The 57,671-nt window shown below is 39.4% G+C and carries 49 protein-coding genes, 2 pseudogenes, 2 CRISPR repeat arrays and 1 riboswitch (2 of these 54 only partly in view); of the genes and pseudogenes, 16 read left to right on the top strand and 35 right to left on the bottom strand.

Annotated features, from left to right (window positions below; translation table 11 throughout):
- Positions 1–1,189, top strand: the 3' portion of a protein-coding gene (locus RI196_RS07790; protein ID WP_311067207.1) for an ABC transporter permease. 38 nt of this gene lie to the left of the window's left edge; 1,189 of the gene's 1,227 nt are visible here — the last part of the coding sequence; the start codon falls outside the window, past its left edge; the stop codon is at positions 1,187–1,189.
- Positions 1,190–1,278: 89 nt separating this feature from the next.
- Here the strand turns inward: RI196_RS07790 and RI196_RS07785 are convergent, their stop codons facing one another.
- The 3 genes and pseudogenes from RI196_RS07785 to RI196_RS07775 all read right to left on the bottom strand — a co-directional run bounded on the left by RI196_RS07785 (position 1,279) and on the right by RI196_RS07775 (position 6,203).
- Positions 1,279–2,082, bottom strand: coding sequence for a DNA-methyltransferase (locus RI196_RS07785; protein WP_311067206.1), 804 nt, complete (start codon positions 2,080–2,082; stop codon positions 1,279–1,281).
- A gap of 1,309 nt (positions 2,083–3,391) precedes the next feature.
- Positions 3,392–4,972, bottom strand: a complete 1,581-nt coding sequence (gene ggt, locus RI196_RS07780) for a gamma-glutamyltransferase (RefSeq protein WP_144598368.1) — start codon at positions 4,970–4,972, stop codon at positions 3,392–3,394.
- A pseudogene (locus tag RI196_RS07775) lies at positions 4,969–6,203 on the bottom strand (MFS transporter). The gene ggt and the pseudogene RI196_RS07775 overlap by 4 nt, the downstream one beginning before the upstream one ends.
- Positions 6,204–6,422: 219 nt before the next feature.
- On the opposite strand from RI196_RS07775, the gene chrS reads away from it, so the two are divergent.
- From chrS to ade, 4 genes are all read left to right on the top strand, one after another.
- Positions 6,423–6,899 carry a chromate efflux transcriptional regulator ChrS gene (chrS, locus tag RI196_RS07770; protein WP_311067205.1) on the top strand — a complete coding sequence of 159 codons (477 nt, stop codon included), beginning with the start codon at positions 6,423–6,425 and terminating at the stop codon, positions 6,897–6,899.
- 18 nt (positions 6,900–6,917) lie between these two features.
- A complete protein-coding gene (chrB, locus tag RI196_RS07765) occupies positions 6,918–7,484 on the top strand; it encodes a chromate efflux transporter ChrB (protein ID WP_063388248.1) in 567 nt (188 codons plus the stop codon).
- On the top strand, positions 7,481–8,020 hold the full coding sequence (gene chrA, locus RI196_RS07760) for a chromate efflux transporter ChrA (RefSeq protein WP_063388249.1): 540 nt from the start codon (positions 7,481–7,483) through the stop codon (positions 8,018–8,020). The genes chrB and chrA overlap by 4 nt, the downstream gene beginning before the upstream one ends.
- A 128-nt stretch (positions 8,021–8,148) precedes the next feature.
- A riboswitch (purine riboswitch) is annotated at positions 8,149–8,250 on the top strand.
- A gap of 49 nt (positions 8,251–8,299) precedes the next feature.
- On the top strand, positions 8,300–10,042 hold the full coding sequence (gene ade, locus RI196_RS07755; protein ID WP_311067204.1) for an adenine deaminase: 1,743 nt from the start codon (positions 8,300–8,302) through the stop codon (positions 10,040–10,042).
- 270 nt (positions 10,043–10,312) lie between these two features.
- On the opposite strand, the gene RI196_RS18565 is transcribed toward ade, so the two are convergent.
- From RI196_RS18565 to RI196_RS07670, 18 genes are all read right to left on the bottom strand, one after another.
- Positions 10,313–10,498, bottom strand: coding sequence for a helix-turn-helix domain-containing protein (locus tag RI196_RS18565; protein ID WP_063388251.1), 186 nt, complete (start codon positions 10,496–10,498; stop codon positions 10,313–10,315).
- Positions 10,499–10,925: 427 nt separating this feature from the next.
- Positions 10,926–11,222 (bottom strand): 4a-hydroxytetrahydrobiopterin dehydratase, encoded by a 297-nt coding sequence (locus RI196_RS07750; RefSeq protein WP_311067203.1) that lies wholly within the window; start codon positions 11,220–11,222, stop codon positions 10,926–10,928.
- A gap of 114 nt (positions 11,223–11,336) precedes the next feature.
- Entirely contained in the window at positions 11,337–12,851 is a 1,515-nt protein-coding gene (locus RI196_RS07745) for a cobyric acid synthase (RefSeq protein WP_311067202.1), read from the bottom strand.
- A 607-nt stretch (positions 12,852–13,458) separates the two neighbouring features.
- The gene (locus RI196_RS07740; protein ID WP_311067201.1) at positions 13,459–14,763 is read right to left on the bottom strand and encodes an MATE family efflux transporter; all 1,305 of its coding nucleotides are present in this window, start codon (positions 14,761–14,763) and stop codon (positions 13,459–13,461) included.
- A gap of 11 nt (positions 14,764–14,774) precedes the next feature.
- Positions 14,775–15,548 (bottom strand): ABC transporter ATP-binding protein, encoded by a 774-nt coding sequence (locus RI196_RS07735; RefSeq protein ID WP_063388255.1) that lies wholly within the window; start codon positions 15,546–15,548, stop codon positions 14,775–14,777.
- 91 nt (positions 15,549–15,639) lie between these two features.
- Positions 15,640–16,434 carry an ABC transporter ATP-binding protein gene (locus RI196_RS07730; protein ID WP_311067200.1) on the bottom strand — a complete coding sequence of 265 codons (795 nt, stop codon included), beginning with the start codon at positions 16,432–16,434 and terminating at the stop codon, positions 15,640–15,642.
- 12 nt (positions 16,435–16,446) lie between these two features.
- Positions 16,447–17,259: a nickel transporter permease gene (gene nikC / locus RI196_RS07725; protein WP_133309130.1), complete on the bottom strand. Its 813-nt coding sequence runs from the start codon at positions 17,257–17,259 to the stop codon at positions 16,447–16,449.
- A 2-nt stretch (positions 17,260–17,261) separates the two neighbouring features.
- The gene (nikB, locus tag RI196_RS07720) at positions 17,262–18,203 is read right to left on the bottom strand and encodes a nickel ABC transporter permease (RefSeq protein WP_066248451.1); all 942 of its coding nucleotides are present in this window, start codon (positions 18,201–18,203) and stop codon (positions 17,262–17,264) included.
- Positions 18,204–19,727 carry a nickel ABC transporter substrate-binding protein gene (gene nikA, locus RI196_RS07715; protein WP_311067199.1) on the bottom strand — a complete coding sequence of 508 codons (1,524 nt, stop codon included), beginning with the start codon at positions 19,725–19,727 and terminating at the stop codon, positions 18,204–18,206.
- 344 nt (positions 19,728–20,071) lie between these two features.
- The gene (locus RI196_RS07710; protein WP_066248444.1) at positions 20,072–20,938 is read right to left on the bottom strand and encodes an alpha/beta hydrolase; all 867 of its coding nucleotides are present in this window, start codon (positions 20,936–20,938) and stop codon (positions 20,072–20,074) included.
- A 349-nt stretch (positions 20,939–21,287) separates the two neighbouring features.
- Positions 21,288–22,313, bottom strand: a complete 1,026-nt coding sequence (locus RI196_RS07705) for a FecCD family ABC transporter permease (RefSeq protein ID WP_311067198.1) — start codon at positions 22,311–22,313, stop codon at positions 21,288–21,290.
- Positions 22,306–23,313, bottom strand: a complete 1,008-nt coding sequence (locus tag RI196_RS07700) for a FecCD family ABC transporter permease (protein ID WP_311067197.1) — start codon at positions 23,311–23,313, stop codon at positions 22,306–22,308. The genes RI196_RS07705 and RI196_RS07700 overlap by 8 nt, the downstream gene beginning before the upstream one ends.
- A 20-nt stretch (positions 23,314–23,333) precedes the next feature.
- Entirely contained in the window at positions 23,334–24,326 is a 993-nt protein-coding gene (locus RI196_RS07695; protein WP_082829472.1) for an ABC transporter substrate-binding protein, read from the bottom strand.
- 63 nt (positions 24,327–24,389) lie between these two features.
- On the bottom strand, positions 24,390–26,072 hold the full coding sequence (locus RI196_RS07690; RefSeq protein ID WP_311067196.1) for an ABC transporter substrate-binding protein: 1,683 nt from the start codon (positions 26,070–26,072) through the stop codon (positions 24,390–24,392).
- A 608-nt stretch (positions 26,073–26,680) separates the two neighbouring features.
- Positions 26,681–26,881 carry a hypothetical protein gene (locus RI196_RS07685; protein WP_130157852.1) on the bottom strand — a complete coding sequence of 67 codons (201 nt, stop codon included), beginning with the start codon at positions 26,879–26,881 and terminating at the stop codon, positions 26,681–26,683.
- Positions 26,882–26,963: 82 nt separating this feature from the next.
- A CRISPR array of direct repeats spans positions 26,964–27,253; the repeat unit is 30 nt; unit sequence GTTTCAATTCCTCATAGTTAAGATAAAAAC.
- Positions 27,254–27,661: 408 nt separating this feature from the next.
- Complete coding sequence (locus RI196_RS07680) at positions 27,662–29,527, bottom strand: PTS fructose transporter subunit IIABC (protein ID WP_311067195.1); 1,866 nt, start codon at positions 29,525–29,527, stop codon at positions 27,662–27,664.
- A gap of 13 nt (positions 29,528–29,540) precedes the next feature.
- Positions 29,541–30,455 (bottom strand): 1-phosphofructokinase, encoded by a 915-nt coding sequence (gene pfkB, locus RI196_RS07675; RefSeq protein ID WP_066248995.1) that lies wholly within the window; start codon positions 30,453–30,455, stop codon positions 29,541–29,543.
- Positions 30,456–30,457: 2 nt separating this feature from the next.
- Complete coding sequence (locus RI196_RS07670) at positions 30,458–31,207, bottom strand: DeoR/GlpR family DNA-binding transcription regulator (protein ID WP_311067336.1); 750 nt, start codon at positions 31,205–31,207, stop codon at positions 30,458–30,460.
- 302 nt (positions 31,208–31,509) lie between these two features.
- Positions 31,510–31,940: a CRISPR direct-repeat array (repeat unit 30 nt; unit sequence GTTTCAATTCCTCATAGTTAAGATAAAAAC).
- 455 nt (positions 31,941–32,395) lie between these two features.
- Here RI196_RS07670 and RI196_RS07665 point away from each other — a divergent pair.
- From RI196_RS07665 to RI196_RS07660, 3 genes are read left to right on the top strand one after another with little or no spacing between them, the layout of a single operon-like run.
- Complete coding sequence (locus RI196_RS07665) at positions 32,396–32,719, top strand: hypothetical protein (protein WP_311067194.1); 324 nt, start codon at positions 32,396–32,398, stop codon at positions 32,717–32,719.
- Entirely contained in the window at positions 32,646–32,975 is a 330-nt protein-coding gene (locus RI196_RS18560; RefSeq protein ID WP_375338793.1) for an AHH domain-containing protein, read from the top strand. The genes RI196_RS07665 and RI196_RS18560 overlap by 74 nt, the downstream gene beginning before the upstream one ends.
- On the top strand, positions 32,975–33,535 hold the full coding sequence (locus RI196_RS07660) for an imm11 family protein (RefSeq protein WP_130158177.1): 561 nt from the start codon (positions 32,975–32,977) through the stop codon (positions 33,533–33,535). The genes RI196_RS18560 and RI196_RS07660 overlap by 1 nt, the downstream gene beginning before the upstream one ends.
- Positions 33,536–33,730: 195 nt before the next feature.
- Here the strand turns inward: RI196_RS07660 and RI196_RS18730 are convergent.
- Positions 33,731–34,742 (bottom strand): annotated as a pseudogene (locus RI196_RS18730) (IS3 family transposase); the annotation flags it as partial.
- Positions 34,743–35,462: 720 nt separating this feature from the next.
- Here RI196_RS18730 and RI196_RS07650 point away from each other — a divergent pair.
- The 3 genes from RI196_RS07650 to RI196_RS07640 all read left to right on the top strand — a co-directional run bounded on the left by RI196_RS07650 (position 35,463) and on the right by RI196_RS07640 (position 38,510).
- Positions 35,463–36,644: an IS701 family transposase gene (locus RI196_RS07650; RefSeq protein ID WP_063388773.1), complete on the top strand. Its 1,182-nt coding sequence runs from the start codon at positions 35,463–35,465 to the stop codon at positions 36,642–36,644.
- Positions 36,645–37,435: 791 nt separating this feature from the next.
- Entirely contained in the window at positions 37,436–38,035 is a 600-nt protein-coding gene (locus tag RI196_RS07645; RefSeq protein WP_311067191.1) for a TetR/AcrR family transcriptional regulator, read from the top strand.
- A gap of 10 nt (positions 38,036–38,045) precedes the next feature.
- A complete protein-coding gene (locus RI196_RS07640) occupies positions 38,046–38,510 on the top strand; it encodes a DUF2269 family protein (RefSeq protein WP_130158193.1) in 465 nt (154 codons plus the stop codon).
- Positions 38,511–38,988: 478 nt separating this feature from the next.
- On the opposite strand, the gene RI196_RS07635 is transcribed toward RI196_RS07640, so the two are convergent.
- The 7 genes from RI196_RS07635 to RI196_RS07605 all read right to left on the bottom strand — a co-directional run bounded on the left by RI196_RS07635 (position 38,989) and on the right by RI196_RS07605 (position 44,645).
- Positions 38,989–39,330 carry a hypothetical protein gene (locus tag RI196_RS07635; RefSeq protein WP_066249009.1) on the bottom strand — a complete coding sequence of 114 codons (342 nt, stop codon included), beginning with the start codon at positions 39,328–39,330 and terminating at the stop codon, positions 38,989–38,991.
- A 6-nt stretch (positions 39,331–39,336) separates the two neighbouring features.
- Entirely contained in the window at positions 39,337–39,546 is a 210-nt protein-coding gene (locus tag RI196_RS07630; protein ID WP_130158197.1) for a hypothetical protein, read from the bottom strand.
- The gene (locus tag RI196_RS07625) at positions 39,533–39,829 is read right to left on the bottom strand and encodes a hypothetical protein (protein ID WP_130158199.1); all 297 of its coding nucleotides are present in this window, start codon (positions 39,827–39,829) and stop codon (positions 39,533–39,535) included. Before RI196_RS07625 ends, RI196_RS07630 begins: the two co-directional genes overlap by 14 nt.
- Before the next feature lie 54 nt (positions 39,830–39,883).
- On the bottom strand, positions 39,884–40,387 hold the full coding sequence (locus RI196_RS07620) for a PadR family transcriptional regulator (RefSeq protein WP_063386906.1): 504 nt from the start codon (positions 40,385–40,387) through the stop codon (positions 39,884–39,886).
- Between the two features lie 4 nt (positions 40,388–40,391).
- Entirely contained in the window at positions 40,392–42,854 is a 2,463-nt protein-coding gene (locus RI196_RS07615) for an FtsX-like permease family protein (RefSeq protein ID WP_311067190.1), read from the bottom strand.
- Complete coding sequence (locus RI196_RS07610; RefSeq protein ID WP_130158203.1) at positions 42,823–43,542, bottom strand: ABC transporter ATP-binding protein; 720 nt, start codon at positions 43,540–43,542, stop codon at positions 42,823–42,825. The genes RI196_RS07615 and RI196_RS07610 overlap by 32 nt, the downstream gene beginning before the upstream one ends.
- A gap of 923 nt (positions 43,543–44,465) precedes the next feature.
- Positions 44,466–44,645, bottom strand: a complete 180-nt coding sequence (locus tag RI196_RS07605) for a hypothetical protein (RefSeq protein ID WP_144597881.1) — start codon at positions 44,643–44,645, stop codon at positions 44,466–44,468.
- 248 nt (positions 44,646–44,893) lie between these two features.
- Here RI196_RS07605 and RI196_RS07600 point away from each other — a divergent pair, with 248 nt between their 5' ends.
- The 3 genes from RI196_RS07600 to RI196_RS07595 all read left to right on the top strand — a co-directional run bounded on the left by RI196_RS07600 (position 44,894) and on the right by RI196_RS07595 (position 47,795).
- On the top strand, positions 44,894–45,835 hold the full coding sequence (locus RI196_RS07600; RefSeq protein ID WP_063386903.1) for a Gfo/Idh/MocA family protein: 942 nt from the start codon (positions 44,894–44,896) through the stop codon (positions 45,833–45,835).
- A gap of 82 nt (positions 45,836–45,917) precedes the next feature.
- Positions 45,918–45,989, top strand: a complete 72-nt coding sequence (locus RI196_RS18550; RefSeq protein WP_375338807.1) for a hypothetical protein — start codon at positions 45,918–45,920, stop codon at positions 45,987–45,989.
- 564 nt (positions 45,990–46,553) lie between these two features.
- A complete protein-coding gene (locus RI196_RS07595) occupies positions 46,554–47,795 on the top strand; it encodes an MFS transporter (protein ID WP_066249019.1) in 1,242 nt (413 codons plus the stop codon).
- A 383-nt stretch (positions 47,796–48,178) separates the two neighbouring features.
- On the opposite strand, the gene RI196_RS07590 is transcribed toward RI196_RS07595, so the two are convergent.
- The 6 genes from RI196_RS07590 to allC all read right to left on the bottom strand — a co-directional run bounded on the left by RI196_RS07590 (position 48,179) and on the right by allC (position 54,971).
- A complete protein-coding gene (locus RI196_RS07590; protein ID WP_311067189.1) occupies positions 48,179–49,552 on the bottom strand; it encodes an allantoinase in 1,374 nt (457 codons plus the stop codon).
- Between the two features lie 52 nt (positions 49,553–49,604).
- Positions 49,605–50,657 (bottom strand): ABC transporter substrate-binding protein, encoded by a 1,053-nt coding sequence (locus tag RI196_RS07585; protein WP_066249026.1) that lies wholly within the window; start codon positions 50,655–50,657, stop codon positions 49,605–49,607.
- 17 nt (positions 50,658–50,674) lie between these two features.
- On the bottom strand, positions 50,675–51,520 hold the full coding sequence (locus tag RI196_RS07580) for an ABC transporter permease (protein ID WP_066249029.1): 846 nt from the start codon (positions 51,518–51,520) through the stop codon (positions 50,675–50,677).
- Between the two features lie 14 nt (positions 51,521–51,534).
- Positions 51,535–52,257 (bottom strand): ABC transporter ATP-binding protein, encoded by a 723-nt coding sequence (locus RI196_RS07575; protein WP_311067188.1) that lies wholly within the window; start codon positions 52,255–52,257, stop codon positions 51,535–51,537.
- Positions 52,258–52,458: 201 nt separating this feature from the next.
- A complete protein-coding gene (pucG, locus tag RI196_RS07570; RefSeq protein WP_311067187.1) occupies positions 52,459–53,703 on the bottom strand; it encodes a (S)-ureidoglycine--glyoxylate transaminase in 1,245 nt (414 codons plus the stop codon).
- Positions 53,704–53,723: 20 nt separating this feature from the next.
- Positions 53,724–54,971 carry an allantoate deiminase gene (gene allC / locus RI196_RS07565; RefSeq protein WP_311067186.1) on the bottom strand — a complete coding sequence of 416 codons (1,248 nt, stop codon included), beginning with the start codon at positions 54,969–54,971 and terminating at the stop codon, positions 53,724–53,726.
- Between the two features lie 178 nt (positions 54,972–55,149).
- On the opposite strand from allC, the gene RI196_RS07560 reads away from it, so the two are divergent.
- Together RI196_RS07560 and RI196_RS07555 are read left to right on the top strand one after the other, a co-directional pair.
- The gene (locus RI196_RS07560) at positions 55,150–56,766 is read left to right on the top strand and encodes a PucR family transcriptional regulator (protein ID WP_311067185.1); all 1,617 of its coding nucleotides are present in this window, start codon (positions 55,150–55,152) and stop codon (positions 56,764–56,766) included.
- A 186-nt stretch (positions 56,767–56,952) separates the two neighbouring features.
- Positions 56,953–57,671, top strand: partial view of a nucleobase:cation symporter-2 family protein gene (locus RI196_RS07555; RefSeq protein WP_375338791.1) — the 5' portion only. The gene runs 604 nt beyond the window's last position; 719 of the gene's 1,323 nt are visible here — the first part of the coding sequence; it begins with the start codon at positions 56,953–56,955; the stop codon falls past the right edge of the window.

Raw genomic sequence — 57,671 nt, 5'->3', positions numbered from 1 at the left:
GCGGAATTTAAAAAACAAATCATTTATCATCAGCTTGTTTATAACGCCTATTCTCTTTTTAGCTTTTTTCCTGCTCGGAAATCTTGCCAATTCAGATGAGGATCAAAGTGTAACAACTGTTTATGTCAATGATAAGCTGAATATTTTGCCAGCCTTGCAGGAAGCAGTACAGCTTCACACCCTTCCATTCAAGCTTCAGAAAACTGGCATCGCGGAAGATAAGATAGAAGATTTGCTAAAAAATAGAGAGAATACAGCCTATTTGTTTATCGGTGAACAGTCATTAACGGATGGCGTTGTCCCTGTTTACACAAGCGATGTGATTAGCCCGATGTTTGCCAATCAAATTCAGCTGCTGGCAGAGCCGTTAAAAGCTTTGCAGCTGGAGCAGCTTGGTTTATCGAAAAATCAATTAGCAGCCATTTCGAAAGGAATCGTCTTTGAACAATCGACCGTTAGTGAAATCTCAAAAACTGAAGGCGGAGGAGGAGAAACGGAAAAAATTTTAGAACGCATTGTACCAGGGGCCTTTGCCAGCATCATTTTACTATCCATTGTTTTTAGCGGCATGATGATTTTTCAAAGCGCCTCGCAGGAAAAGAAAGATAAAATTGCGGAAATCATTCTTTCATCGGTCACACCAAAAGACCTCATGCAAGGTAAAATTATTGGTTATTTCCTATTAGGAATGTTACAAGTTGTTGTATTTTTCATTTTTATCATTCCAATCGTTTTATGGAAAATTGATGTTCCGATATTTCACTATTTGTTCGTTCCTCATCTTTTTCTTTTCATCGGGATTGCCCTTTTAGGCTACTTGCTGTTTTCGTCAATTTTTGTCGGCATCGGCGCCACAATGGCAGATATATATACCGCCGGCAACTTTCAAGGATTGGTTATCCTGCTGCCATTTTTGTCATTTGTTTTTGTCGGACCTGTGCTGACAGATCCAAGCGGGCTATGGGCGCAAATCGGCACCTATCTTCCATTCACATCACCCGCTGTTTTGATTCTTCGTTTGTCGATATTAGAGGAATGGCCATGGGCGGAAATTGTCATATCACTTGCAATCTTAATAATAAGTGTTTGGATCTTTATGAAACTAGCTGGAAAAATATTCAAAGTCGGCATCTTAATGTACGGAAAAAATGCCACGCCAAAAGAAATATGGTCTTGGATCAGACAATGATCAAAATAAAAAAATCGGCTAAACGCCGATTTTTTTATGGTTTGGTGAAGATGAATAACATTTGCAAGCTGCGTAGTTATGATCGGTCTTTATTCCCAAAATACCGGTTCGCCTTCGATATGGCAAGGCTTGGGCTGATAGATGTCTTCTTTTGTTTTAAGATAGTGATGAATTCTTTCTTCATTGGCTGTAAAAGCATTGCTTGCGATATCGCATCCTAAAAAGCGGCATTTGTTTTTTATGGCTGCAATAGCTGACGATCCGCTCCCTAAAAACGGGTCGCAAACCGTAAATCCCTCTTCGGCACTTGCATAAATCATCGCTTGGAACAGCTCAACCGGTTTTTGCGTCGGATATTTCGAATGGTGAATTCGTTTAAACCGCCATACATCCGGAAAAGACCGGTTTCTAATTTTGCGGTTGTTTCCGTTCGTAGCAAAAATAATATATTCGTGCCTTCTTCTAAAATAATGCCCCATTCCCATATTGATTTTATCCCAAGTGATGATGTTTTTTACGTCAAAGTACTCTCTCATTAAATGCCCTAAGCTTAATAAAGAAAAAGAATCAAACATGATGTAAATGTGCCCTGTATCTTTTTTCAGCACCCTCTTGCACTCTTGTAAAAAGAGATGATAGTTTTCTTCACTGTCTTCAAATTCCGCAAACCATTTCCCATTTTCCGTTCCCTTTTGCTTATATTCACCGACGATTCTGCCCTTCCCGAGCTTCAGCTTGTTATTCATTCCAGAATAAGCAGGGTCTGTTACAATCAAGTCGATGCTTTCATCTTTTAAAGAATTTAAAAAGGATATGCAATCATTTAGTTCAATTTTTACTTCGAGATTGTTTCCATATTTAAACGTTCTCACAGATGCAGTTTCTGTGTCCATATCCAAACACCCTTTTAAAAATAAACGAGATAACTATTTTATCATACTATAGAAGAACGTACATTCTCAACCGATTTAGCTCGTATCTAGCATTTGGCGCAGCGACTTTCAGTGGATTGTTGTCTTGCCTATTTATTTTAATTTTCGTATTTGGGCGTTATCGCGTGCAGATTATCTGATTATGCTTATGACCTTCTCCGCATAATCCTCTGGGGACGTTATTTCCTTCTTGATCTCTGTCCAGTTTGCTCGTCCAATCAAAGTTTTCCATACTACAGCCAAGGTATTTATCATGCACTCCAAAGCTCTCCGGTTTTTTTGTTATTTTGAAACATTTTCAGCACTCACTTTCAGATGTATGTTGCTCAATTGGCTACAGTCCTAAACTGAAGAATAACTTTCCCGGTGTTTCATTCTGTTTCATGAGGATTCAACCATTAAGCCCCTATTTATTCCATATTTAATGACTTCGTCAACGAAGAAAAAAATAACGGAAATAGCTAAAGAAAAAACTGCAAAAATCCATAATATGATAGCAGGCAATATTCCGAAGATTATATGTAAAGCAAATGCGAAAAACCTTTTGGTAATGAAATCAATTGCTATCGATATGGGTATCCATAAAAGAACAGCCCAACGCTTACGTATAAAGATATCATGAGAAGATCGTGAAAAGAAGATCCTGTTTGTTGGTCAGAAAGACATGCTACTGGCGAAATAAAATCGCTATGATAAAAGTAGAAATAACAAACGTAATGAGCGCTGTTAAAAATTTTCTTTTTATATATTAGTTATACCCCTTATTATTACTTGTAAATAATCAAATACAAATTTGATAAGTAAAAATACATAAAAAATGTTCTAATATGATTGCCTGTGTAGATGGTGAAGGAGATTAAAATGGTCATCATGGCATTTTTGGCTATTTGGTAGCAATTATATGGACCAGTATTGCGGAATATAAAATTTCATTTTGCTGTTTGTTTTTGACGAAAAGCAGCTGGAAATCAACGTAAGTTTTGTTAAGGAGGTTTGATGAAAGATTTAGTCCACGAAACAGCTTGTTGCAATCGTTGGTGTTTTAGCTTCCCTATATATTTCTACTAAAACCTTTCTTTTGGCTGTAACTTCTCCTAATTTATTTCCAGGGTTGGATAAACCGATGTGAGAACCTCTTCAAATGATAAAAGCCTGTAGAATTCCAATAATGAATTCTGCAGGCTTTGCCCTAGCTGGATACTTTCCGTAAACCCTTCTCCAATATATGAAACAACGGATAGCATAATCCCCGCTTTTTATGAATTCGCCGTTACCAACCGATTGCCGCACCGTCTCCTCTTGGATCAACCCCGCCATGTAAAAAGCTTTGTTCATCAATTAATATGGCGTTGGCATGCCCCATTATTTTATCAATAGGTTCAACAACTTTCACAAGATGGCCAGCTTTGATCATCGATTCGATCACTTCTTTTGAGATGCGGCCTTCCATCTTCAATTCTTCCGTCTCTTCTCCCCACGTTCTTCCCCACACAAACCTTGGCTCATATATTGCTTCTGCAGGGCTCATTCGATAATCAATCATTCTTGTAATGATAGCTGTTTGTGTTTGCGGCTGCCCTTCTCCTCCTTGTGTTCCGTATAAAATATGCGGCTTTCCATCTTTAAAAGCCATTGCAGGCATCAGCGTGTGGAACGTTCTTTTTCTCGGCGCCAAGCAATTGACATGCGACCGATCAAGAGAAAAGAACGATCCTCTGTTTTGCATTAAAATCCCTGTGTCACCAGCAACAACACATGAACCGAATTCAAAATAAAGACTTTGTATAAAGGAAACCGCATTCCCCTCTTCATCCACGACAGCCGCATGGGCAGTGTCGTTTCCGACAGGTTGAGTCTTCACTTCGCTTGCATTTGTCAGACTGATCGATTCGGCCAGCTTTTTCGCATATGTTTTGCTTAACAATTTATCAAGCGGAATCTGGTAGAATTCGGGATCTGTCAATACTTTGTTTCGGTCTTGAAAGCTTTTTTTCAATGATTCTGTCAAAAGGTGATAATACTGAAAAGAACCGTGCGGAATCGTTTTAAAATCAAAGTTTTCTAAAATATTTAGCGCCATTAGCCCGGCAAAGCCTTGTGAATTGGGCGGAACCTGATACATGGTATAACCGCGGTAAGTTCCGCTCAGCGGTTCGACCCAATCTCCGTGATGATCCGCAAAATCATCCTCTATTAAAATCCCGCCTTTTTCTCGAAGGCTTGATACAATGCGTTTTGTTAAACTGCCTTTGTAAAAATGATCTCTTCCTTTGTTCGCTAACTCTTTCAATGTATCCGCCAATTGCTTCTGAATAAATTTTTCATTTATGCTCGGAATTCGATGATGAGGCAGGAAAATCGATGATGTTTCCGGAAATTCTCGCAGAATTTGAACATTTTTTTGCGTGTTGACATATTGATCCTTTGAAAAAGGGAATCCATTTTCCGCATATTCGATAGCAGGCTCTAAAACCTCCGCCAATGAAAGTCTTCCGTATTCTTTTATGATGGCATCCCAACTGTCAACCATTCCCGGCACGGTGATAACACTTTGAATGCCTCGATACGGAATGGCGGGTAAACCTTCGTATTTTTCAGGCGTGGCGTTATAGCCTGACCGGCCGCTGCCGTTATACGCACGAACTGCTTGATCCTTTCTGCTGTAAAACAGCCAAAAAGAGTCTCCTCCGATCCCTGTCATGTGCGGATAAACAACCGCTAAGCAGGCGCTGACCGCTACCGCTGCATCGAAGGCGTTGCCCCCTTTTTGCAGTATGCGGCAACCGGCTGCCGATGCTAAATAATGCGGACTGACAACCATACTTTTCGTTCCGATCATTGATTGGCTCATTTTACTTGTTCCTCCCCCGGTTTGTAGTATTGAACGAAATGGGTCATGCGATTTGAACCTTCCGTAAATAGAAATAAAACAGCACCGATGATTAGCAAAACACCTGACAAATAAAAGCCGATTTCAAGCTTGCCGGTGATATCGGCAAAATAGCCCGTAATATAAGGTGCAAAAATTGAAGAAAGCATTCCGCTGAAATTGAAAAAACCATACACTTTGGAGTACATGGATGACGGCGTAATTTCAGCCATATAAGATATTAATACGGGATCGAGCGCCAATTTTCCTAGCAGTCCGTAAAAAACTAATCCTGCTAGCAGCAAAGAATAATTTTCCGCATAAGGGATGACAAATTGGCAAACAGCTCCAGCAAAAGCTAAAAAGATGATCAGCGGCTTTTTATTTTTTACTTTATCTGAAACATATCCAAAGAAAATAGCCCCCGGAATCGAAGCCCAAGGCACTAAAGAAGATATGATCCCTGTTTGCGAGCCTTCTACCCCTTTTACCGTCTGCAAATAATAAGGCAACCAAGTAAGCATTCCGAAGAATCCATATAAAGAGCAGAAGATGAGAATGTAAACGAAAAGATGATTTTTTGTAAACAACCGTTTTAAGTTTTGGCTATTTTTCATATGAGGAACTTCTTGTTTTTTTTCATGGCTGGATTGATCTCGTACACATATTCCTATCAAAATGGCAACAATAATAGTTGGAATGGCAAATAGATAAAATGAAAATTGCCATCCTTTGTTTAAGGTATATGTGAAATAGCTAGCAGCAATAAAACCAAGAGAAATGCCGAAAGCCATTCCGCTATTGATCACTGCAGAAACGATCCCTCTGTATTTTTTAGGGGTAATGTTGGAAGAAATTCCGTATTGCGAACCGTAATAAGTGCCTTCTCCAATACCTGTTAAAGCGCGCATCAGCAAAAACAATGCAAATGAAATACCAATCCGCTCAAAAAAGTGGTAATGCCAAATAATATATAACCAATTACTAAAACTTTCACTCTTCCAAACCGATCAGCCAAAAATCCTGTTGGAATTTGCATGATCGAATAGGCAATAAAAAATACAGTGGACATCAAACCTAATTGACTATTGTTTAAATTCCACTGCTCTCCTATTTCTCCCATCACTGGCGACAAAATATTTCGATCCGCATACATAAATACCCATCCTAGAAAAAACAAGAAAATAACGATGGCTGGATATGTGCGTTTCATTTTCTTCACCCCTCTCAACTTTTTTTAAAAATTTGATTTCATTATAGAAAGCTGCTGAGGAAAGTTCCTTGAATTTGTAAATTTTTTTAACAAAGTTTTTTCGTTCCGTAAACAAATAAATATTTTCATTTTTTTATAGAAATCATAAAACATATTTTGTATACTAAAGGAAATTATAATTAGAACATTAACTACATAACGAAATAAAGGGTGGTATGAATGACATTCGAATACAACATTCCGAATTTAGACATCGACCATATTGATAAACAAATTTTAGAGAAGCTGCATGAAAACAGCCGGATATCGTATACCGATCTCGGAAAAGAAATCGGTTTGTCTCGAGTTGCCGTTCAGGCGAGAATAAACAACTTAATTGAAAAAGGAATTATCGAGAAATTTACGACGGTTATCAATCCGACGAAAATCGGCATTCATGTTTCCGCCTTTTTCAACGTTGAAGTGGAACCGCAATATTTAGAGGAAGTGGCAGAACAATTGGCGGAGGAGCATGCCGTTACAAGCTTGTACCATATGACTGGACCAAGCAAGCTCCATATGCATGGAATCTTCAAAAATAATCAAGAAATGGAAAATTTTTTAACAAAAAAATTGTATCCGATGCGCGGTGTCGTCAGCGTTGACTGTCAAATTCTCATTAAACGATACAAGAGCCGCATGGGAATGAAATTATAAAGGATGAGGGGGAGAAATATGCAAACTTCTTATAAAAGTCTTATCATGGCTATGCTGAGAACCGGAATTTTTGGATTCGGAGGCGGTCCTTCCGTCATACCGCTGTTCCGTTATGAAGCAGTTTCCAGATACCGTTGGGTAAAAGATGAAGAATTTGCAGAAATATTGGCGATTGCCAATACCCTGCCCGGTCCGATCGCGACAAAAATGGCCGCTTACTTAGGATATAAACAAAAAGGGGCATTAGGCGCTTTTATTTGCGTAGCAGCTCATATTTTGCCTACATGTTTGGCCATGATTCTATTATTCAAAATGGTCACAGCTTTAAGCGATTCACCTGTTATCCACGGTATGATTTCTGCTGTTATGCCGGTGATCGCCGCCATGCTTGGGCAGTTGGCTTACGAATTTTCCGCAAAGGCCGTGAAAGGATTGGGAAAATGGCTTGGCGTCCTGCTGATGATTGTTTCGTTTTGCCTGCTGCAAGTGATTTCGATTCATCCAGCTATTGTAATTCTAATGTTTTTAACATATGGAGCTTTCCATTTAAAACGGAAGAGCAGAAGTAAGGAGATGTCTGCATGAAAATCTGGATCAGCTTATTCATCGGTTTCTTTTTGGCCAACATACTCGGTTATGGAGGAGGACCCGCTTCCATTCCGCTTATGTATGAGGAGATTGTCAATCATTACAAATGGCTGACAAATGCAGAATTTTCCAATATGCTCGCACTGGGAAATTCTTTGCCGGGCCCTATTGCGACAAAGATCGCCGCCTATGTCGGTTATGATGTGTACGGATGGTGGGGGGCTTTCATCGCCTTGTTTGCGACTGTATTTCCGTCAGCTTTCGCTTTGATTCTGTTGTTAAAACTGATTCAACGCCACCGGGAATCTTTAGTTGTGAAAGGAATGACCTTGCTTGTACAGCCTGTTATTGCTGTCATGATGCTGCTTTTAACTTGGGAAATGATAGAAGACTCTGTCCATTCGCTCGGAATTATCCAATCGCTCATCATTGCTGCTGTATCGTACTTTGCCTTAGAAAAATGGAAGGTTCACCCTGCCATTCTCATTATGATTTCCTTTGTTTATGGAGGAGTTGTTCTGCCCAATTTTTAAAACCGGTCTGTTTGGAGCACCAGAGAAACTGTGATTCTCAGCTTTTCGCAATACCTGAGAAAATTTTTCTGTCAAGAAATGCGCCAACTATCTTGCTTTGTTTCAATTAGAGTCGTATAATCTCTTTTTAAAAATACGAATGATTTTCTCGTATAAGTTTGGAAATACGGTCCAAACGTTTCTACCAAACTACCGTAAATAGTTTGACTACGAGAGACGATACACAACTCTCCCTGTCAAACTCAACGCGCGAGTTTACTACAGAAGGGAAAAGTGAGAATGGACAAAAACATTTTAAAGAAAAGAATCCAAGTGGCTAGCAAACAAATTCCGGCAGACATTGTGATTAAAAACGGAAAAATTGCCGATGTTTTCAATTTAGAAATTTTGCATGGAGACATCGCCATTGCGGACGGAGTGATTGCTGGAATCGGAGAATATGATGGGGTAAACATCATTGATGCCGAGAATAAATTCATCGTTCCAGGTTTCATCGACTCTCATGTCCATATTGAATCTTCGATGGTGACACCGAAGGAGTTCTCCAAAGCAGTTCTGCCCCACGGTGTGACAACCGTTATTATAGATCCGCATGAAATTGCGAATGTCGCCGGGACGAAAGGTATATCTTTTATGCTGGAGGATTCAGAAGGCTTAGATTTAGATGTGTATTGCATGCTGCCTTCCTGCGTTCCGGCGACTTCGTTTGAAAATGCCGGCGCTGTGTTAAATGATGATGAACTTGCACCTTTTTACAAGCATCCTCGGGTGCTCGGGCTTGCGGAAGTGATGGATTTCCCAGGTGTTCAAAATTTAGATGACCGCATCATTGACAAGCTTTTAACGGCATCAGCATATAAGATCGACGGACACGGCGCAGGTCTTGGCATTGAAGGAGTCAATGTTTACAGAGCGGCCGGCATTCAAACAGATCATGAATGTGTGACAAAAGAGCAAGCAAAAGACCGCCTTGCTCGCGGAATGTACGTCATGATCCGTCAAGGATCTGCTGCAAAAAATTTGCCAGAACTAATCGGCGTGGTCAATGAAAAAAATAGCCACCGCTGTCTATTTTGTACGGATGACAAGCATTTAGACGACTTAATTGCCGAGGGAAGCATTGACTACAATATTCGTCTTGCCATCGAGCATGGACTTGATCCTCTCATAGCGATTCAAATGGCGACGATTAATGCCGCCCAATGTTTCGGACTAACGCAAAAAGGAGCGATCGCACCTGGATATAGAGCAGATCTAGTCATAGTAGATAATTTCAAAGCTTTTACGATTGAAAAAGTTTTGAAAGCCGGAAAAGTGATTGCTGAAAACGGTCAATATATCGGATCTATAGACCAACCAAAACCTTCCGTTTTATCAAGAAATTCTGTCAATCTAAACATAAACGAGGTTACAAAAGAACGGTTGGCCATACACGTGAAAAATAACCAAAAAGCGCATGTAATAGAAATTATTCCGAATCAAATTGAAACGGTTAAAAGAATGATGGAAGTACCGAGCGACGGTGTTTGCTTCATCCCTTCCATTGAAAAAGATTTGGCAAAACTGGCTGTACTCGAACGCCATAAAAATACTGGAAACATTGGCCTTGCCATTGTAAAAGGATTAGGCTTAATCGGCGGTGCAGTCGCCACAACCGTCGCCCACGATTCCCATAATGTGATCGTTGCCGGCACAAACGATGAGGATATGATCTGCTCCATTCAAGAGATAAAGAGAATCGGCGGTGGGCTAGTAGTTGTGAATGATGGAAAAACGCTCGCCTCTTTGCCGCTTGTGATCGGCGGATTGATGTCAGATCAAGCATATCCAATCGTCGCCCATCAACTCGATGAATTGAACAGCAGCTTGCACAAAGTGAGCAAACATCGGCATTTCAATCTCTTCCTCACGCTCTCTTTTTTAAGTTTGCCTGTCATTCCAGAGCTCAAAATTACAGATTTAGGATTATTTGACGTCACAACGTTTCAGCACATAGAAGTTGCAGCCGAGCACGGCGTTTAAATATCGTGTAAAAAATGATTGTATGGGCTGCAAAACACATAAAAAAAGAAAACTCCGGCAAGGGAGATTGGCTCATCTGCCGGAGTTTCATTTGCCTTTTTTCGCTTAGAGTTTAAATTCTTTAAGCCTGCTAAAGCTTTCCAATACGTGTCAGAAATGATTCATTCATAAATTCGCAGGAGATGTTTTTTACACGCTTGCCCGATAGCTTAACCGTTTTTTCCGCCGGACTTTATCCCGTTCCAAAATCCTTTGCTCGATCAATAGAATTCACCTTTTTGCCAGCTCGCTTCGGTCAAAATCAAACAAATTATACAGCTTGTATGCCATCATGAGCTCAAAGCGCATATCTGCATGATTTAAATCAACATTGAGTATTTCTTCAACACGTTCAATGCGATATTCAAGTGTGCTGCGGTGTATAAATAATTCTTTCGAAGCTTCGCGGTAAATCAAAAGGATTTTTGCAGCGCTTCGGTCATGCTCATACGATTAAATTCGGCAGGTTGTTTTCCTTCAACATAGTCAATTGATATTTTGAATGGTGCTATGACATGATCCGATCACTTAAAAGTTTTCCTTCACCAACATCAACTAGCATCCTTGTTGCCTGCTTTGTGTGTGCAAAATTTCGTCATGTTTTTTTATCCATAAATGCAGATTTTCCCCAAAAAGACCATATACACGCTTCTTGCAGCTCCGCATCATTTCAGCTGCCCATCTATTCGAGAAAAACAGGATGCCTTTTAAATCGCATCATTTTTTTGAAAACCGCTCTCCTTCTCAAGAGGAAAGAAGTCCCTTATATCATAACTTATGGTGCGGCGGAAAATGCGGCTTTCTTCACGTCATCTGCTTCACATATAATCCACTTTTTTCGTTCTTACCCTGCTTTTATTTTTTCATAAGCTTCATCATATTTTTTCGCCAGTTCGAAATCAAGCTTTGTGAGTCCTTTCGCTCTCTGAGACGAAATTTTTACCGTGATGAACTTATAGTCAATAGAAATGAAGGGATGATGGTTTACTTCTTCAGAAATGTCCGAAATTTTCCGCACGAATTCGATTTCTTGCAAATCATCTTGAAAGAGGTACTTTCTTGCAATCCATCGCTCTTCAAGAAGCTTCCAATCTTCCATCTCTTGTAAAAGAGATTGCACTTCTTCATCTGTTAACCGCATGACCGTTTCCTCCCGGATTTTTATAAAAAAACAGACAGCTAAAATCACAGTGCAAAAAAGATTTCCATATAAATGTAAAGAGGCGAACAAACATATCAGATTTCCGTTTATTTCTTAGAAAAAAGATTTGCTTTGAAACCGTTCCATTTCCCGATAAATAAACTCGATGTCTACATGCTTCCGGAGACAATCGGCAAGCCGGTCAAAGGCTTCTTCACGAATGTTTTTCATTGATGGCCGCTCATAAATCGCCGGAAGACCTTTTCTTTTCCTTATCAAATTCAAAAATGCCGTTCGAAACTCATCGTTATGAAATATGCCATGAAAATACGTTCCAATTAGGAGGCTGTCTTGGCTTATGCAGCCGTCAACTCCTTCTTCGGTCGTAATAAATGGCGATACGTCCCCTTCATAAGAAGTTGTTCCCATATGAATTTCATAGCCTTCCACCGGCACATTACAATCAGCCAAGTGGGCCATCCCTGTTGTAAGAGTCGTCCTTTTCTCTTTCATCATAGCGGTGCGAATCGGGAAAAATCCGAATCCGTTTGCGCTCCCTATCGTTGTTTCTACGTGATGCGGGTCTGAAATCTCCCTTCCGAGCATTTGATAACCGCCGCATATGCCGACAATGACTGATTTTTTCGCACGATAAAGCTTTTCTATCGCATCCGCAAAGCCGGATTTTCGCAAAAGCAATAAGTCCTCAATTGTATTTTTCGTTCCCGGCAAAATGACAACATCCGGTTCTCTGAGTTCATTTGCCTCCTTTACATAGCGAACATGACAATCCTTTTCATATAGAAACGGGTCAACATCGGTAAAGTTCGAAATGTGAGGAACATGAATAACAGCAATATCAATCTCGCTAGTTTTCTCATTTGTACGTGGAAACGTATCTAATATGACGGCGTCTTCCGCCTCAATGTTTAAATTAGAAATATATGGTATGACCCCTAAAATCGGTTTTCCTGTATACTCTTCAAACCAGCGAAGTCCCGGCTCCAGCAAGGAAATATCCCCGCGAAACTTGTTAATCACTACCCCAATTACGCGATCGCGATCTTCAGGCTCAAGCAGCTGCAATGTTCCTACTAAACTCGCAAATACACCGCCTCTGTCAATGTCGCCGACAAGAATGACAGGAGCGTTTGTTAACCGGGCAATGCGCATATTGACAAGCTCGCGATCATTTAAGTTAATTTCCGCAGGGCTCCCCGCTCCTTCTATAACGATTCGCTCATATGCACTTGCCAAATGATGATACGCTTCTTTAATCACCTGCAAACCAAGTTCAAAAAATTCCTGCCGATACGCTGCTGCCTTATAATTTTGATACGGCTTACCGTTCACAACAATTTGTGAAGTGTGATCGCTCACAGGCTTGATCAAAATCGGGTTCATATCCGCCGTTGCGACCGTTCTTGCCGCCTCCGCCTGCACTCCTTGGGCGCGGCCGATTTCCTTGCCGTCAACGGTAATATACGAATTGAGTGACATATTTTGTGATTTAAACGGTGCCGTCCGATACCCGTCCTGCGCAAAAATTCGGCAAAAACCTGTCGCAATCACGCTTTTTCCCGCATCGGAATGCGTACCTTGAATCATGATGGGCAATGCTTTATTCATCTGTTTTTCTCCTCTCACAATCATTCACAAATGTTTCGCAAATTCCGAGTATGAAGCACCGCGTATGAAAAGGCGGGCCAATAAATCAGGACTGCATGTAAATCCTTTATCCTCAAAAAATAAAAACACAGTGGCTATTTTTTTCATTGATCACGCCGATCAATTCAGGCAAATTTTTGGCAGCAGATCTTTGACGAATCATCACGTACATTCCACGGGAAAGTCGGTCTCTTGCTTGCTTTTTTGTCGCACATTTTTAACTCGCCCACATGATGCCAATTTCCCGACATTGCTTGCCGTTCCAACAATGATGATTCTTTTCCAACATTTTTACACGGTAACTTTTTGGTTGGATTCTACTGTTTCAACACGATGATTTATTTCCAACTCATTCATGCTCCCTTTTCAAAAATTGATGATGACTGAAGTATTATAACATCCTTTATTTTCCGCTAGTATCATGATGCACGAGATGATCAAAAATAATTGCTATGTTTCTTTGCTAAATGAAAAATTCCGCATATACAGTGATCGTGATCTGTAAATTAAGGCATATCTTTATGTGTCCAATCGTTTGATAGACTCAGCACTTAGCATCACCGGCACCTCATTTTTTGAATAAAGTTTTGTTTAAAGCTGGAACATACATAGCTAAAAACACGGACCGACCGAGGCTGAAAACAATAAAAGCAAGCCACAAACCGTGGTTATAATACATCGGAATCAAAATGAAAAGACAAACAATATATACTGCAAGAGAAATCAGCATGGAATTGCGAATCGGATTGGTCATGGTCGCTCCTGTAAAAACACCGTAGAGAATTAAACCGAAGCTTGCCGCAAGTGGAAATATCGTGACCCAAATACTGTAGGAGCTGGCCAGTTCGATCACGTTCTGATTTTTCGTAAAAACAGGAATGATCGAATCTTTAAACAGTATATAAATAAGCATCATAAACAAGGGGGAAATTATCGCCCATTGCCCTGTCAACGATAAAGTGCGTTTATACAAAGCTTCATCCTTTGCACCAACAGCTTTTCCGACGAGAATACTGCTGGCATTGGCAAATCCGTCTAAAAAGTACGCCATGATATAATGAATTTGAATGAGAACGGCATTAGCTGCCAGTATTTCGGTACCAAAAGAGGCACCTCTCGCTGTAAAAAGATTAAACACGGTTAACAAACAAATCGTGCGAATAAGCAAATCCCGATTGACCGCCATCATCTTCTTAAATTCTCCTGCATTCCACAGCTCGCTGCTAGGAATGGAGAAAAGGCGAAGATCGGAAGACTTTAACACGATATACATTCCAATGAGAAATGCAGCCACTTCTGAAATCAATGTAGCGGCGGCTACACCATTCACATCTTGATGAAAAACGTTCACAAACAACAAATCAAGTACAACATTTAATAGATTCATAAATACTTGTAAAAATAGCGAAATTTTAACACGAGACATTCCCATGAGCCATCCTAGAATGACGTAATTCGCCAGCGTAAACGGGGCTCCCCAAATGCGGATCGAAAAATATTCGTCCGTGAAAGTCATGACTTTCTCATCCGGATGAATAAGCGTTAATGCGATATGCTTCATCGGCCATTGAACGAGGATAAATAGAATGCCGACGGCTAACGCAATGAGGAACGGTCTTACGAAAGATAAAAAACATTGCTTGGCATCTTGCGCACCATAAGCTTGTGCGGCAAAGCCAGACGTACTGACCCGCAAAAAGCCAAACAACCAATACATCGTATTAAAAATCATCGTCCCTACAGCTACGCCGCCAATATACGCTGGATCAGGAAGCTGTCCCACTACTGCCGTATCGACAGCTCCTAATAACGGGGTGGTGATCGTTGAAATGATAAGCGGAATCGCCAAAGATAGATAAGTTCGGTGAGTCATTATTATCCCCCTTAACCTTCAAACAAGTGAATGAGCATTTTTGTATATGGGTGGCGGGCTTGAGAGAATATATCATTCTTTTGAAAGCAGTCAATAAAAGCCCCATCTTTCATTACCAAAATGCGCTCGCTTAAAAAATGAACCGACGGGAGATCATGGGAAATAAATAGATAGGATAATTCCAATTGTTTTTGCAGCTCCTTTAAAAGAGTTAATATTTGCCCTTGTGTATAGACATCTAAGCTTGCTGTCGGTTCATCTAAAATGATCAAAGACGGCTGGATGCTAATCGCACGAGCAATGGCAACACGTTGTTTTTGCCCTCCGCTTAACTCGTGGGGATAGCGATAAAGATAGCGGTCCGCCATCCCAACCATCTCTAGCAGCCGCTTTGCGCATAATTCACGGTGCTCTCTTACATCTTGCAAATAAATGGGGCAGATATTACGATGTGTATCTAATGCCTCCATGACAGAATCGATGATCTTTCGCTTTGGATTTAAAGCCGCTGCCGGATTTTGAAACACCGCTTGCATACAATGGCGAATTTTTCGAATTTCTCTTTTAGTCATTTTATGCAATGGTTGGTCATGTAAAAAAATTTCGCCTTCGCTTATTTTTTCTAACATAAGCAAGCAGCGCGCCAATGTACTTTTCCCGCTGCCGCTTTCACCGACAAGCCCGACGCATTCGCCTTTTTGTATCGATATCGACACCCCGTTGACTGCTTGATGACCTGAAGCATAAATTTTTTTGATATTTTTGGCCAATAATAGATCTGCCATTATGACATATTCCTTTCCATTGCAAAATCCAGTTTAACAGGCGAGGCAATACGCCTAATCGCTGGTACAACGCTGAATGACCGCTCGGCCTTCACGTGATCACTTCATGCATTTTATTCGGCAAGGTTGGAGCGGCACTCAATAATTGCTTGGTATAAGGATGACGAGGATGGTGAATAACATTTGTTTTCGTCCCTGTTTCGACAATCTCCCCTTTCTTCATTACTGCAACAGTATCGGAATATTTCCTAGCAAGCCTCAAATCATGTGTAATAAATAATATTGCACAATTGATTTTCTCTTTGATATTCGCGATGACCTCTAACACATGTGCTGCTGTCATACTGTCAAGCGCAGTGGTAGGCTCATCAGCAATAAGCAATTTCGGATTCAGCATAATGGCCATAGCAATGGATGCACGCTGCAGCTGTCCACCACTTAATTGAAAAGGGTAACTATTGTAGACGCGTTTTGCAGGGAGTTGTACGTCTTCCAATGCTTGAAAAGCGATTTCTTTTCTTTCGTTTTTAGTTAAAGAACAATGAGCTTGGATCATTTCATCCATTTGCTTACCGATTTTTATAAAAGGAGTAAACGAGCTTTGATAGTCTTGGAAAACATAAGATATTTCTTTTCCCCGTAAATTCTGAAATTCTTTTTTCGATAAATGAGTCATATCCTTGTTGTCAAACTGAATATGCCCGGCGGCTATCCACATTTCTTTCGGCAGAAGCCCTCCAATCGCAGAAGCTGTGATGCTTTTGCCGCTGCCGCTTTCGCCAATTAATGTAAACCATTCTCCTTTTCTGGCAGTTATATTCACATTTTCAACAATCGGCTTATTTCGAAAATTAATTTGCATTTGATCAATAGTTAATAATGACATACCATCTCCCCTTTATCCTTTTACATCAAAACGGTCTCGCAATACATCACCAGCTAAATTAGAAACTAGAACAGTAAACATAATGGCAATTCCAGGAATAAACATTAAATATGGCGAGGTGTGAAAATATGGTGTACTTTCGTTCAACATCGCCCCCCATTCAGGAGTTGGCGGCTGCGCTCCTAAGCCGATGTAAGATAAGGAAGCGATCAACAAAATAATTTTTCCAAGATCCAACGTCGCTAAAACGAACACATTTCCCACGACATGGGGCAGCAAATGCTTACGAATAATTTGAAATGTGCTTAAACCATTGACAACCGCCATTAAAATGTAATCTTTTTCTTTCTCAGATAACACCGTGCTGCGGACAAGCCGCACATAGCTTCCCCATTTCGCTACAACGATTGCAAAAATTAAATTTAACATACCGGGGCCTAAAATACCGCTCAGTACAATTGCGACAATAAAATCAGGGAAAGCTAGAAAAGCGTCTATGATTCTCATCAAATAACGATCGAAACGGCCTCCGACAAATCCTGAAAACATGCCTAACGGAACGCCGATCAACAAAACAATGCCCAATACGAGAATACTCGTTCCGACCGTTACTTGCCCTCCCGCTAGTATGCGAGAAAATAAGTCTCGCCCCAAATAATCCGTTCCGAAAAAATGCTCCGCACTTGGTTTCAGCAGACGTTCATTCATATTGATTTGCAACGGATCATATGGAGCAAGCAGCGGAGCTGTCAAGATGACAAGAAAAAAGGCAAATAGTATAAAAAGAAGCGTTCGTGAGTGCGTCCAATACATTTGTCTAAACATTTTCAACGTCTCTCTACTCCTTTTAAACGTATCTCAGGGTTTAAATAACGGCAGCAAATATCAACGAAGATATTAATCAAGACAATCAAAATCGTAATAAACAATACATACCCTTGAATGACCGGGTAATCCCGGCGAATAATCGCATCTACCACCATTTTTCCAATTCCCGGGTATGCAAACAGTACTTCAATGACAACTGTGCCGCTTATTAAACTCCCAAGACTCATACCAAAAATCGTTATGACAGGAATTAAAGAACGGCGGAAAACGTGGAATAAAAATATCCGTTTTTCACTAATCCCTCTTGCCCTTGCCGCTTTCACATAGTCCTCATTCAAGCTTTCTAGTAAACTGGAACGCAGCAATCTGACATAAACAGCTGACATCGCGATTCCTAACGTAAGGGATGGCAGGATGACGTGTTGAATCGTTCCCTTTCCCATGCTTGGCAATATCCCTAATTGAACGGCAAATAATTCAATGAAAAGGAGCCCCAGCCAAAAGCTGGGGATGGATGAACCGACTAGTGCAAACAAACGGCATATATGGTCCACCCATTTATTTTTATAGAGTGCAGATAGAGTGCCTAAAGGAATAGAAATCAGAATCATTACGATTAAAGAAGTGCATGTGAGCGTAATGGTCGCAGGAAACCTTGATAACAACTCAGAAACTACCGGCTGCTTTGTTATATAGGAATGGCCTAAATCAAACTCGAAAAATCGTTTCAACCAATACCAATATTGAACGTATATAGGTTCATGTAACTTCAGTTCTTCTCTTAGCGCTTCAATTTGTTCTTTCGTAACGGACACTTCATCTACTTGAAGCATCTGTTTGACAGGATCGCCAGGTGCTAGTTTTATAAATATAAAACTAATGAAAGACAGCAGAAGTAAAAATATGATGAACTCTATGAATCGTTTCGCTACTTGAATCATTTACCCTTCCACATCCAAATCTTTTGTTAACATATAATACTCGCTTTTACTAGTTACCCAATTTTTTACTCCGTCACGATAGGCAACAATAATATTTGGATGTACGATAAAGGAATGGAGAGTCTTCTGATCAATGATTTTTAATGCTTTCTTCGCCAAATTGTTCCGTTCGTTCACGTCTACCGTTTGGTTCAATTGTTGAATGCTAGCTGTTAATTCTGGATGGTTAATACTCGCGTAGTTCAGCGCTCCGTTCGGCATGTATGTCGCATTCAAAAAGTATGCCGCATCTCCGCGCGGAGCCGTCACACTGCTGTATGTAGCAAAATCCCAATCATCATTGGCCGCTAAATACTCATCAATATTTTCCACTTGCTGAATCGACATCTCTATGCCAAGTTCCTTCGCCTTTGATTGGAGAATTTGTACAATTAAAGGAAGTTCAGGACGCGATGCGTATGTTAGCACTTTAAGCCGAACGGCCTTTCCGTCTTTCGTAACTTTTCCGTCTTCTACTTGAAAGCCTGCGTTACTAAAATACTGTTTCGCCGCCTCTATTCCGCTTTCCTTTTCTTCATAGGATGGCGCAAACGGAGAACCAGCCAAAAAAGGACCTTTCGCTTCAACGGCATGTCCATTTAAAATATGTTCAACAATTTCCTTCCGATCTATTAAAGCATCCATCGCCTTGCGCACATTTTCATCTTTCATATAGGAGCTCTTCATATTATAAAACAGCTGATGTGTACGCAAACTTGGAACTGATTCTATTTTTACATTTTCTTCTTTTAATTTTTCAAGATTTTCTACCGGCGGTCTAAAAATAATGTCCGCATCTCCTGATTGAAGCGCCATTTTCCGTGCATTGGCATCCTCGTTGAAAGCAAATGTTGCTTTTTCAAGCTTTGCTTTGCCATCCCAATACTTTTCAAATCGTTCGACCTTCAGCTCTACCCCAGGCTCAAAAGAAGAAATTTTAAATGGCCCCGTACCGATTGGCCTTTTATCAATATCTTTTTCATCAACATCGACAATCGCTGTATTTGGATGTACGAGTTCTGAAGGAAATTGCGGGAATACTTCTTCCGTTTGAATCGTTAACAATTGACCATCGGCTTTCATTTTGCTGATTTTTAATGCCGCTTGAACAGATGGACTATCGTTGATTGCTCTTTCTAACGAGGCCTTCACCGCTTGAGCATCAACTTTTTTCCCATTATGGAATGTAACACCTTCTCTAATTTTAAACGTCCAGTTTTTCCCATCTTTACTTTTCCATTCTTCTGCAAGCCAAGGTTCAATTTTTTGCTGTTCACTAATTTTGACAAGCGTCTCTCCTACTCCCGCACGAACTATCGTATAGTTCGTGTCTAAATGCGGATCGAGTGTGTTGGTTGGAAAGTTAAAAAGCAATGTTAATTCTTTGCTGCTCTTTCCCTTTTCTTTAGAGGAAGACTGTGAGCATCCGACAAGCAAAAAAATTGTTGTTAAAAGTATTAATATGCTTTTAAAATATCGAAACATTTTCTCACCTTCCCAAATCGTAATGATTACTATTTTTATTTTCCTATCATACATATATTCGCTATTTTTGTAAATATTATTTCGAACAAAAATAATTCAAAATCACATATTTTTGAAATGTCCATTTATTTCTCGACATTCCCACTTCAAAAAATTGATGAGTTTCTTCCAAAAATTCCATCCTGAATCACATATAAGGCAAAATTAAAAGGCATGAGTCCGGTGTAATACCGAATTCATGCCCAAACAGTTGCCTAAATTTCCGTGTCTAACTTTTTGGGTTCAGTTCAAATTTTTGAAAAAAGTTCGCTCTCTTTATTAAGCATGATAAGAACCTTGACAGATTATGTGCCCTGCTTTTCGCTTAGTGCAAACCTCACAGCACGGTTAATCAACGCCGGCAGCACGGACACATGGCCTTCATCCTCAAATTCTTTAAATTCCACGTGAAAATTGTTTTGATCAAGTCGTAATAGTCGTTCTGCAAGCTCTTTAGCGTTCGCATTCATGCCGCTTTTATGGAATTTTTCCAATTCTCCTACAGTGATTAATAATCGTATATGATGCTTATCATTTTCTAGACTAGAGATAAATTTTTGCTCTGCATCAAGTAGAAGCGATTTATTCCAATGAATGGACGGGCTGCCTGCGATATACGTATTGAAGGCGTACGGCTTTGTAAACAATGTTTGTAATACGAAGAGGCCGCCGAGTGAATGACCAAAAATCGCTTGTCTGTCTTTATCAATTTTGAACCTGCTTTCGATCAGCGGTTTAAGCTCCCCATCAATAAATTGCAAAAACTGTTCCGCTCCGCCATATTCTGGTCTGTCTGTCCCCTCTCGTCTCGAATACAATTCCGAAGCTGGCGGAGTCAGTGTAAAATCATAATAGCGTTCAGGAGAAAACGGTTTTTCGATATGGTAACCGATGCCGACTACTAGTGCTGGAACGATTCCTGTCCTTTCGGGCCGCCTTGATTGGATACGGACTGCCTCAAACATTGTTCCGAATATAGCATTAGCATCCAAGAAATAAATAACTGGAAAGCCTGAAGGAGGAGGAGGCACATCAGGTATACCAAGCAAAATTTTGTATTGCCGATTTTCTTTTGAACGTATTAAAAATTGTTCAGTACTCGGAATGCTAACTTCTCGGCCAGCAGTATCTTTGTCCATCACATCAGCTTGTTTATCTTTTTTCCTATGCATGGTTAAACGCCTCCATATCATTGATTGATATCATCGGGGCAAAAATTACAACCCTCCAAATGAACATTTCAATCTCCTTTCCAAAGCCGACAAACATATGTATTCGCAACTGGTACTCTATTCTCTGACGGGCAAAACGGGCTCTTCCTTCATTAAAACAACCTGATGGGTAGCCGATTTTTTGAATGGATCACCTTCTATGGTTCATAAGACTTTACCTAGTATTTAAGACATTGCTTAGTAATGCCAAAATGGTGCCGAACGATGATTCTCATCTATATGAAAATAATTAGGTCAGATGATGCGGGATGACCTTTGAACTTATGAATCATTTACACAATTCCACGTTTCATTTTTTACTATCTTTAAATAATAAATAAATGAAATAAGGAACACCGATGATGGAAATGACAATCCCGACTGGCAATTCAGCTGGAGAAAAAACAGTTCTGGCAATATAATCGGAGACAATGACCATAAGCATGCCGACCGTTCCGCTGACGGGAATTAGCCAAAAATGATGGATTCCGACCAAACGCTTGGCGATGTGCGGTGCTATCAAACCGACAAATACAATGTTTCCTGCCACAGAGACACAAGCGCTCACAATTCCGATACTGCATAAAAGGAACACATTTTTTTCTTTTTCCGTACGAATTCCCAGTCCTATTGCTCTATCTTCTCCTAATTGAAGCAAGTCGAGTATATACGATTTTTTTATAATAATAGGAACTAATATGACGAGCCAAGGCAAAATAGAGACAATGTATTTCCAATTAGCATTCCATATACTTCCATTCAACCAAACTGTCGCCATTTCAAAATCCTGAGGGTTCATTTTCAAGGATAAAAACATAGACAAGGCCCCAAACCCAAATCCTATTGCAATTCCAACCAAAATCGCACGTTCGGAATCTAGTTTTCCATTTCGCCATGAGAATAAATAAATCAATAGTGCTGAAGCCAGTCCGCCTATCCAACCAAACAGCGGCATTGCCAAAGTTGACAGCCATCCGCTTCCCGTTATTTGCCCTTCAAAAAAGAGCATAAAAATAACGATAGCGGCTCCTGCCCCTGAATTGATTCCTAAAACGCCAGGGTCTGCAAGTCCATTTCTGCTGATCCCCTGTAAGGTTGCACCCGCCACTGCGAAACCAAATCCAATCAATGAAGCTATTAAAATACGGGGCAAGCGAAATTCAAATATGACCAAATCATGCTCAGAATTAGGATCAACCCGCAGCAAAGTCTTTACTATATCGATAACTTGAATATCAAATTCACCGTTTGTTAAGCTGACATATATTGCAGCAAAAATAAAGACTATACTGATCAGCATCACTGTCCAAAATCGTCTCGCCATTTGTTTATGCATATGTTCCTCCTCCTCTCTTGTAAATTAAATAGAGGAAGAAAGGAACTCCGATTAGGGAAGTGACAACTCCAATAGGAGTCTCAAACGGGTAATTCAAAAATCTGCTTAAAATATCGGACAGTGCTAAAAAAATACCTCCAAGTACTCCGGCGCAAGGAATAACCCACCTATAATCGATTCCAATTAAAAATCGGGTTATGTGCGGAATGATTAAACCAACAAATCCAATATTTCCTGCCAAGGCAACAGAAATACCAGTCAAAATGACGGTGCTGGTCATTGCTAACGCTTTGACCAACACCGTTTTCTGTCCTAAACTTACAGAAACTTCTTCACCTAAAGAAAGAATTGTGAGCGATTTGGAAATATAAAGAGCCATTATGATCCCGACAATTGCAAAAGGAATCGCAAGTTTTATTAGAAAGGGATCCATCTGATGCAGCCGGGCATTATACCAAAAACTGATGTTTTGCGATACTTGAAAATACGTTGACAAGGCAGCGGAAATACTGCTGAGAAACGTTCCAATAATAGTTCCGATGATCGCCATTCGAACGGGTGACATTCCGTTTGGCATAAGCGACGCCACGCCGAAGACGAAGCCAACAGCAATGGCTGAACCGAGTAGTGAAAATATTATCATGCTCAAAGATGATGCATCCGGCATCAAAATCATGCAAAGTGTAATAGCGAAAACCGATCCGTCAGAAACTCCCAAAATCGAAGGGGAGGCAAGATAGTTCCTCGTCATTCCCTGCATGATCGATCCAGATATGGCCAAGAAAATTCCGATTAAAAGTGCTCCAATCGCTCTTGGCAAACGGGAATGTATTACAATTTGGTGATTTACATTTTCCGGATCAAAATGAAAGAACGCCTCCCAAACCGTTTCGAAATTTATATCTTTCGCTCCATAAAGTATAGATAATAGAACTATGAGCACAAACGCAATAGGTGAAGAACATAAAATGAGAATGGATATAGGAATCTTTAAGCGCATATTATGATTCCCGCCCTGCATCATTCATTTGCCAATTTTTCAGTCGCTGCTTTTAAGAATTGAATTTTACTCCATGCTGTACCGCCTTGTGCCAACGGATCCACAACGTTTACGAATACTTTGTCGTTTTTAACTGCATTAATGCTTTTCCAGATCGGATTCTTTTGCAATTCCTCTAGTGCTTTTGGATTCTCTTGGTTCTCATCCTCTGAAAATTGGACAAAGAGATAATCTGGATTCATTTCGCTAAATTTTTCTAACGAAATCACTTCCTGCGCTTTGGCATTTTGGATTTCTTCCGGTACGGTAAATCCTAAATCTTCGTATAACGAAGGGTTGAAAAATATATCTTTCGAATAGATCATAATATTACCGCTTCTAATACGAACGATAGCTACTTTTTTATCTTTGAACTTCTCGCCTATTTGTGCTTTCGCCTTTTCGAGGTCATCTTGATATTCCTTTAAAACTTTTTCTGCTAGATCCTGTTTTCCCGTAAGTTCAGCCAATAATCGCAGGTTATCTTCCCAATTTGTTGATATATGGGAAACCGGGATCGTGACAGCAATTTTCTCTAATTTTTCAATAACATCTGGTTTAAACTTTGTCGTTGCGAAAATGACATCCGGTTTCAGCTTCAGGATCGATTCTATGTTTGGCTGTGCCTTCTCTCCAATCGAAACGGTTGAAGCTGTAATATCCTTGAACATTTCCGGGAACTTTCCCCCAACCGTGATGCCTCCAGCAGGCTCAACGCCCAATACGAGCGCATCCTCCATCGTTTCCATACTGCCGGTGATTACAATTTTTTCTACGTTTTTAGGAACTGTATATTCTTTGCCGAGGTAATTGATCGTTCTCGTTTCACTTGACTCAGCTTCCTTCTTCTGCTCCGTTTTACTGCTTGAATCTCCCCCTGTGCTGCTGGTTTGTTCCTTATTACCGCCGCAAGCCGCCAATAAAAGAATAATTAGCGTGATAAGTCCATAGTAAAGCAGTTTTCTTTTCATAATATAGAATGTCCTCCTATCATCCAATTGATAATAATTATCATTTTTAATTATAAAAAGTCTTTCTTATATATGACCATGGACAGTATCCAGAATTCTTTTTGGACGATTTCCAGAAAAAAGACTTACCATTTCGTCAATTATTCGTTCGTGCGCGCTGGCAGAATACTCCAGCCATGGATCTGAGGAAATGAAATAAACTTGATTATTTCGAACTGCGCTCAATTCTTGCCATGGCAACGAATATTGCAAAGTTTTCCAATAAGCTAACGTTTCTTCTTCTTGGCGAATTAGCAAGAGAAGCCGATCAGGATCTAATTCAATTAACTGATCTATTGTCATTCGTTCATCGCGGGCTAATTGATTGCAATCATACGCAGATGCCAGCTGCAAATCGTGAAATAAAATATCAGTAATACTCCGATTGCAATGAACATACAAATTCTGTTTGGAAATTCGTAAAATGAGGAAAGTATCGTCCTTCACTTTATTTTTCACCCATTCTCGTGCATGCTTTACTTTTCTGTCATAGTTTTTAAGCCAGTCCTCAGCTTCTTGCGTTTCACCTAAAAATTCAGCTGTCAGCAGCAGCTGTTCCCGCCAATTTTTCTCCTGCCACGGAATATAATAAATTGGAGCAACCCGAGATAATTTTTCTTTCTCCATTTCATCTAGATCATCCGTACTTATGACTACTTCAGGTTTTGCTTGAAGCAGCTTTTCGATGTTGGACTCCCATTTTTGCCCATTCCGATAAGCATTGAGATGGACAGAAATATCTGTACGATACTCCTTATAATAATAAGCGGTCCATTTCGGATGAAGCGGCGCAGCATACGGGATGATTTTAAGAGCCAGCAATTGACCGGTAATGGGAGAGCGATAAGCAGCTATTTTACGGCGTCGTCTTTTCATATAATGTGTTGGTGTAACTCCAACCTGCTTCTTGAATTTGCGGCTAAAATAGAATTCATCGTTGTAGCCGATTTGATGGGCAATATCTTTTAGCTTGGCATGAGACTGTGCCATAAGCTGTTTTGCTTTATTGATCCGCAGCTCTGTCAAATAGTCGATAGCACTAATTCCGTACGTTTTTTTAAATAAATCGACAAAATATTTCGGACTGATTTTTGCGATTGCTGCCAATTGCTCGATGGACAAATTTTCATAATAATAATGGTCCATATAGTCCTTTGCCAGTTCAAGCGCTGCACACGATCCGTTATGTAAAAAAGATCGGCTTTTCAAAATAATATAGAGCAATTTTTGGAAAGTAAACTGACTGCGGAAGCGTTCCAGCTCGTCATCACTATCCCAATATTGAAAGATCGATTTGCACAATGAGGTGAGTTGATCAAAAGGGAACACTTGAATTTCACCTTGCAGAGAAAATAAACGTCCATCTTTCTCATTTACCATGCATTCATACCTTTGATCGGTTGATCGGAACACCTCAAACTTCAACAGGTAGATTTCTGTTTCATCGAGAGCCTGTATTTCACCTCCATAAGTCTCTCCAGGTATACACGCATACACATGATTTTGTTGAATCCGATACTCGGTTGTGCCCAGCGTTAATTGTCCATGTCCGTTCACCACAATGATAAGAACATGTGAGAAGGTTAGCTGTTGCTCAATTTGCAAATTTCCATTCCGTTTTAATAACTCAATATGTCGAAGTCTAAAAGACAAGTCATCTAAAGATAAATTATTCGAAGCCTCTTTCACAACAAAACTATGTCCACTCATCAGCTTCCACCTTCCTAATTAGTTGTATCTTTATGTCAACTAGCATGTTCATTTCTTTTCAAATATTGAAGGAACAGCAAGGAAAATATTTTAACACAAAGATTATAAATGATAATGATTATCATTATTGTTTATAATCATACCAAATTCTTCTCTTTTTTAAAAGTTAAATGACGAGACAGTTCTTTAGTCTTAATGTTTATCACTTTGGACTCAAGAATTCGATTTAGAAAACGCTAAATACAAATTTGTTTCATATCGAAAAGCGCGAAAAAAAGAATCAACGCGTTGTGGCGTTGATTCACAGATTAGGTTCTTTTGCCAATTTGTTACTGATTGGTCCTTGCAATCATTACGGTTTTCATCACTCATATTTTCGCAATCATTCGCTCCACTTTAACATTTCTTACCCGAAGGATTTGTTAATGTATTATGAAAGAATACACACCGATTTAAATGATGTGTTTCCCTGACATGCCAAAGCTTCGTTAAGATTAAACCAGCTGCTTTACAGCGCTGAATGTGAAATTCTGCGCGTTTTCCATCACAACTGCCCCAAGACCCTATTGATACTTGTACGGGAAGCAGCCAGTAGAAAAAAGAGTCGTTCAAAGTTTTTTTAGCTCTGAAAGGATTTTTTCTAACTCTGCTTCGTCTAACTTCGGAGCTTCTACACACATTTTTTGGGCTTCCATATATTCATTAAACTCTTTTACTATGTCTTCCGGCGCTCCAGGCTTTAGGTGCCAGTTACCCGGTTCATCAACGAAGAAAGGACTTTTTGTAAATTTAGGTTCTTTACACGTCATTTCATGCGCTCCTTTGGTATTCGTCTAGCGCTCTTTCATAGCTTCACCTATCAGTAGACTAGCATATTTTCTTAGATACAGGGGCTTAATTCCTCATAGTTAAGATAAAAACTCAAGGGTATGAAGACAAAATACCTGTCCAGAAAGAGTTTCAATTCCTCATAGTTAAGATAAAAACAAGCAGGATCAGCAAAAAGAGACTATTGAATCTAGTTTCAATTCCTCATAGTTAAGATAAAAACAAATGTCAAAATCAGCAGTGAAAGAAAAAGAACTAGGTTTCAATTCCTCATAGTTAAGATAAAAACCCATTCAGGAGAAACACTAGATCCAAAATTTTATGTTTCAATTCCTCATAGTTAAGATAAAAACCCCAAAAAAACGTTGTTAAATAAGCATTTCATTTTTAATGCTTGACTGGTTATTTTTATTTTAGCGAAAAATGGAATTTTTATCAAATCTTTGATTTGCTTGGGCTCAATGAAGATTTGAAAGAGTCGTCGATCCCCTGGGATTTTTGCACGATTGGGGGTCGACGACAACAGTTCTATTACTCAGTAAGTAAATGACATGGGGCATCTAAAGCTTTTACAAGTTTCGTCCACTATTTCTAGTTTACAAAAAGTCTATTCCGAGGGTAAGTCGTAAACAATATCTCCCTTGCCAACAAGCATTTTTCTAAAAATATCGTCACACCTTTTCAGTTCATACCGCAAACATAAAAGGGTTCAGACCCTAGATCCGAACCCTTAAAAGAAATTTGCTGCTCGTATTAGTCTTTTATTCTTTTACTTCTTTCTTTAAGAAACCGACCATAAGAGCTGTTACAAATGAACCAATTAAAATAGCAAGTACATATAACCATGGACTGCCGCTTATAAACGGGATGACAAATATGCCTCCATGCGGTGCTGACAAACCAATTCCAAATACCATCGTTAACGCACCGGCAATTGCGGAACCTACGATAATCGATGGAATTACACGTCCTGGATCAGCTGAGGCAAAAGGAATGGCTCCTTCTGTTATAAAGGTTGCCCCCATAATATAGCACGTTTTTCCTGCTTCTCGTTCTGCTTTTGTAAACTTCTTTTTAAACAAAGTTGTTGCAATGGCTAGTCCTAATGGAGGAACCATACCGCCAGCCATAATCGCAGCATGCGGGGCGTAGTTTCCTGCATCAATCATCGCTAAACCGAATGTAAAGGCTGCTTTGTTGATCGGACCTCCCATATCTACAGCCATCATTCCCCCTAAAATCAAACCTAAAAGAACTAAGTTCCCAGTTCCTAAGCCTTCCAGCCAAGCTTTCAATCCATCGTTAATCGCTTTAACAGGATCATTCACCACATACATCATAATAAAACCTGTAATTAAAATACCGAATAAAGGATATAGTAAAACTGGTTTAATCCCTTCTAATGATTGCGGCAGCACCTGAAAGATTCGTTTTAAAAGAACGACTAAATATCCGGCTAAGAAACCGGCAATTAATCCGCCAAGAAAACCGGCCTCCCCATTTGCTGCCAAAAATCCTCCGACCATTCCCGGAGCAAATCCCGGACGATCCGCAATACTCATGGCAATAAATCCGGCTAAAACAGGAATCATTAATTTAAAGGCATTTTCCTTGCCAATAGTCATCAATGCTTCAGCAATCGGATGGTAAGATGGATCGTTCGGATCGAACGCTTTAATCCCAAAAATAAATGAAATGGCAATCAAGATACCGCCGCCAACGACAAATGGCAGCATGTTTGAAACCCCATTCATGAGGTGCTTATAAAATCCTTTTCGTTCTCCCCGTTGAAACGCTGAATTTGTTTCTTTTCCCGAAGCTTTGTAAATAGGTGCGTCTTTCTTTAATGCTCGTTCAATCAACTCTTTTGGTTGGCGAATGGCTTGTGCAACAGGGACTTCAATGACATGTTTGCCATCGAAACGGTCCATTTCCACTTGCTTATCTGCAGCCACAATGATTGCGTCTGCCTCTTCGATCTCTTCTGGCGTCAGCTTATTTTTGACACCGCTTGAACCATTCGTTTCAACCTTAATGTCAACGCCTAACTCTTTCGCTTTTGTCTTCAAAGCATCCGCTGCCATATACGTATGAGCAATACCAGTCGGACAAGCGGTAACGGCTAAAATTTTTCCTTTTTTAGAATCGATCTGCTCGCTCTCTTCTTCATTTTCCTTTTCTTTTTCATTGATAATTTCAATGATTTCCTCAGCAGAATTGGCTGATTCAATTTTTTTACGAAACTCTTGATCCATTAACAATGTCGATAAACGGGAAAGTGTTTCTAGATGAGCATTGTGGACGCCTTCACTAGCTGCAATCATGAAAAATAAATGGCTGGGCTTACCATCTAAAGACTCAAAGTCAATGCCTGCTTTTGAACGACCGAATGCGATCGCAGACTGTTTAACTGCATTCGTTTTAGCATGCGGAATCGCTATCCCTTCGCCAATTCCAGTCGTACTTTGAGATTCACGAGCAAGGATGGCCTCCTTAAACGCTTCTTTATCGTGAAGCTTCCCTGCCCTCGCAAGCGTTTCTATTAATTCATTAAGTACTTCCATTTTGGTAGCAGACTGTAAATCTAATATAATCGTCTCTTTCGTTAATAAATCCGTGATTTTCATTATACAATCCTCCTTACCGATAAATTTCCAAGCGAATATTTGGAAGAAGCTGTTCCACGCTTTCCTTTGTACATAAATCTTCTGAAAATGCTGTTGCACTTCCGGCACTGACGCCGTGTTGGAATGCTTTGATCGCGTCATGGTTTTGAATATAGGAGGCTAAGAAACCGGCAACAGTTGAATCCCCAGCTCCTACTGTATTTTTCACGTTACCTTTTGGGACTTTGGCCAATACGGTATGATCAGCATTAATCAATACTGCTCCGTTTCCTCCCATGGTAACGATTACATTCCTTGCTCCTTCATTTTGCAGCTTCTTTCCGTACTTTATTGCATCTTCTACCGTCTCAATGTTTACATGAAACAACTCTCCTAATTCGTGATGGTTCGGTTTTATTAAAAAAGGTCCCATAGGTATCAACCGTTTTAGACTCGGTCCTGATGTATCAACGACAAACGGTATTTCCCTTTCCTGACAAATCGATGCTATCGTCTCGTAAAAATTTTCAGGAACTGTTGGAGGCAAACTGCCAGCAAGCACTAAAACATCATCTTTATTTAAAGAAGAAATTTTTGATAATAGCTTTTCCTGCTTTTCTTTTGAGATGGCAGGTCCATTCCCGTTAATTTCCGTTTCTTGATCTCCTTTCAGCTTTATATTGATCCGGGTAGGCTCTTCCACCTCAGTGAAATCGATGGCAATATTTTCACTAATTAATGCATTCTTAAGAAAGTCTCCTGTAAAACCGCCTGCATACCCTAATACAACACTATCGATACCAAGGCGTTTCAATACGCGGGACACATTGATCCCTTTTCCTCCCGGGAAGTAAAGTGTTTCTTCCGCTCGGTTCAATTCTCCTATTTTTAAGTGATTAATACGGACGTGATAATCAATCGATGGATTTAAGGTAACCGTATAAATCATGATTATTTCACAACCTTTACTGCGGTTTTGGCTGAAAATTCTTCTAAGATTTCTTGATCAATTTCATCTGTAATAATGACGGCATCATTTAAATCTGTAATTTTTGAAAAGGTAAATTCATTAAATTTTGTATGATCAGCCAGAACAAATGACTTTTGTGAGAGATTCATTGCGAGGCTTTTCACAGCCGCTTCTTCTGGATCAGGAGTTGTATAACCAAACTCAAGGTGAATTCCGTTAACACCCATAAAGGCCTTATCAAAACGATACGATTGCAGCCCCTCTTGAGCCCCCTTACCGATGAGAGCTCTTGTGGTCTTTTTCACATAACCACCCGTTAAATAGGTTTCGATATTTTGTCCAAGCAGTGCTTCCAAATGGGTTAATCCATTTGTTACTACTTTTATTTTTTGAGCAGAAATGTACGGGATCATTTGAAAGGTGGTTGTACCCGCATCCAAATATATACAATCACCATCTTGAATGAGACTCGCTGCATATTGAGCGATCATCCGCTTTTCTTCTAAATTCTTTGTCGATTTTTCGGAGATGCTCAGCTCTTCACTTCTTTGTTGAAATAAGGAAGCTCCGCCATGAACTCTCTTTAACTTTTTTTCTTTTTCTAATTGGCTTAAATCTCTTCGAATCGTAGATTCTGACGAAGAGGTTGCCTCCACCAATTCTTGAATTTTGACGACTCCCTTTTGTTCCAACAGCTCTAAAATGATCCGGTGTCTCTCTGGTGTTAGCAGCCTTATCAACTCCCATCTGGATGTTTTCTCTTTCTCTAATTTCATTATAGTGTAAGCACTTTCGAAAATCTATCATTTTTTATCAAAAACATTCAAAAATGATCGTTTTATGACAAAAATCAGTCACAAACGATCATATGACAAGTCCATTTAATCCAAAACGAGAAAAAAAAGGAATCTTCTACATCATGTTCGCCAATAAAATAACCCTTTCTCCTACAGACATCTGTCAAGGAGAAAGGGTAGTAAATAAATTATGAAAAACGTTGCCCTACGTGTTATGAACCAGTCCGAATGAATGAGATTTAAGTTCTTATAGTTAAGATAAAAACTATGTTTATGGAGTTCTGCCGATTCCTGCGAAAGTTATTGCTTCAATTCCTCATAGTTAAGATAAAAACTTGACCGGCATTTGTATTATTCATATGGCGAGGATTGTTTCAATTCCTCATAGTTAAGATAAAAACTCATTATGCAGAGTGGAGTTATGATGATCCACAAATGTTTCAATTCCTCATAGTTAAGATAAAAACGAGGATCGGACGTTCGAAACGATTTTAGAAGAAATGCGTTTCAATTCCTCATAGTTAAGATAAAAACCGGTTGAGGTAGCTTTAATTGTTTTGTTCTATTTGTTGTTTCAATTCCTCATAGTTAAGATAAAAACTCCCTGTGGCAGGGATATACGCAATTGTTGATTTCGGTTTCAATTCCTCATAGTTAAGATAAAAACCCCAAAAAATGTTGTTAAATAAGCATTTCATTTTTAATGCTTGACTGGTTATTTTTATTTTAGCGAAAAGTGGAATTTTTATCAAATCTTTGATTTGCTTGGGCTCAATGAAGATTTGAAAGAGTCGTCGATCCCCGGGGATTTTTGCACGATTGGGGGTCGACGACTCTTTTTTATTTCCGTTTAAAACAGATTTCAAAGTTTGCCTGCCGACAATGAAATCCATGTTTTATCAACTATTTTACCTCACCCATCTGTTTTAATAAAGTAAACATCCGGCTCATTTTATATTCTAGGTTTATCCTTCTCATTCATTTGAAGCAAGAGTGAGACCATATTTAACGTTTCATTCTGGAAAAATTGGTTTAGGTCTATTCGATCGGTTCCTACGATCTAAAATAAGAACATTTCGTGCGGAAAAAGGCATATTCCCCCGCATTAGAAATGCTAAAAGCTTGGCAAAAGAAATCCCGCACCATTTGAAAAACAAAAGCGCAAATAATGCACTGAAAGCCGGCCAGTTCGTAGACAACGCCCTGACCAATTTGAAAAATACAATCCCTGACCGGCAAATGGGATTGGCCATGGAAGGGGTTGGGAACGTTAAAGTTCCGCCCAAAAACACCAATGGATTGGAGAATAAAGTTCGAGCTTATCTGAGTGAGAAGACGGGGTTAAATCTAGGCGAAGGTAAAGCAGGCAACGATGGCGTTGAACTTAGCACTAAGGGTGCAGGTAAACCTTTACAAAAACATCATTATGCTACTAATAATAAGTAAAAAATATACTCCACAAATAGAGGCTATAACGAAAAAATATGGACTAGATTTGGATGACGTTTGGAATATAGAATTACTACCTCATCAGGGAAGACATCCAAATGCTTATCACGAGTATGTGTTAAGCAATATTAGAACTTTTGATAAAATAGCTAAGGGGGATAAAAGGAAATTTTTAAGATTATTCGAACAAGTAAAACAGGAAATTAGAAAGAACCCGGAGATGCTTTATAAAGATTATTGGAGGAAGAAATAATGAGATTTTATAAGTTGCTAATGGATGATAGTGATGATAGAGATGTAGTAGCATACTGTATAGATACAAAGGGATTTGAACAATATGAATTATCGGAAGGTAAGTATATTCATAATTGGAATAGCGAAATCACCTTTTACTTTGACCCTAAAGAAGGAGAAAGATTAACAGATTATTTAGCAAACAATTTAGGGTGGTTTATAGTTTCTGAAAGATTTAAAGCGATTTTAGAGAAAGTAGATGATGGTATACAATATCTGCCTATAAATGTAGTGATTAAAGGTGAAAACAAAATTTTAAAAGGTTTTTCGGTAGCTAACATTTTGAATGTTGTCGATGCATTAAACTTAGAAAATTCAGATTATAGTGTGTTTGAACTTGATGGTGAAAGTATATATAGTATAAAAAAATATGCTTTATGTAAGGAGGCGATACAATCAAAGCATATTATTAAACTCAAGGGTGATGAAATTCCAATATTCATATCAGAAGAACTTAGAGAACTAATAGAGAAAAATAATATAACAGGATGTGACTTTTTAGAAGTTAAAGTAATCTAAATATAGGTATTTTATACGGGAATAAGGCTCTGACTCATAAGGGTCTAATGGTATTATGTCAAGAAAATAGACACGTAAAATCGAGAAAAATTTAAAATCCTACTACCGCACTTCGTTTGGTGGCCTCTTGAGAAGGAGAACGGTTTGGTAAACCATTCCTCTTCTCAAGAGGAAAGATGTCCCTTATATCGTAACTTATGGTGAGAAACGTTGCTGCTTTTTGCCTTGCCGATGCATCTTCTCATACTCCATTGGGGACATGTACTCATTAGCGGAATGAATTCGCTCGGCATTATAAAAACACTCAATGTATTCAAAAATCCGTTGTCTCGCTTCTTCCCTTGTCGTAAAGGTTTCGTGGAAAATGAGTTCTTTTTTCATGATGCTGTGAAACGATTCGGCACATGCGTTGTCATATCAGTTTCCCTTTCGACTCATGCTCGTCTGTATGCCGTATTGCCTCAACATGGCTTGGGATTCATTCGATGCATGGTGGCTCCCTTGGTTCGAATGGTGAATCAGACCAGGTTGAGGACTTCGCTGATGGATGGACCGATAACTCCTTTGTCATACGCTCGGAAAGATACCAGCCTACGATTTTACGAGAAAACAAATCCATGATGGAGGCTAAATACAACCAGCCTTCTTTCGTCCAAATATACGTAATATCCGCCACCCATACTTGATTCGGCTCATCTGCTTCAAACTGCTGATTCAATAAGTTCGGATACACCGACCAATGATGCTTCGAGTTCGTGGTTGCCTTATATTTTTTCTTTGTTTTTGAACGAATATCACCATCTTTCATGATTCTGGCGACCGTCCTCAACCCCTTGCTTCTGAAGGATTTTTTGTGATTTTTGGGCTGCCATACGTTCTCTTGACTCGATGTGAATCTTTTTGATTTGTTTTTTCAACGCTTCTCGTCTCTGTTTGTGTTGACTTTCTGGGCGTTTGACCCATGCATAATATCCATTTTCTTGAAATACCTAGGACTTTGCACATCTTCGCCACACGAAACTCCTTTCTATGCGTATGAAGGAATTTATAAATTACTTCTGGTTTTTGGCGAAGATGCTCATGACCTTTTTAAGATGGTGTTTTCCTCCTCCAGATCCCGAATGCGCTTTTGAAGTTCGCGCTTTTCTTGATCTTCTGGTTTAAGGTTTCCGCTTCCGACAAAACTATGTTCGGCATCTTTTTTATAATATTTTAAAAAGATCGGATTACCCCCCGAGTTTTGGATATAGTTACTCTTAGTCTATCTTTTTCTTAAAATAGTTTTTTGGTGGCCATGCAGATCCAGGTGGAACATTTGCTATAACCCCTCAGACAGTCAATGGGATACAGACTAAAATTGACTTAGCTTTACTTCCAGAGTGGAAAATACAAAAAACTATAAAGGTGTAATTGAAGTTCCAAAAAGAGCTGTACTTATAACAGTCAAGTAATAGTGATGTTGTTGATGAGCTATGATTATCCCTGCGACTGCAGAGCATTCGCATACAAGGCAGCTTAGTTAAAAATGGGGTGTTTCGTACACGACTATTTCTTCAAAATATTAGCGTCGTAATGCTACTGCAAGTTTCAATTCCTTATAGTTAAGATAAAAACTCTGCTATATATGGAACTTTATTCGGTTGATCAGGATGTTTCAATTCCTTATAGTTAAGATAAAAACAAACTGCAAAATATCATCTTGTGTCAAAACCAACTTAGTTTCAATTCCTTATAGTTAAGATAAAAGCTTTTGTAATTCCTCGATCAATTCTTTCCACATTTTTTCAGTTTCAATTCCTTATAGTTAACTGTAGATGAGCAAATTCACTAACATAAATTTACATCCGAACAAAAAAGGAGACATGAACCCGATTCCTTGATTAGAATAGATGTGTCACCAAACCATTCTCAAGGAGGTTCATGTCTCATGAATAGACTACCACATCACCAAGGAATCGACAAGTTTTTCGCAATGTTGGGGCTGGCCCTTTATTTCTCTAAGCCGGTCATGAAGCATCTCGTTCATATTATCGATGCGCTGACAACGAAAGGATTTGTGGGAACCTTGACCGATCTGCATCATGAGAGCTTTCATCCCAACCATCGAACGACACTGAGCCATTTTTTCACGAAAAGCCCTTGGGATGAAGAAATCTTGCTTCGCAAACTCCAGCAGTGGATGCTTCGTCATGTGGAACGAACGGCCAAGCGAAAGAATCACCCCATTTTTGTTTCGATCGATGATACGATCTGCCGAAAAACGAAGCCTTCGTCACAGGCGAAACACGCTATTGAAGGGTGTAATTGGCATTATTCTCACGCGGACAAAAAGTCGATTTGGGGACACTCTCTCGTCTGGCTCATGGTTCATACGATGACGCAAGCCTTTCCCTTTGCGTTTCGCCTCTACGACAAGGCGGATGGGAAAAGCAAGGGTCAATGGGCCATCGAGATGCTTTCTTCTTTGGATGTGCACGGTTCTGTTTATGTGCTGATGGATTCTTGGTACCCATCGAAAACACTCGTGGAAGCCTGCCTGAAAAAAGGATTCCACGTCATTGCGATGCTCAAGACGAATCGGGTTCTTTATCCAAAAGGCATCGCCATCCAAGCCAAACAGTTTGCCCGCTATATCGAACCGAACGACACCCATCTCGTCACGGTGGGAGAAGAGCGTTATCGCGTGTATCGCTACGAGGGAGCGCTGAAAGGTCTCGATGATGCCGTTGTGTTGTTGGCTTGGAAAGCCGATCAGCCGATGACACCCGAACATCTTCACTGCGTCTTGAGCACCGACCGGGAGCTAAGCGATGAAGAGATCTTGCGCTACTATGCCCAGCGTTGGTCGATCGAATGCTTTTTTCGACAAGCGAAAGACCAGCTGAAGCTCGATGGGTACCGCGTTCGTCAACGTCGGGCGGTGAAACGGTATTGGATCTTGGTGCAACTCGCTTATGTGTACAGTATGGTCGAATCCAACAGCGATTTCTCTACCGGGCTTGACTTCCTTCGAAAGAAGAAAGGACATAGCCTCGTGGAGTTTATTTACGATGCAGCGAAACAAGATATTCCCATTGATGTCGTTAAAAAACAGCTTCATGTGGCATAAGGGGTACTCCGTTTGTCTCTTTTTACATGGTAATTATTGTAATGAAAATTGCTCAACTACAGTAGTTAAGATAAAAACCAGCATGAAATAACATAATACTAGTATTTGAATGATTAGCGTTTCAATTCCTTATAGTTAAGATAAAAACTATGTACCATCAACAAGATGGTACGCATCATATGTGTTTCAATTCCTTATAGTTAAGATAAAAACCCCAAAAAACGTTGTTAAATAAGCATTTCATTTTTAATGCTTGACTGGTTATTTTTATTTTAACGAAAAGGGGAAGTTTTATCAAACCTTTGATTTGCTTGGGCTCAATAAAGATTTGAAAGAGTCGTCGATCCCCGGGGATTTTTGCATGATTGGGGGTCAACGACAGTTGAAATATTCTAATCAATGAAACCGTCTTCCATCGCAATTTCATAAATCTCCCGAAAAGAACCCAACATTTTGAGTTGCAATGCCTGATCTGTTCAAGTTTCCTTCCAAAACAAATTCCCCTATTTTTCTGTTATAATCCCCATATTCTGCACTCAAGGAAAAAATCCTATTTTTGTTCAATAAACTGTTTGTGAACGCCAACACTATCATGTTATCCTCCCCATCAAAGCAAAGATTAGAGAATAGAAAACAAGCGACATACATGTTAGCGCAAAGTATAATGATAAGTCCATGATTTAATTGTTAAAGCACAGGCATTTGACCAAATAAAACAATTTATTTACAAACCGACGGTCGGTTTTTATAATTGATTATAAATAGTTACATAACATCGGGAGGAAACTTGATTGAAGCGGGAACAGAAACGAGAACAAACGAAACGATTGCTGCTGGACGCTGTGAAAGAATTAATTTGTGAAAAAGGGTGCACCAATACAACGCTCAATGACATTATGGAGCGTTCCGGTTTGTCTAAAGGAGCCATTTTCCATTATGTAAAAAGCAAAGACGAGCTTTTCAGCTGGGTGTTGGAAGATAGGCTGGACGAAATTAACGAGCGCTTTTTTAATAAGGCTTCGCAAAAGAAATCATTTGAAGAACCGATGCATGAAATTACCGCCCGATTGTCGGATCTGGAAAATCCGCAAGATCCCGGCAATCAAGTACTAATGTATCTTCTCGGAAAAAGCGATCAGCTTGATGTCAAGAAAATACTCCAACAGTATTATGAACAAGCCATTCATATGTCCAAATTATGGATAGCTGCTGGGCAAGAGGCAGGGGTAATCCCTCAGTCCGTTGATGCCGATAAAACAGCAGAGTTGTTTATGCTCATTTCATTTGGTCTGCGAATGCGCGGCGCCATTGATTCAAAGAAACATTTCTTTCATCATAAAGATTTTGCTGAGCTGATGTCTGGCATGCTTCAGCCAAAGGAAGAAAGGTAGGAGGAGGCATATGGAATTTCTGTTATTTATGCATATTGTCGGAGTTGTCCTTTTTTTAGGCAATATTATCATTACGGCTTTTTGGAAAATGCGGGCAGATCAAACAGGAAATCGTGAATTAATTCATAGTGCCGCCAAAAACGTCATGCTTGCCGATTTTGTTTTCACAATTCCGGGACTGCTGCTCATCATCACATCCGGAGTTTGGATGGCCGTTCGAACGGGGTATCTTATTTCGGGATTTAATTGGCTGACCTTGTCATTAATATTGTTTGTATTGACAGGAGTACTTTGGGCAGGGGTGCTTCTCCCCTTACAGCGAAAGATGATACGGCTCAGCGCTCAAACTGAGGAAAATGAGTTCAACACGGAAGCGTACCGTCGAGTGTCATGGCTCTGGATGATATTCGGAACTATTGCAACACTTCTTCCTGTTTTGATCTTATATCTTATGATTGGCAAGGGATTCTTCTGAACACACTTTTCCGCCGAAAGCGATGGAAAATGATCAAGTGGAGAGCTTTTCTAAAAAGGAGTGCGGAAAATGCTTCTGAAAAGCAATCAAGGTCTGGCTTGTTAACTTCTGACATCAATCGTGCCATGTTCAATGAAATTTCCACTATACGTCAAGATCACCATCCATATGGCAGTGTGAAGAAGAGCGATTTGAATTTAAAGAATTAGCTTTCACAGTACAAAAAACAGAGTTTAAGTTTTTTAGAATATAAAGAAAAAAACTCGGGACGGATATACTGTTCCGAGTCAACGTTTTAAAATTGTACACGATCATAAGTGACTTAGAATTAATAGAAAGCGTAACGATGAATTTAAAATTGATGAACATAACACTTGGCTTTTATTACCTATCACCTGCTTAGATAGCTCCGGTAAGGTTCTTTTAATTCCACATCCTCGTACATGAAACCGTCCGATAGCGAGTTCGCTTCAGTTACTTATTTTTCATTCCACATTATCGTTATATACTTTGCGTACACTTCAGGGATTGTTACTTGTTTTCCCGAAGACTGATAAGTTTTTAATCCCTTGACGGTTCCCCAAAAAGTAATCATTTCATTTTCAAGCAGATGGCTTTTTTTGTTTGCATTTCGGTAATTCACGACTATCGCATTTTTCCAAACGCCGTCTATACTTTTATCGACGTTCACTTTAAAAGTAATGTTGTTCCCATGTTCAATAATTTGAATAACTTTTCCTGTGAATACAACCTTTTTATTTTTGTAAGCACCAGGATTTTTCGCCAAATTTAAGTAATGAATTTGTACTGCTTCATCCATATACTCCTAGAAATCTTCTTTGACAGGAGCAGCCACAGCCGGGGTCTTTTTACTTTCTTCTTTCATATTTTCATTATTAAGTGTTTCGTCCGTCCCCATAGACCAAAATATTGCTGGAACCACAACGAATAACACCAGGTGAATGAGCGAGGATATACGATTTTTTTCGATATATTTCGCATCACGGTTTTGTCTTATCTTTTCATATTTCTTCATCTGTTAACAGCTCAACACCGCGCAGCTGACCGATTTTTATTGATCTAGACCTGATAAAATCGGATATTCCAAAAGTACAAGCATAAATGACAAATATAGTAATAACAATGAGAAACGTTGAAATCTCACCTGTTTGCTGACATACATACAACCCGAGTCGAGCTTCAGCTTTCAGCAAAATACTGAGTTTTGGTTTTCTAAAAAATATCGAAAGATGACTGACAACACTTCCGCTACGATAAACAGTTCCCAATGATATGCCAGATCGCAATCCTAAGCCCATTCTCCTTTCATTCTATTTATGCTGGCCCGCACTTTTCTTTGAACTTGGCAGCTTTTAATGGATTCGATTTTCAACTTGATTTATCCAGTTTAAATCCGCCTCTAAATGCAATAAAATACCGGTGATCAATAAATATTTGCTTTCGTCACCCTGAAGGAGCAGCTCTGTTTTTAATTTGGTCAATTCCATCACTTCTTTAATCACCACCGCTTTTTGCTGTTCAAGCATTTTCTTTTCCTGAGCAAAATTAATTTTGCGGGCACAGCTCCATTTAAAGAAAAAATCTTCTTTTGTCGTGGTGTATGGCACCGGTTCCAGCAACCATTTTTCCAACTCATCTTTACCTTTTGGTGTTAACTCGTATAATTTTCTTTCCTGATCGTCCATTCCTGCGGACGAGACAAGTTGATCACGAATCAGGCGATCAAGCGTAGTATAGATCTGACCGGGATTAATTTTGCCTTTAATGCCAAAAAGGGAATCCAATTCTAATTTCAATTCGTATCCATGATGTTTTTTTTGGTATAACAATGTCAAAATTCCATATTTAACTGACAAGTTGTCAACCTTCTTTCAGTGATGATTGGATATCTATTTTGCTGGCACTTTGGCTTGCCATCCAAGCGGCGCATAGACTCAACGCAACACCGGATATCACTGCCATTATCATATTACTGTATGGCAGCTTGAAAGACATAAATCCGTCCATGAGTTCAGACTGACTTGTTACATAGATTAAGATCAACCCAGCTGCTATTCCTCCGATAACTCCGGATAACCCAACGAGCAAGCCTTCGGCGATAATCATATTTCTAACCTGTTGTTTAGTAAACCCAAGAGCACGCATCGTTCCGATCTCGAAAACGCGTTCCAGCGTGTTCATCAAAAGGGTGTTGGCTGTGCCGATACTGGCTAACCCGATGATCATAAACAGCAACATCAAGATCAGTTCATTCATACCGGAAATTGTTGAAGTAGTGGACTCAATTTCATCTTCAACCGTCTGAACCTTTGACAGATGATCGCGGAAATCAGACCATACCCGATCTCGGATGGAACTGGCCGCTTCGTTGTCAACAGTAAGCAGCAAATCAAAGCTTTTTGTCCATCCAAATTCCTCCTTGAGACGTTCCTCATCCATAAACGCGACATAACCGGAATAATGCGATGTTTTGACAACTCCAACCACCACATAAGATTGTTCACCATTTGGCGTATTCATCCGAATGCTCTGCCCGATCTCCCCGCCCCATTCATCAAATGCGCGTTCACCAAGAAGCACAGCATTTTGCTGTTTTAACCGGTTATACAGTTTTTCCTCATGTTGATCGGCAAATAACGACGGACCATCTTCACTTACGGCAAAAACAGAAAATTGTCTACTTACTCCGTCAACCGTTTCCCACGTAATCGGGGTCGCTTCCATTAATGGCTCAACGCCTAGAACTCCATCATAAGAACGCAGTTTCGTTATATCTTCTGCAGACCAAGGCGCTTCAGACGTAAGTCTCATATCTCCCCCGTACGTATTCCTGATTTCTTGTTCATATCCTTCCGGAGCTGATTCCACCACCGCACCAAGCAATAAAATAACCGAAATTCCGATGCCGAGTATCGCTGCCGTATTTGCATTTCGATTGATTTGTTGAAAGAGGCTTTTGGCAGCCAAACTCCCCGCATAATGAAAAAGAAAATTTAAAACAGGTTTTATGATTCTGCTTAAACCGGCCAACAACAAAGGAAACAAAAGAATGACACCTGCCAAAACGGCTGCATAAGTTACAGAGTGGTCGATAAACACAAAGCATAGAAGCACCAAGCCAACTACAGCTCTAATCAGCAGAGGTCTTGATGATCCCTTCGATTGGCTGGTCATTTTTAACGTCAATAAAATCGATGTTCTGCCTGCATGATAAATAGGGAAAAGCGAAAACAGAACAGGGAACAGCACTCCAACAGTCACCGCCATAATCGCCGGCAATCTCCAATTTAAAGTATAAACTATATCAAATTGGAGCATGCTGAGCAGTTCCTGCATAAACAGATCACCGAGCCATATACCAAGAGGAACACCGATGGCTGTACCGATCAATGACAAAAGTACGATTTCAATGAGCACAAGCTTAGACACAGAACGTTGTGTGTAGCCGAAGCTTTTCATTATAGCAAATTCTTTTTTTCTTTCGATCACGCTTGTATAAATTGTGTTAAAGACAATAAAACCGCTGACTAACATCGATAAACCGGCAACAATATAAAAGAAGGTATAGAGGCCGCTAATATCGTTGTTCTGAAGGTCATCTGCTACAACAGGCTGTATGAACACACCTGACCCACGGAACTGCTGCTGTAAGGAATGAAAGAGGTCCTTGCCATCGCCGTTGACCTGAAACCGCATATAAGAAATCTCATCATGTTTGCCTGTCCATTCTCTTAACATATCGAGTGGAACTAAAACCCGAAAACTAGTTGATTCAGCACTGTCCCAATCACTAGGACTTGCAAGCAGCTGCGTATACTCAACAATAGCAGAAACTTTTGCCTCTCCCAAACCTTCAAACCGAACCGTATCCCCAACCTTTTTTCCTAAAAGGGTTGCAACAGTTTTCGGCAATATGACCCCTTTATTATCCAAACTGCCTTCAATCACAGGAAGCACCAGTAACGGGCTGTTTTGGTCACTGACTCCGATAATTCGTACAGATCTTTGACTTAAAGAGTGATCGTCTTCAAGTTCAAAGAACGCTTGCTTTTGGAGAACAAGCAGCATATTCGTAACATCGGGATCATCTTGAACAGGCTCAATCATTTTTTCCGGATAAGTATGCTTATCGCTTAAAACCCAATAATCTGCATTGGCTACATACATATCTGTGTAGTAATTAAAAACGTCTCTAGTTGTTCTATCGGCTACCAGCATAGCGGTGATAAAAGATGTTCCCAGTATAATTGCAAACAAGGTAAAGAAAAAACGCTTTTTGTTATGAGTGATATTACGCCATGAAATTCGCCAAATATTTAGCATAGTCGCCCTCCTCCCTCGATACCACCTGATCGATGCCTCCGTCCCTGAAAAGAATAATCCGGTCCGCAAATCCGGCTGCAAAAATATCATGAGTAACCATCACGATCGTTTGTCTGTTTTCACGATGGAAGACTGTCAATAGCCGGAGAATTTCTTCTGCATTCGCTCTGTCCAAATTCCCTGTCGGTTCATCCGCTAATAAAACAGTCGGGCTATTTACGAGTGCCCTGGCGATAGCAACACGCTGTTGTTGACCGCCACTGAGCAAGTTGGCGCGTTTGCGATGAAGTCCTTCCAATCCTACCGCCTGAATCAATTCTTGGATCACCCGATTCTTCTCCTTTGTCAGTTTGCCGTCGGCATGAAGTGGAAACGCAATATTTTCTTCTACAGTTAAAGTCGGAAGCAGTTGATAATTTTGAAAAACGAACCCCAGTTTTTGTCTTCTGAATATCGTTCTTTCTTTTTCGCTCATCTTATTTAAATATTTCCCGTCAATTTGTATATCTCCAGCGGTCGGTACGTCAAGGCCTCCCATCAGCTGCAGCAAAGTGCTTTTTCCGGAGCCACTGGGTCCCATTATCGCTACGAATTCGCCTTTTTTAATATTCAAATCGACGCCTTTCAACACCCGTGTTCTCTCTTGCCCCTGCAAAAATTCTTTAGTGAGATTGCTAACTTTAATCATAGCGTTCGCTCCTCTATTATTCGTATTGTAAAAATTTTCATATAAAATCACTATATTTCATTATCGTCAGTGCCTCGCTCTATCAATTGTCCACAGTGCGACGCTCCCTCCGATTTTCTGTATGCCACCAGCACCGAAAATAGTGTAATCGTCTCAATTGCTGATAGAACAAATGACCTACCTTTTGGTTTAGGTTAGCCCTTAAAACCCTCCACAGAAGAAGTGAACTCCGAATTCGACAATGGTTTTAAAACTTTTTTGGCATGCTTTTTTGTTCCCTTTGCCCTTGACGTCAATGTCAAAACTATTGGCGCTTTTGCCAATAGTAATTGCATGGCATTTCCATCTAATTAATGGAAATAACTATGAACATCTACTGAGTTCTCAAGGACTTTTGACACTACCTCAATTATTTCATCTGCTTTTATACACTCATTATATACTAAGTATATATTATAAACAAGCGAATTTATTGGTAAAATCATTATTGAAAGTTATTTTAAAGGCTAAAATAATATATATCTAGTATATATAATTTCAATATATGATTAAGTTCAAACGAATGTGAAAATTCATTTTCGGTCAAAAAATCAAGTTGACATTCTACAGGTTCATTACTGGGATTGTGTGTCAATCACAGAAAATGGTGAAGAGACAAAATCAGAAGTATAGTCATAGAGGATAATCAAAATATCGTGACTAAAAATAAAAACACATGTGTAGCTGAAGAGTAAAGTCCATATCATTGTGTAAAAAAAGAAAAAGAGTCATGCTGCTTCCCCTTTGACAGATAAAAACACCAACTAAGAGATATGCAAACATGACTCAATATCATATTACCGCAAATAATGAACTTTTGCACGGGTTATTGATGCGAGACAAAGGATTACCAAGCTGCTGGAGCAAGTCGTGAAGCAACTTCTCTAAATATTCGTAACTTTTTCTTCCGTTTCCAAAATTCCATACCGTTCTTTTTCAATTTCCCGCTTGCGTGTTCGGTGCCAAGGCAATCCCGAACCGAACAATCCTAAGGGCACCAATAATACGGCCAGTATAAATGTAATGGTCGGTCCGATTGACCAAGCGAGTTCGGTTGCTCCCACTCTGAATGCCTGTTTATCCTTTTCAGAAATTCGATCAAAACAGAAAAGCAGATGAAAAAGAAACTGTCGTTTACTCTTTTTTTCGGGACTTTTCAGACAGCTCTTACCATGTTAATATGTTTTGGTTTTTATTGACATGGAGTTTTAAGTTAGTTCAAAAAAAAAGATAATCGAATAAAAAGCTGCTGCAGAACATGTTATAATATGATATTCATGTACAAATATGAACAATAAAGGTGGGATTCGTTATGAGATTTGGTATTATAGGAACAAACTGGATTACCGACCATTTTATAAAAGCTGCAAGCGCACACCCGGAATTTTCCCTCGGCGCTGTTTATTCGAGAACAATGGAAAAAGCAAAAATGTTTGCCGAAAAATATCAAATAAAACACGTGTACACCAACCTTGAAGAAATGTTTCAAAGCGGCAATATTGACGCCGTTTATATTGCATCCCCCAACAAATTCCATGCCGAACAAAGTATTTTGGCCATGAAAAATAGAATTCACGTTCTTTGCGAAAAGCCGGCAGTAACGTCCGTGCAAGAAATGGATGAGGTCATTCAAACAGCCAAAACTTACAATGCCATGTTTATGGAAGCGATGAAATCAACCGTTACGCCGACCTTTTTAAATTTAAAAAAACATCTTGACGAAATCGCTCCGATCAGACGATTTGTTTTCCATTACAATCAATATTCTTCACGATATGATAAATATAAAGAAGGAATTATTGAAAACGCCTTTAAACCGGAATTAGGAAACGGTTCGAAAATGGATTTGGGTGTATACTGCTTAGCACCGATTGTTCATCTAGTCGGCGAACCAAAATCCATAGTAAAAAATCACTATTACTTATCCACCGGTGCAGACGGTCAAGGAAGTATGATTTTAAATTATGATAATTTTGAAGCAGTCGTAATGTATTCCAAAATAACAGACTCCTTTTTCCCTAGTGAGATCCAAGGAGAAAAAGGTGTTATTGAAATTGACAAAATCAGTGATCCGAAGAAAGTTGTCATCAAATATCGAAACGGTGAAATAAAAGATTTGACCGTGGAACATAAATTTGAAACGATGTATTATGAAGTAGAAGAATTTATAAACTGCGTGAAAAACGGCAAAATTGAATCCGATATAAATAGTCATGAACGGACAAAACAAGTTGTGAAGCTGTTGACGATGTAGTGAAATTCCTAACGCCAGTGGAAAAATGCTAATGAAATGAATCGCAATCGACTCAGACGGCACACTTTTAACAAATGATCATATGATTAGCGAAAAAAACCGTGAAGCAATTGTAAATGCACAAACAAAGACAAAGCCTCTTTTACCCATTTAAAGGCAGAAGAGGCTTTCTGTTTTTCTTTCCGCTATTTTCTTTTTCCGCACGTTCAATCATTGTTGGCACGGCTCTTTTGAAACATAAATAATTGGCAATTTGGCTGTATGATAAATAATGGCCTCCAGACGTCAAACAAACTTCTCTCTTTCGTATTGCTTGCAATTCCTCATAGTGAAGATAAAAACGGATACGGGCATCACGTCATTATTGGTCATGGAGACTTGCAATTCCTCATAGTGAAGATAAAAACCCCAAAAAAGTGTTATATACGCATTTCATTTTTAATGCTTGATTGATTATTTCCAGGGAAACTTTGCCAATCCTTTGATTTGCATCGGTTCAACAGAGATTTTTGCACGATTGGGTGAGACGACAGTTGGCATATTCAAATCATTGAGACCGTCTTCTGTAAAATAACCACCATCTCGGAATATGAACTGATTTTTGTCGCGATTGACGGAGAAAAATATTGGAAAAAATGGCTTGACTTAAACATCCAATTCGGTAGAATAGAAAAAATATTGAATCTTTAAAATTTTGAAGTTAGGAGACTAAACTAAAATGATGTTACGATTTCACTATGCTTGGGTTATTTTATTTGTCACGTTTTTATCTCTTTTAGCCGTTCAAGGTGTTCGTCTTTCTTTCGGGGCTTTTGTTGAACCTTGGGAAAGGGAATTTTCAATGGACAGAGGGACGGTATCCCTAATTTCGACATTAAGCTTTATCGTTTATGGACTTTCCCAACCATTTATAGGAAGGTTAGTTGATAAATTTGGGCCTCGTATAATCCTTTCTGTCAGTACTTTTTTGGTGGCAGTTAGTATTCTATTAACAGCTTTTGTCCATCATCCATGGCAATTGTTTATTCTATATGCCATATTTGTATCACTTGGGGTTGGCGGAGCGTCAAACGTGGCTGCAACAGTAGTCGTTACAAACTGGTTTAATGAAAGACGAGGATTTGCTTTAGGGATTGTCGAAGCAGGGTTTGGAGCCGGACAAATGCTGTTGGTACCAGGATCTCTATTATTAATTCAATGGTTGAATTGGAAAGCAACGGTCATCATCTTGGGATGTTTTTTAATGATTGTTGTGTTTCCAATTGTCCTGTTAATTTTACGAAACCATCCTAATGAAAAAGGTATGTTGCCAATTGGCGGAATGGATCAAGAAGAAAGCACAACTGAACAGCCAAGTAAATTCAATGATTTTTCAATTTGGGATGCTTTTCGTAAAAAACAATTTTGGTTCTTGATTTTACCATTTAGCGTTTGCGGTTTTACCACTACAGGTTTAATGGATACACATCTTATCCCTTATGCCCAGTTGTGTGGAGTTCCAACAAGTGCGACTAGTGCAGCAGTAACTATATTGGCTGCTTTTAATATTGTAGGAATACTATTTTCTGGTGTGTTAGCAGATCGCTGGAGCAGTCGAAAAATGCTCATCTGTCTATATGTTATACGGGCATTGTCGTTGTTTATTCTATTCTATAGCTATAACCCTCTGCTTTTAATTATTTTCGCTATCGTTTTTGGATTGGTTGATTTTTCCACTGTTGCTCCTACGCAATTGTTGGTAACGCAATACTTTAAACAACACTCTGTTGGTTTTATCATTGGTTGGCTATCTTTCAGCCACCAAATTGGATCAGCACTAGGAGCCTATGTGCCGGGTTTACTATACAGTTACCACGGGAATTATAATGTTGCTTTTTATTTTTCAATAATCATATTAGTCATTTCAGCAATCCTCACCTTCTTTCTTCCTGAATTTTCTAAAGAAAAGGTAACGATTTAGGAGAAGGCACCTATGCGATTTTTTGGAGACCTCGAACCTGTTGTCACTCGGCAAAAAAGCTGAACAAATTCGTAAGACTGACCTATTCATTTATTTATTGGGCCAACCTCAATATTCGCAGATCCCCTGTTCACATTTTTATTTGCCTAACCAAACTTCCTGTTTCGGTTTTCCGACAAGTCCTTTAAGGCTGCAGATAACGTGCTAAAAAATTTTTTGAAAACTTTTCACGGAACATGATTGCAAAATGGAGGATACGGAAAACGTTCAAAAAAAAGCTGTCCAGAAAGTCAAAATCCATTGAAAGCGAAACATTATAAACATTGATATATCAACGTTTCTAAAACATTAAAGGGGCGTTTATAAGCCGGAAAATCGACTTATTAGACAGCCCCCTTACCCTTTCCATCATAATTCAGCCATTGGCCAAGAGGCTTGGAAGCCCGTATGCGCCCGTTGTCAAATACCAATTTCCCCCGTTGAAATGTCGCAAGGATTTTGCAAGGAAATGTATGATTGACATATAAACTATGCTTGTGTTTTTGAAGCAAACTGTTTTTCTCGACTGTGAAGGAATCTTTTAAACTTATAATCACAAAATCTGCGTCTTTTCCTTTTGCAATTTCCCCTTTTTTCCCGTCCAATCCAAATCGTTTGGCGGGTCTAGCAGATGTCCAATGAATCAGCTTCGGAAAAGGAATGCGATAGCGAACCGCTAGTTCGATCATCGCCATCAATGTAAATTGCCCCCCGCTGATTCCTCCCCAAACATTGAAAAAATTCGTTTCATCTTCTTTCAAGCTCCATGGCGACGGGGAATGGTCGGATGCGACAAAGTCAATCTGATCTTTTAAAAACAAATCAACCAATTTTTTTTGGTCGCTTAATTCGCGCAATGGGGGAGCGCATTTTGCAACCGCTCCAAGCTTTTTCGTATGTTCATGGTCAAACAAAAGATAATGCGGGCACGTTTCCAATGTGACATCAAGTCCTCTTTTCTTCGCTTGCTGGATTTCTTCAACGGCTTCTGCACTGCTGATATGAACGAAATGCAAAGAACAGCCGGTCTGTTCCGCAAATGTAATGGCTTTTCTGACAGCTAGCCATTCCGCCGCAATCGGTCTTGATTGCAAATAATCGTCCGGACCGAATTTTTCTTGCCGCTCTTTTTCTCTCTGCAAAAATTGCACCATTGCGCCGTCTTCTGCATGAAGAGCCAAAATTTTACGCAAGCCGGCGATCGTTTTCATTCCATTCAAGAGCGTATTATCATCAACCGCTGCGAACTCTTTATTGCCGCTCGGAGACATGAAAGCTTTAAATCCGACAACTCCTTTTTCCGCAAGAGGCGCTAAATCATTTTCATTGCCCGGAACAAGCCCGCCCCACAATCCAAAGTCAACGAATGACTTTTCCTCGCCTATTTTTCCTTTTTGTTGAAGAGCTTCAAGATCAGTTGTAGAAGGGACACCGTTCAGCGGCATATCAAAAAACGTTGTACAGCCGCCCGCTGCAAGCATAGATGAACCTGTTGAAAAGCCTTCCCAATCCTCTCTGCCCGGTTCATTGAAATGAACATGGACATCAATCAATCCGGGAAAAACGTATTGGCCTTCCGCATCCCAAACGACATCGGCTTCCCCGTCAATGTCATCGCCAAATTCAACAACAATGCCGTCTTTAACAGCTAAATTTGTTTTTTTCACTTCGTCATGAAACACAACGCTGCCGTTTTTGACTATAAGATCGTAGATCATTTTTATCAAACTCCATTTAAAATAAAAATTTTTCCATCATGCTTTTTTCATGTTATTTGTTATTCATAAGTTCCGGTTCAACTTCTTCTAATAATGAAAAATCAATATAATCTTTCTTATTTGGGATATTTTTGATATTTCCTACACTCAATAAATATTCTCCTACTTCAGAACCATTGCTTTTGTTCATAAAGGAATCGTCGACTTGCATTGTATAAACATTTCTATTCATAATTTCCTTTAACTCGCTTTCTTCTAAATGAAGTTCAGGCGCTAAAATTTTAATTGCTTCTTCTCTATTCTTATTAATGTAATCTGTAGCTTTTATTAAAGCCCTAATAATTGCTTTTACCGTATTCGGATTTTCTTTTAGGAAATCATCCGTTACTTGCAGTGTTGTATGAACACTCATCCAATCAACAGATTTTTCTTTTTCATCAAAATTGTCAACCGTACCGCTAAATAGTAGTTTTCCTCCGCTGTTGATAGCCTTCGTTATAAACGGTTCCCAAGCAGCCATTGCATCAATATCACCTTTTTCAAGAGCAGTTAAAGCATCGCTAGGAGCTAGGTTCACAAAATTTATCTTTTTTATGTCAACATTATAATCGTTGGCCATATTTTGAATTGCAATCATTACATCAGCACCACTAGGAATACCTATTGATTTTCCTTCCAAATCTTTTGGAGAATTAATTTCAGCATGCTTGCCCGCTACAACCGCTTGTGTCCCTGCAATTTGTGCAAGCGGAGCTACGATTTTCACCTTAACGCCTGAGGAAGCTAAAATAATATCCATAAAATTTGTTTGTAAACTAACCGGAGCACTTCCACCAGCAATCATAGGTCCAATATCTGGTCCGCTTTCAATTAATTGGTTTGTTACGTTTAGCCCTTCTTCCTTAAAAAATCCTAACTTATCTGCAATGATTTGTTGTGAAGAAATTTGCGCATCTCTTACCCCTACTAATGTTATATCCTTCACTTCTAGTTCATCACTCGCTTTATTACTATTTTCACTAGTTGTTGTCGAACTGTTTGAACCGCACGCAACGATTGCAAACATTGTCAAAAAAACTAGGCAAAAAAGAAAAATTTTTCTCATTTATAATTCCTCCCTTATTATTTTTCTACAGCATTTTCAAATCCGCCTGTTCTCCATTTCAATAGTTTTTTCTCAATCACTTTTAATAACAAGGAAAAAAGACTATATTCAATACCTATTAAAATAATAGCTACATACATATTTAAAATTTTCATATAGTTTCGAGCGTCCACAATAATATACCCTAAACCACTTTTTGCACCCATCATTTCTGAAACCACTAATGCTGAAAAAGCCAATCCTAAACTTATTTGACATCCAGTAAAAATATTTGGTAATGTTGACGGAATAATAATTTTCTTAAATATTTGTCTATCATTTGCGCCTAAGCTTAATGCAGAACGAATATAAGAAGAATGAACACTTTTAATTCCATCAAATGTATTCGTCATAACTGGAAAAAATGTTGTCCAAGCAATTAATATAATTTTTGGAATTTCGCCAATTCCGAACCAAATAATAAATAAAGGCAGCAACGCTAAAGCTGGAATAGGGCCGATCATGTTAAAGACAGGCATAAACCAAAATTCAATTTTCTCTACCCTTCCTATCAATAATGCGGCAATCACCCCGAGAAATACTCCGATTGCAAAGCCAATTACTATTCGGATCGTACTCGATACAATACTGTCTGTAATTAATCCTGAATGAAATAGTTCTACACCATTTAGAAATATTAGTGAAGGCGGTGGAAAAAAAACGGGATTTACTATGGAAAAATTTATATTTAATCTTGTAATGACTTCCCATAAAACAAAAAAAGAAATTATTGGAATAGCATGTAAATATTTTTTATTTCTAACCTTGTCCACTTTTTTCGTATAGACAGAAACCGCTTCTTGTCTGGCCGCCATATTTTTCATAAGCTTCCTCCTAACTAGCTGACAAAATGCTCTTCTAAATTCTCCATCAAAATACTAAATTCAGGATCACGATAATTTCGAGGACGGGGTAAATGAATCTCTAATTCTGTAGCAATCATTCCATTTTTCATGACAATTACTCTATCTGCAAGATAGACAGCTTCAGCTAAATCATGGGTAATAAATATAATAGTAGGCTTTACTTCTTTCCATATACGAATTAGTTCAGTTCTCATATTTTCACGGGTAAACATATCTAACGCTCCAAAAGGCTCGTCCATTAACAAAATTTCAGGTTCTCCGGCTAAAGCTCTTGCAATGCCGACGCGTTGTTTCATACCTCCTGAAAGTTGTTCAGGATAATGGTTTGCATAGTCTGATAAACCAATTAATTCTATATAATGTAATGCTTTTTCCAATGCTTTCTTTTTTGGCATCCCTTGCACGATTGGTCCAAAAGCGATATTTTCTAAAACAGTGAACCAAGGGTATAGTGCATGATCTTGAAAAACGACTCCTCTTTCCTTGGAAGGTTTTGATACAAAAGATCCGTTTACCTTAATCACTCCTTCATCTGGTTTAATAAATCCCGCAATCAAATTTAATAGAGTTGATTTTCCGCCGCCACTGCTTCCCAATACACAAATAAATTCATGCGGTTGAACAGTAAGGTTTATCCCTTTTAAAACAAGATGATCATTATAAAACTTTTTTACATTTTCAACTATCAATGCCATATTTCTCACCCCTTTATGTAACTTTTATTAACACATAACGAAACTATATTGGTATATTATACGTAATTTTTTGATTTATCCACTGTCAAAATAAATAAAAATTAAAAAAGATTTTGTGTAAAATATCAAAAATTAAAAAAATCGAACAACTGTTTTTGGTAACAATTGTTCGATCAACATGTTAAAAAGTTTCATAAATATCTAAGATGATACTTTACTTTTTTGTTTTCCATACATACTCAGCGCTGCTTGTGCTCCTTCACCTCTGTTTATGCGAACACCGTGATAGATGAGAACTGCCTCCAATGCTGTCAGCAGCTTGAGAATATTTTCTTTGCGGCAGCTGTAGCCCATTGTACCGATCCTCCAGATTTTTCCGTGGAGCGGGCCAAACGAGCTGGCAATTTCAATCCCGAATTCATCCAGCAGCATGCGGCGCACGGATTCTCCATCGACGCCCTGCGGTATGTTGACGCATGTGACGGTCGGCAGTTTAAAGCGTTTATCGCCGAACAATGTGAGTCCCATTGCTTCCAGCCCGGCCATTAATGCCCGTTCATGGAGGCGGTGGCGTGCAAATCGATTATCCAATCCTTCCTCCATAATAAGCCTCAAGCCTTCACGCAATGCGTAAAGCATTGATGTAGCTTCCGTATGATGATTTAATCGCCGCGGGCTCCAATAATCTTGAAGCTGGCTTAAATCAAAATAGTTGCTAATAATTGTTTGACCTGTGGCCATTTGCTGATCCAATTCCGTCCGAATTCCTCTTTCTACCTTTTTACGCGACAAAACGATTTTTTCAATTCTGTCATTATATGTGATGGGAGCCATCCCTGATGGAACCGATAAGCATTTTTGCGTCCCGCCGATCACGCCGTCAAGCTGCCATTCGTCGACATTCACGTCCGTTCCTCCAATTGTCGCAACCGCATCGACTACAAGAATTACATCCATCTCCCGGCAAGCTTTCCCGATCTCCTCAAGCGGCTGCATGCACCCCGTTGAGGTTTCCCCATGGACGATCGCGACTATTTTCGGCTGAACCTTCTTTATTTCTCTAATTACATCCTCCGGGTCAAACACCGTTCCCCATTCACGCTCAATTGTAGTGACATCAGCCCCGTAGCGTTCGCATATTTCGGTTAATAAATAGCCGAACCGGCCGTATATCGGGATCAGCACTTTGTCGCCCTGTTCGATAATGCTCGCCAGCATCGCTTCAATGCCCGATCTGGAGGTTCCATCGATAGGGAACGCCCATTTGTTGTCCGTACGAAATAAATAAAGAAGCATTTCCATTACTTCATTCATGATCGAAGTAAATGCAGGATCAAATTGGCCTAAAATCGGCGTACTCATCGCCTGCAAAACTCTCGGATCGACTTCAACAGGCCCCGGTGTCATGATCGTTCTATTAGGTGTCTGTAGAGGCAGAAATTTCATTTCGTCCACAATCCTTTCTTTTAATATGCCAATCTATATAAATAATGGATTAAAAACTTAACGCCGCTTTCTAAATAAGCCGCTGCGGTATATTCCTTCGGCGAGTGGCTGATTCCGTTATGACTCGGGACAAAAAAAAGCGCAGTCGGACAATAGGTTCCGAACATTTGCGAATCATGTCCCGCTCCGCTAACCAAGATTTCATGAGACAGATTTTGCTCTTCTGCAATTTCTTTTGACAGTCTCAGCAATTGTTGATCCATTTTGACCGGCTTGACGTTCAGCCATTCATTTAACAAAATATCGACATTGTATTGTGCGCTCACATTTTTAAAATGACGTGAAAATGTTGAACAAAATTGCTCCAATAGTTCTTCCTCGTGATGACGGATATCGATCGTAAAAACGACTTCACCTGCAATCACATTCGGAACGTTAGGTTCAACCTTTATTTTGCCGACGGTCACTCTTAGTTGGTCGCACACCTGTTTGGCTTGTTTCATTAAATAGGTAATCAGTTCAGAGGCAATGGCCACCGCATCTTTCCGGCAGGACATCGGGGTTGTTCCTGCATGGTTGCTTTCACCGACAACCTTTACTTGATAGCGGCGCTGTCCAACAATGTCGCTGACAATGCCCAACGATTTTTTCTTTTTTTCTAACACAGAGCCCTGTTCGATGTGCAGCTCAATAAAGCATTGAATATCGTTTCGAAATGGCTGGCGAAATCTTTCCTGTCCAAAACCGCATTCATTCATTGCTTGCACAAACAAAATCCCTTTAGAATCAACAATTTTTTGTATATGTTTAAAAGAGCGCCTCCCCGTTACAGAGCCTGACCCCCAAAATGTAAGCGGAAACCGGCTGCCTTCCTCTTCACATAAGGATACGACCTCAATCGTTTTTTTTGGTGTTCCAAAACGCTTTAATAAATAATGAGTCGCCAACAAGCCGGCAATAATGCCGTATGCGCCGTCATATTTTCCTCCTTCAATAACCGTATCGATATGCGAACCAGTTAAGATTGTTTTGGAGGATGGAGATGATCCTTCTGCTCGGCCGAACAAGTTGCCGACGTCATCAAAATATGGAGCTAATCCGCATTCCTCCATTTTCTCCTTCAACGCTTCCTGCGCTGACAGCCATTGTTCGCTATATAACAGCCGGGTAACTCCGCCTTTTTCCGTTTTACCGAATGTTGCAAGCCATTCGATCAGCCTTTCAACTTCCTCTTCAAGCTGAATGGGCCCAAGTAAATGAACTGTCATGTCTCTTCCCTCTTTTCTATTCAAAATAAGCAAATATCCTTGTTACATTTTGTTCCATAAAATGTGAATTTACTTTATTTTATCGTTATTCTTTTTCATATACATTGGCAATTTTGATATAAATTTCACCATCTTTTGTGCATGTTCACTAAAATTTGAAGACAAAGGGGCTGAAAAAATGAAAATTTCCGAAATATTAAAAATTCCCGTTATGAAAAATGCCAAGCTCATCGCCGGCCATAACGGAAAAGATCGAGAAGTTTTCAGCGTCAATATGATGGATGCACCGGATATCATCGATTTCCTGAAACCGAATGAACTGCTTGTAACAACTGCCTTTCATTTAAAAGACAATCCGAATGATCTGCTCGCACTCATCAAAAATATGGCGGATCAGCAATGTGCAGGGTTGGCAATTAAAATGAAGCGATTTTTGGAAGAAATTCCGGAGGCTTGCCTGAAGTATGCAAATGAAAAAAATTTCCCAATTATTGAATTGCCGATTGAGGTTACGTTAGGAGAGGTTGTGAACCAGACATTAAGCTATATATTGGACAAACGGACAAACGAATTGCTCAATGCGATTGAAATCCATCAGCAATTTACAAACCATATTTTAAGAGGAAAAGGGCTCGTCTCATTACTGGAAAATTTGGCAAACTTGATCGGCTGTCCAATTTTACTGTTGGATCAGCACTTTCAAATGATTGCTTCTTCATCTTCCGTTACATCGAGTCTGCCGGAAATCGAGGAAATGTACACAGACGGATTTCGCTTTTTCTTACAGCCAAGCTCTTACACTTGTTTTTCCATTATTTCTAGTAAACGAACTGTTTCCGTTTTTCCCATTTACACTCATGAAAGCAACAGCGGATGTTTAATTGTTTTTGATGCCATTCCTTTTCACAGTCCTTCGCTTGTGTTGACGATTGAACAAGCGACAAATGTCATTTCATTTGAATTGATGAAAAAAAATGCTCTTAAACAACATAAACGAAAAGTTCAAAATGAATTTTTTATCAATTTTACAGATGGCGCCTTTCAATCAAAAGAAGAGATCGTCATTAAAGCAAAAGAATTTAAAATTCGCAATGATCAATCGTATTTTTGTGCAGCAGGAAAATTGGATGAAAGAAAAAAATCTTTAACGTTTACACAATTCCATAAAGAAAATGAACGGATTTTTGAATTTATGGAAAAAGAAGCTGATGCGTTCCCAAATCCTGTTCATTTTTTTGTGAAGGGGAACGTAGGCATTTTGCTCTTCCCGATTCAAAAATCATGGCTGGAGCTTCATTCTTCCATCATGCCGTTTTTAAAGGAATTGCAAGCGAAAATTAGAAGCAGGTTCCAACGGACTGTCTCATTCGGCATCGGCAGTCTTTGCCAACAATTTTTAGATGTAAAAAAAGGCTATAAAGAAGCGTTGGAAGTGCTGGAAGAAGAACAGTATTCCGGAAATCAAGAATTCATTCAAATTCATAAGAAAAAAGATATTTATACGCTATTGAAAATGATTCCAAAAGAAGAGCTGATTGATTTTTACGAACAGATTTTGACAAACCTTTCAGACCCGGCAGACAGTGAAAAACAGGCTCTGCTGCAAACGCTGTTTTTATTTTTGGAAAATCATTGTCAAATTTCTGAAACAGCCAAAAAGCTTTTCGTTCATCGCAATACGGTGATCTATCGATTAGAAAAATGCGAGGAGCTCATCGGAAAAAGCTTAAAGGATCCAGAAGCCACTATTAGCCTCCGCTTGGCATTCCGCATAAAAAATTTGCTTCAATTATAAAAAAATTGAGGCAAGAGCTTTAGTAAATGAAAATGTAATTTGTCTATAAAGCTTTAGATACATTAACTAAATTTTGCAAAAACGATTATGTAATTCAACCAATGACTTCACTACATCGTTCTTTTATTATGAAAAACAAATAACATCTAGTGTTAGATTTTTTTACATAAGAGGAGGAGAGGTCACTTGACAAATCAAAATGGAGGAACTCATCTTTTTTCACTTGGTTTGCAGCATGTACTGGCGATGTATTCAGGCGCCATTGTTGTTCCTCTTGTTGTCGGAGGAGCGTTAAACCTTTCGACGCAGGAGCTGTCATATCTAGTTGCGATTGATTTATTGACATGCGGAATCGCCACCCTGCTGCAGGCGTTCAAAACAAAATATTTCGGCATTGGTTTACCTGTCATATTAGGTGCTTCATTTGTTGCTGTTACACCGATGATCGGGATAGGAAAAGAGTACGGCATCAATGCAATCTATGGATCGATCATTGCCGCAGGAATATTCATTATTCTTTTTGCTCCGCTCTTTGGCAAAATAACAAGATTATTGTTCCCGCCGGTCGTGAGAGGTACAGTTGTCACCCTTATAGGACTGTCCTTAATACCGGTCGGGATTAAAAACATGGCGGGCGGTGCAGGAAGTCCGAAATTTGGTGATCCGGAAAATTTGCTCCTTTCATTTGGGGTTTTTCTTTTGATTTTGTTTATGAATCGATTTTTCACAGGCTTTTTTCGGGCAATCTCTGTGCTTATCGGGATTATCGCGGGTACGGTCGCCGCGGCTTTTATGGGAGAGGTTGATGTGAAAGAAGTAATGCAAGCTTCATGGATTCATTCTCCGAAATTTTTGTATTTCGGTCCACCTACTTTTGAGCTTGTGCCGATCTTAACAATGACATT

Origin of the sequence: Aeribacillus composti (assembly GCF_031760945.1) — a bacterium.
Classification (GTDB): Bacteria; Bacillota; Bacilli; order Bacillales; family Aeribacillaceae; genus Aeribacillus; species Aeribacillus composti.
This window is presented reverse-complemented; position numbering and strand designations above follow the sequence as displayed.

Coding starts and splice junctions, on each gene's coding strand:
- RI196_RS07735 (WP_063388255.1), bottom strand. CDS start 15,548: ATGGCAGATCTATTATTGGCCAAAAATATCAAAAAAATTTATGCTTCA.
- RI196_RS07595 (WP_066249019.1), top strand. CDS start 46,554: ATGATGTTACGATTTCACTATGCTTGGGTTATTTTATTTGTCACGTTT.
- RI196_RS07590 (WP_311067189.1), bottom strand. CDS start 49,552: ATGATCTACGATCTTATAGTCAAAAACGGCAGCGTTGTGTTTCATGAC.
- RI196_RS07685 (WP_130157852.1), bottom strand. CDS start 26,881: ATGACGTGTAAAGAACCTAAATTTACAAAAAGTCCTTTCTTCGTTGAT.
- RI196_RS07750 (WP_311067203.1), bottom strand. CDS start 11,222: ATGCGGTTAACAGATGAAGAAGTGCAATCTCTTTTACAAGAGATGGAA.
- RI196_RS07660 (WP_130158177.1), top strand. CDS start 32,975: ATGAGATTTTATAAGTTGCTAATGGATGATAGTGATGATAGAGATGTA.
- nikC (WP_133309130.1), bottom strand. CDS start 17,259: ATGTTTAGACAAATGTATTGGACGCACTCACGAACGCTTCTTTTTATA.
- nikA (WP_311067199.1), bottom strand. CDS start 19,727: ATGTTTCGATATTTTAAAAGCATATTAATACTTTTAACAACAATTTTT.
- RI196_RS07575 (WP_311067188.1), bottom strand. CDS start 52,257: ATGGCATTGATAGTTGAAAATGTAAAAAAGTTTTATAATGATCATCTT.
- RI196_RS07600 (WP_063386903.1), top strand. CDS start 44,894: ATGAGATTTGGTATTATAGGAACAAACTGGATTACCGACCATTTTATA.
- RI196_RS07625 (WP_130158199.1), bottom strand. CDS start 39,829: ATGGGCTTAGGATTGCGATCTGGCATATCATTGGGAACTGTTTATCGT.
- RI196_RS07730 (WP_311067200.1), bottom strand. CDS start 16,434: ATGTCATTATTAACTATTGATCAAATGCAAATTAATTTTCGAAATAAG.
- RI196_RS07560 (WP_311067185.1), top strand. CDS start 55,150: ATGAAAATTTCCGAAATATTAAAAATTCCCGTTATGAAAAATGCCAAG.
- RI196_RS07690 (WP_311067196.1), bottom strand. CDS start 26,072: ATGAGTGGACATAGTTTTGTTGTGAAAGAGGCTTCGAATAATTTATCT.
- RI196_RS18560 (WP_375338793.1), top strand. CDS start 32,646: ATGGCGTTGAACTTAGCACTAAGGGTGCAGGTAAACCTTTACAAAAAC.
- allC (WP_311067186.1), bottom strand. CDS start 54,971: ATGACAGTTCATTTACTTGGGCCCATTCAGCTTGAAGAGGAAGTTGAA.
- RI196_RS07745 (WP_311067202.1), bottom strand. CDS start 12,851: ATGAATAAAGCATTGCCCATCATGATTCAAGGTACGCATTCCGATGCG.
- nikB (WP_066248451.1), bottom strand. CDS start 18,203: ATGATTCAAGTAGCGAAACGATTCATAGAGTTCATCATATTTTTACTT.
- RI196_RS07635 (WP_066249009.1), bottom strand. CDS start 39,330: ATGGATGAAGCAGTACAAATTCATTACTTAAATTTGGCGAAAAATCCT.
- RI196_RS07610 (WP_130158203.1), bottom strand. CDS start 43,542: ATGATTAAAGTTAGCAATCTCACTAAAGAATTTTTGCAGGGGCAAGAG.
- pucG (WP_311067187.1), bottom strand. CDS start 53,703: ATGAAATTTCTGCCTCTACAGACACCTAATAGAACGATCATGACACCG.
- pfkB (WP_066248995.1), bottom strand. CDS start 30,455: ATGATTTATACGGTTACCTTAAATCCATCGATTGATTATCACGTCCGT.
- RI196_RS07680 (WP_311067195.1), bottom strand. CDS start 29,527: ATGAAAATCACGGATTTATTAACGAAAGAGACGATTATATTAGATTTA.
- RI196_RS07580 (WP_066249029.1), bottom strand. CDS start 51,520: ATGAAAAATATGGCGGCCAGACAAGAAGCGGTTTCTGTCTATACGAAA.
- RI196_RS07785 (WP_311067206.1), bottom strand. CDS start 2,082: ATGGACACAGAAACTGCATCTGTGAGAACGTTTAAATATGGAAACAAT.
- RI196_RS07615 (WP_311067190.1), bottom strand. CDS start 42,854: ATGCTAAATATTTGGCGAATTTCATGGCGTAATATCACTCATAACAAA.
- RI196_RS07740 (WP_311067201.1), bottom strand. CDS start 14,763: ATGACTCACCGAACTTATCTATCTTTGGCGATTCCGCTTATCATTTCA.
- chrA (WP_063388249.1), top strand. CDS start 7,481: ATGAAAATCTGGATCAGCTTATTCATCGGTTTCTTTTTGGCCAACATA.
- RI196_RS07640 (WP_130158193.1), top strand. CDS start 38,046: ATGGAATTTCTGTTATTTATGCATATTGTCGGAGTTGTCCTTTTTTTA.
- RI196_RS07630 (WP_130158197.1), bottom strand. CDS start 39,546: ATGAAGAAATATGAAAAGATAAGACAAAACCGTGATGCGAAATATATC.
- RI196_RS07705 (WP_311067198.1), bottom strand. CDS start 22,313: ATGCATAAACAAATGGCGAGACGATTTTGGACAGTGATGCTGATCAGT.
- ade (WP_311067204.1), top strand. CDS start 8,300: ATGGACAAAAACATTTTAAAGAAAAGAATCCAAGTGGCTAGCAAACAA.
- RI196_RS07710 (WP_066248444.1), bottom strand. CDS start 20,938: ATGCATAGGAAAAAAGATAAACAAGCTGATGTGATGGACAAAGATACT.
- ggt (WP_144598368.1), bottom strand. CDS start 4,972: ATGAGCCAATCAATGATCGGAACGAAAAGTATGGTTGTCAGTCCGCAT.
- RI196_RS07650 (WP_063388773.1), top strand. CDS start 35,463: ATGAATAGACTACCACATCACCAAGGAATCGACAAGTTTTTCGCAATG.
- chrB (WP_063388248.1), top strand. CDS start 6,918: ATGCAAACTTCTTATAAAAGTCTTATCATGGCTATGCTGAGAACCGGA.
- RI196_RS07585 (WP_066249026.1), bottom strand. CDS start 50,657: ATGAGAAAAATTTTTCTTTTTTGCCTAGTTTTTTTGACAATGTTTGCA.
- RI196_RS07700 (WP_311067197.1), bottom strand. CDS start 23,313: ATGCGCTTAAAGATTCCTATATCCATTCTCATTTTATGTTCTTCACCT.
- chrS (WP_311067205.1), top strand. CDS start 6,423: ATGACATTCGAATACAACATTCCGAATTTAGACATCGACCATATTGAT.